At 70.3% G+C, this 56,669-nt stretch carries 56 protein-coding genes and 1 tRNA gene (1 of these 57 running past the window's edge); 6 read left to right on the top strand and 51 right to left on the bottom strand.

The features are described from left to right. The 32 genes from rpsE to AB0P03_RS16235 form a co-directional block, all read right to left on the bottom strand. Positions 1-525 carry the 5' portion of a 30S ribosomal protein S5 gene (rpsE, locus tag AB0P03_RS16390; protein WP_030055834.1) on the bottom strand. The gene continues 99 nt to the left of window position 1, outside the view, so only the first 525 of its 624 coding nucleotides appear in the window; the start codon lies at positions 523-525; the stop codon falls past the left edge of the window. 48 nt (positions 526-573) lie between these two features. Continuing rightward, the gene (gene rplR / locus AB0P03_RS16385; protein WP_030280785.1) at positions 574-957 is read right to left on the bottom strand and encodes a 50S ribosomal protein L18; all 384 of its coding nucleotides are present in this window, start codon (positions 955-957) and stop codon (positions 574-576) included. 3 nt (positions 958-960) lie between these two features. Beyond that, on the bottom strand, positions 961-1,500 hold the full coding sequence (gene rplF, locus AB0P03_RS16380; RefSeq protein WP_030055832.1) for a 50S ribosomal protein L6: 540 nt from the start codon (positions 1,498-1,500) through the stop codon (positions 961-963). A 22-nt stretch (positions 1,501-1,522) separates the two neighbouring features. Then, positions 1,523-1,930: a 30S ribosomal protein S8 gene (rpsH, locus tag AB0P03_RS16375; protein ID WP_030055831.1), complete on the bottom strand. Its 408-nt coding sequence runs from the start codon at positions 1,928-1,930 to the stop codon at positions 1,523-1,525. A gap of 269 nt (positions 1,931-2,199) precedes the next feature. Continuing rightward, entirely contained in the window at positions 2,200-2,385 is a 186-nt protein-coding gene (locus tag AB0P03_RS16370; protein ID WP_030055830.1) for a type Z 30S ribosomal protein S14, read from the bottom strand. Between the two features lie 4 nt (positions 2,386-2,389). Next, positions 2,390-2,959 carry a 50S ribosomal protein L5 gene (gene rplE / locus AB0P03_RS16365; protein WP_030393302.1) on the bottom strand — a complete coding sequence of 190 codons (570 nt, stop codon included), beginning with the start codon at positions 2,957-2,959 and terminating at the stop codon, positions 2,390-2,392. After that, on the bottom strand, positions 2,959-3,270 hold the full coding sequence (rplX, locus tag AB0P03_RS16360; RefSeq protein WP_030055828.1) for a 50S ribosomal protein L24: 312 nt from the start codon (positions 3,268-3,270) through the stop codon (positions 2,959-2,961). Before rplX ends, rplE begins: the two co-directional genes overlap by 1 nt. A gap of 15 nt (positions 3,271-3,285) precedes the next feature. Further along, on the bottom strand, positions 3,286-3,657 hold the full coding sequence (gene rplN, locus AB0P03_RS16355; RefSeq protein ID WP_030393301.1) for a 50S ribosomal protein L14: 372 nt from the start codon (positions 3,655-3,657) through the stop codon (positions 3,286-3,288). A gap of 102 nt (positions 3,658-3,759) precedes the next feature. Further along, complete coding sequence (gene rpsQ, locus AB0P03_RS16350) at positions 3,760-4,032, bottom strand: 30S ribosomal protein S17 (RefSeq protein ID WP_030055826.1); 273 nt, start codon at positions 4,030-4,032, stop codon at positions 3,760-3,762. Further along, positions 4,032-4,256 (bottom strand): 50S ribosomal protein L29, encoded by a 225-nt coding sequence (gene rpmC, locus AB0P03_RS16345; protein ID WP_063348970.1) that lies wholly within the window; start codon positions 4,254-4,256, stop codon positions 4,032-4,034. Before rpmC ends, rpsQ begins: the two co-directional genes overlap by 1 nt. Further along, positions 4,256-4,675: a 50S ribosomal protein L16 gene (gene rplP, locus AB0P03_RS16340; RefSeq protein ID WP_030055824.1), complete on the bottom strand. Its 420-nt coding sequence runs from the start codon at positions 4,673-4,675 to the stop codon at positions 4,256-4,258. Before rplP ends, rpmC begins: the two co-directional genes overlap by 1 nt. Positions 4,676-4,680: 5 nt before the next feature. Continuing rightward, a complete protein-coding gene (gene rpsC / locus AB0P03_RS16335; RefSeq protein WP_363580113.1) occupies positions 4,681-5,505 on the bottom strand; it encodes a 30S ribosomal protein S3 in 825 nt (274 codons plus the stop codon). Further along, positions 5,505-5,852 carry a 50S ribosomal protein L22 gene (gene rplV, locus AB0P03_RS16330; protein WP_363580111.1) on the bottom strand — a complete coding sequence of 116 codons (348 nt, stop codon included), beginning with the start codon at positions 5,850-5,852 and terminating at the stop codon, positions 5,505-5,507. The genes rpsC and rplV overlap by 1 nt, the downstream gene beginning before the upstream one ends. Before the next feature lie 50 nt (positions 5,853-5,902). After that, positions 5,903-6,184, bottom strand: a complete 282-nt coding sequence (gene rpsS / locus AB0P03_RS16325; RefSeq protein WP_030055821.1) for a 30S ribosomal protein S19 — start codon at positions 6,182-6,184, stop codon at positions 5,903-5,905. An 11-nt stretch (positions 6,185-6,195) separates the two neighbouring features. Then, a complete protein-coding gene (gene rplB, locus AB0P03_RS16320; protein ID WP_063348968.1) occupies positions 6,196-7,032 on the bottom strand; it encodes a 50S ribosomal protein L2 in 837 nt (278 codons plus the stop codon). Between the two features lie 43 nt (positions 7,033-7,075). After that, complete coding sequence (rplW, locus tag AB0P03_RS16315; protein ID WP_104816576.1) at positions 7,076-7,399, bottom strand: 50S ribosomal protein L23; 324 nt, start codon at positions 7,397-7,399, stop codon at positions 7,076-7,078. Next, the gene (gene rplD, locus AB0P03_RS16310) at positions 7,396-8,073 is read right to left on the bottom strand and encodes a 50S ribosomal protein L4 (RefSeq protein ID WP_350877106.1); all 678 of its coding nucleotides are present in this window, start codon (positions 8,071-8,073) and stop codon (positions 7,396-7,398) included. Before rplD ends, rplW begins: the two co-directional genes overlap by 4 nt. A 4-nt stretch (positions 8,074-8,077) precedes the next feature. Beyond that, positions 8,078-8,725, bottom strand: a complete 648-nt coding sequence (gene rplC, locus AB0P03_RS16305; protein ID WP_327677876.1) for a 50S ribosomal protein L3 — start codon at positions 8,723-8,725, stop codon at positions 8,078-8,080. 14 nt (positions 8,726-8,739) lie between these two features. Next, complete coding sequence (gene rpsJ, locus AB0P03_RS16300) at positions 8,740-9,048, bottom strand: 30S ribosomal protein S10 (protein WP_012785157.1); 309 nt, start codon at positions 9,046-9,048, stop codon at positions 8,740-8,742. Between the two features lie 419 nt (positions 9,049-9,467). After that, positions 9,468-11,288 (bottom strand): hypothetical protein, encoded by a 1,821-nt coding sequence (locus AB0P03_RS16295; protein ID WP_363580108.1) that lies wholly within the window; start codon positions 11,286-11,288, stop codon positions 9,468-9,470. Between the two features lie 332 nt (positions 11,289-11,620). Further along, positions 11,621-12,514 (bottom strand): glycosyltransferase, encoded by an 894-nt coding sequence (locus AB0P03_RS16290; protein ID WP_363580106.1) that lies wholly within the window; start codon positions 12,512-12,514, stop codon positions 11,621-11,623. Positions 12,515-12,952: 438 nt separating this feature from the next. Then, complete coding sequence (locus AB0P03_RS16285; RefSeq protein WP_363580104.1) at positions 12,953-13,330, bottom strand: DUF2304 domain-containing protein; 378 nt, start codon at positions 13,328-13,330, stop codon at positions 12,953-12,955. Continuing rightward, positions 13,327-14,016 (bottom strand): glycosyltransferase family 2 protein, encoded by a 690-nt coding sequence (locus tag AB0P03_RS16280; protein ID WP_363580102.1) that lies wholly within the window; start codon positions 14,014-14,016, stop codon positions 13,327-13,329. Before AB0P03_RS16280 ends, AB0P03_RS16285 begins: the two co-directional genes overlap by 4 nt. 103 nt (positions 14,017-14,119) lie before the next feature. After that, a complete protein-coding gene (locus AB0P03_RS16275) occupies positions 14,120-15,454 on the bottom strand; it encodes a hypothetical protein (protein WP_363580100.1) in 1,335 nt (444 codons plus the stop codon). 124 nt (positions 15,455-15,578) lie between these two features. Continuing rightward, a complete protein-coding gene (locus tag AB0P03_RS16270) occupies positions 15,579-17,645 on the bottom strand; it encodes a hypothetical protein (protein WP_363580098.1) in 2,067 nt (688 codons plus the stop codon). 182 nt (positions 17,646-17,827) lie between these two features. After that, positions 17,828-18,259 (bottom strand): GtrA family protein, encoded by a 432-nt coding sequence (locus AB0P03_RS16265; protein WP_363580096.1) that lies wholly within the window; start codon positions 18,257-18,259, stop codon positions 17,828-17,830. Further along, complete coding sequence (locus AB0P03_RS16260; RefSeq protein WP_363580094.1) at positions 18,256-19,245, bottom strand: glycosyltransferase family 2 protein; 990 nt, start codon at positions 19,243-19,245, stop codon at positions 18,256-18,258. The genes AB0P03_RS16265 and AB0P03_RS16260 overlap by 4 nt, the downstream gene beginning before the upstream one ends. 175 nt (positions 19,246-19,420) lie before the next feature. Then, positions 19,421-20,614 carry an elongation factor Tu gene (tuf, locus tag AB0P03_RS16255; RefSeq protein ID WP_031063092.1) on the bottom strand — a complete coding sequence of 398 codons (1,194 nt, stop codon included), beginning with the start codon at positions 20,612-20,614 and terminating at the stop codon, positions 19,421-19,423. A 234-nt stretch (positions 20,615-20,848) separates the two neighbouring features. Further along, positions 20,849-22,954 carry an elongation factor G gene (gene fusA, locus AB0P03_RS16250; RefSeq protein WP_063348955.1) on the bottom strand — a complete coding sequence of 702 codons (2,106 nt, stop codon included), beginning with the start codon at positions 22,952-22,954 and terminating at the stop codon, positions 20,849-20,851. A gap of 39 nt (positions 22,955-22,993) precedes the next feature. Then, a complete protein-coding gene (gene rpsG / locus AB0P03_RS16245) occupies positions 22,994-23,464 on the bottom strand; it encodes a 30S ribosomal protein S7 (RefSeq protein WP_148644378.1) in 471 nt (156 codons plus the stop codon). 2 nt (positions 23,465-23,466) lie between these two features. Then, positions 23,467-23,838 carry a 30S ribosomal protein S12 gene (rpsL, locus tag AB0P03_RS16240; protein WP_014144289.1) on the bottom strand — a complete coding sequence of 124 codons (372 nt, stop codon included), beginning with the start codon at positions 23,836-23,838 and terminating at the stop codon, positions 23,467-23,469. Between the two features lie 421 nt (positions 23,839-24,259). Beyond that, a complete protein-coding gene (locus tag AB0P03_RS16235; protein WP_363580092.1) occupies positions 24,260-24,823 on the bottom strand; it encodes a DUF1707 and DUF4190 domain-containing protein in 564 nt (187 codons plus the stop codon). Between the two features lie 253 nt (positions 24,824-25,076). Between AB0P03_RS16235 and AB0P03_RS16230 the strand changes: the two genes are divergently transcribed. The 4 genes from AB0P03_RS16230 (at position 25,077) to AB0P03_RS16215 (ending at position 30,099) form a co-directional block, all read left to right on the top strand. Continuing rightward, the gene (locus AB0P03_RS16230) at positions 25,077-25,934 is read left to right on the top strand and encodes an ABC transporter ATP-binding protein (RefSeq protein ID WP_363629380.1); all 858 of its coding nucleotides are present in this window, start codon (positions 25,077-25,079) and stop codon (positions 25,932-25,934) included. Beyond that, positions 25,931-27,562: a transporter gene (locus tag AB0P03_RS16225; RefSeq protein WP_363629378.1), complete on the top strand. Its 1,632-nt coding sequence runs from the start codon at positions 25,931-25,933 to the stop codon at positions 27,560-27,562. Before AB0P03_RS16230 ends, AB0P03_RS16225 begins: the two co-directional genes overlap by 4 nt. A 101-nt stretch (positions 27,563-27,663) precedes the next feature. Further along, positions 27,664-28,944: a DUF2786 domain-containing protein gene (locus AB0P03_RS16220; RefSeq protein WP_363580086.1), complete on the top strand. Its 1,281-nt coding sequence runs from the start codon at positions 27,664-27,666 to the stop codon at positions 28,942-28,944. Between the two features lie 42 nt (positions 28,945-28,986). After that, complete coding sequence (locus tag AB0P03_RS16215) at positions 28,987-30,099, top strand: ADP-ribosylglycohydrolase family protein (RefSeq protein ID WP_363629377.1); 1,113 nt, start codon at positions 28,987-28,989, stop codon at positions 30,097-30,099. Positions 30,100-30,177: 78 nt separating this feature from the next. Here AB0P03_RS16215 and AB0P03_RS16210 read toward each other — a convergent pair whose 3' ends face one another. The 4 genes from AB0P03_RS16210 to AB0P03_RS16195 form a co-directional block, all read right to left on the bottom strand. Further along, complete coding sequence (locus AB0P03_RS16210; protein WP_363629375.1) at positions 30,178-31,362, bottom strand: serpin family protein; 1,185 nt, start codon at positions 31,360-31,362, stop codon at positions 30,178-30,180. A 252-nt stretch (positions 31,363-31,614) separates the two neighbouring features. After that, positions 31,615-32,613, bottom strand: coding sequence for an ADP-ribosylglycohydrolase family protein (locus AB0P03_RS16205; protein WP_363629374.1), 999 nt, complete (start codon positions 32,611-32,613; stop codon positions 31,615-31,617). A gap of 49 nt (positions 32,614-32,662) precedes the next feature. Further along, a complete protein-coding gene (locus AB0P03_RS16200) occupies positions 32,663-33,877 on the bottom strand; it encodes a cytochrome P450 (RefSeq protein ID WP_363629372.1) in 1,215 nt (404 codons plus the stop codon). An 81-nt stretch (positions 33,878-33,958) separates the two neighbouring features. After that, complete coding sequence (locus AB0P03_RS16195) at positions 33,959-34,699, bottom strand: Sir2 family NAD-dependent protein deacetylase (protein WP_363617965.1); 741 nt, start codon at positions 34,697-34,699, stop codon at positions 33,959-33,961. 112 nt (positions 34,700-34,811) lie between these two features. On the opposite strand from AB0P03_RS16195, the gene AB0P03_RS16190 reads away from it, so the two are divergent. Further along, positions 34,812-35,876 (top strand): MoxR family ATPase, encoded by a 1,065-nt coding sequence (locus AB0P03_RS16190; protein WP_363369345.1) that lies wholly within the window; start codon positions 34,812-34,814, stop codon positions 35,874-35,876. Beyond that, positions 35,873-37,672 carry a hypothetical protein gene (locus tag AB0P03_RS16185; protein ID WP_363580074.1) on the top strand — a complete coding sequence of 600 codons (1,800 nt, stop codon included), beginning with the start codon at positions 35,873-35,875 and terminating at the stop codon, positions 37,670-37,672. The genes AB0P03_RS16190 and AB0P03_RS16185 overlap by 4 nt, the downstream gene beginning before the upstream one ends. An 81-nt stretch (positions 37,673-37,753) precedes the next feature. Here AB0P03_RS16185 and AB0P03_RS16180 read toward each other — a convergent pair whose 3' ends face one another. The 15 genes from AB0P03_RS16180 to nusG all read right to left on the bottom strand — a co-directional run bounded on the left by AB0P03_RS16180 (position 37,754) and on the right by nusG (position 56,481). Further along, a complete protein-coding gene (locus AB0P03_RS16180; protein WP_363580072.1) occupies positions 37,754-38,365 on the bottom strand; it encodes a hypothetical protein in 612 nt (203 codons plus the stop codon). Positions 38,366-38,555: 190 nt separating this feature from the next. Beyond that, positions 38,556-39,236 carry a response regulator transcription factor gene (locus AB0P03_RS16175; RefSeq protein WP_363580070.1) on the bottom strand — a complete coding sequence of 227 codons (681 nt, stop codon included), beginning with the start codon at positions 39,234-39,236 and terminating at the stop codon, positions 38,556-38,558. Beyond that, complete coding sequence (locus AB0P03_RS16170) at positions 39,233-40,420, bottom strand: sensor histidine kinase (protein ID WP_363629370.1); 1,188 nt, start codon at positions 40,418-40,420, stop codon at positions 39,233-39,235. The genes AB0P03_RS16175 and AB0P03_RS16170 overlap by 4 nt, the downstream gene beginning before the upstream one ends. A gap of 82 nt (positions 40,421-40,502) precedes the next feature. Further along, positions 40,503-41,177, bottom strand: a complete 675-nt coding sequence (locus AB0P03_RS16165; protein WP_363580066.1) for a hypothetical protein — start codon at positions 41,175-41,177, stop codon at positions 40,503-40,505. Between the two features lie 180 nt (positions 41,178-41,357). Continuing rightward, positions 41,358-41,431, bottom strand: a tRNA-Met gene (locus tag AB0P03_RS16160). A 160-nt stretch (positions 41,432-41,591) separates the two neighbouring features. Further along, positions 41,592-45,485: a DNA-directed RNA polymerase subunit beta' gene (locus AB0P03_RS16155; protein ID WP_350877062.1), complete on the bottom strand. Its 3,894-nt coding sequence runs from the start codon at positions 45,483-45,485 to the stop codon at positions 41,592-41,594. Between the two features lie 98 nt (positions 45,486-45,583). After that, positions 45,584-49,060 carry a DNA-directed RNA polymerase subunit beta gene (gene rpoB / locus AB0P03_RS16150; RefSeq protein ID WP_350877059.1) on the bottom strand — a complete coding sequence of 1,159 codons (3,477 nt, stop codon included), beginning with the start codon at positions 49,058-49,060 and terminating at the stop codon, positions 45,584-45,586. 722 nt (positions 49,061-49,782) lie between these two features. Next, positions 49,783-50,166, bottom strand: a complete 384-nt coding sequence (gene rplL / locus AB0P03_RS16145; RefSeq protein ID WP_208869184.1) for a 50S ribosomal protein L7/L12 — start codon at positions 50,164-50,166, stop codon at positions 49,783-49,785. Positions 50,167-50,250: 84 nt separating this feature from the next. Continuing rightward, positions 50,251-50,814 carry a 50S ribosomal protein L10 gene (gene rplJ, locus AB0P03_RS16140; RefSeq protein WP_063348937.1) on the bottom strand — a complete coding sequence of 188 codons (564 nt, stop codon included), beginning with the start codon at positions 50,812-50,814 and terminating at the stop codon, positions 50,251-50,253. 366 nt (positions 50,815-51,180) lie between these two features. Next, entirely contained in the window at positions 51,181-52,044 is an 864-nt protein-coding gene (locus AB0P03_RS16135; protein WP_363580063.1) for a hypothetical protein, read from the bottom strand. A 268-nt stretch (positions 52,045-52,312) separates the two neighbouring features. Next, entirely contained in the window at positions 52,313-53,125 is an 813-nt protein-coding gene (locus AB0P03_RS16130; RefSeq protein WP_363629369.1) for a hypothetical protein, read from the bottom strand. A 111-nt stretch (positions 53,126-53,236) separates the two neighbouring features. After that, positions 53,237-54,022, bottom strand: coding sequence for a hypothetical protein (locus AB0P03_RS16125; RefSeq protein WP_363580059.1), 786 nt, complete (start codon positions 54,020-54,022; stop codon positions 53,237-53,239). A gap of 171 nt (positions 54,023-54,193) precedes the next feature. Further along, entirely contained in the window at positions 54,194-54,916 is a 723-nt protein-coding gene (gene rplA, locus AB0P03_RS16120; protein WP_363580057.1) for a 50S ribosomal protein L1, read from the bottom strand. Positions 54,917-54,993: 77 nt separating this feature from the next. Continuing rightward, complete coding sequence (gene rplK / locus AB0P03_RS16115; protein WP_063348931.1) at positions 54,994-55,428, bottom strand: 50S ribosomal protein L11; 435 nt, start codon at positions 55,426-55,428, stop codon at positions 54,994-54,996. Positions 55,429-55,593: 165 nt separating this feature from the next. Beyond that, positions 55,594-56,481, bottom strand: coding sequence for a transcription termination/antitermination protein NusG (gene nusG / locus AB0P03_RS16110; RefSeq protein ID WP_363617949.1), 888 nt, complete (start codon positions 56,479-56,481; stop codon positions 55,594-55,596). Positions 56,482-56,669 lie beyond the last annotated feature (188 nt).

The raw sequence follows: 56,669 nt of genomic DNA, 5'->3' as shown, positions 1-56,669 counted from the left end.
GAGGCCCTTCAGAGCAGCCACGGTGGCGTGCACGATGTTGATCGCGTTGTCCGAGCCGAGCGACTTCGACAGGATGTCGTGAATGCCGGCGCACTCCAGGACGGCGCGCACCGGACCACCGGCGATAACACCGGTACCGGGGGCGGCGGGCTTCAGGAGCACGACGCCGGCGGCCTTCTCACCCTGGATCGGGTGCGGGATGGTGCCCTGGATACGGGGGACCTTGAAGAAGTTCTTCTTGGCCTCCTCAACACCCTTGGCGATGGCGGCCGGAACCTCCTTCGCCTTCCCGTAACCGACACCCACGGTGCCGTCACCGTCGCCCACCACGACCAGCGCGGTGAAGCTGAAACGACGACCACCCTTGACAACCTTGGCGACACGGTTGATCGCGACAACGCGCTCGACGTAAGCGGTCTTCTCGACGGCGGGGGCGTTGCCCCGGTCGTCACGCTTACGGTCGCGCCGCTCGCCACCGCCGGTGCCACCGCCGGCGCCGCTACCGCGGCGCTGGGGTCCAGCCATTGGAATTACCTCTCTCGATTACGTCCGTCGACTGAGTCGACGAGCGGCTTAGAAGTCGAGCCCGGCCTCGCGAGCCGCGTCCGCCAGGGCGGCGATGCGGCCGGCGTACCGGTTGCCCGCGCGGTCGAAGACGACCGACTCGATGCCGGCAGCCTTGGCGCGCTCGGCGACCAGGCTCCCGACCTTCTTGGCCAGCTCGGTCTTGTCGCCCTCGGCGCCCTTGATGGACACGTCGAGGGTGGACGCCGACGCCAGGGTGTGACCCTTGGCGTCGTCGATGACCTGGGCGACCATGTGACGGTTCGAGCGCGTCACGACGAGGCGCGGACGCACCTCGGTGCCGACGACGCGCTTGCGAACGCGGATCGCGCGGCGCTTACGAGCGGCGCTCTTGTAGGCGTTGCCCTTGCCGATCTTGACAGAGACGCTCATCGCTTACTTACCACTCTTTCCGACCTTGCGGCGGATGACCTCGCCCGCGTACTTGACGCCCTTGGCCTTGTACGGGTCGGGCTTGCGCAGCTTGCGGATCTTCGCGGCGACCTCGCCGACCTTCTGCTTGTCGATGCCGTCCACGTGGAACTTGGTGGCCGACTCGACGACGAAGGAAATGCCCTCGGGGGCCTCGACCAGGATCGGGTGGCTGTAGCCCAGCTGGAACTCCATGTCGGAGCCCTTCGCCAGAACTCGGTAGCCGACACCGCTGATCTCCAGCGACTTGCGGTAGCCCGCGGTCACGCCGGTGATCATGTTCGCCACCAGCGTGCGGGAAAGGCCGTGCAGGGCCTTCGACAGACGCTCGTCGTTGGGGCGGGTGACGAGCAGCGTGCCGTCCTCGCCCTTACCGATCTCGATCGGCGCGGCGACAACGTGGGTGAGGGAGCCCTTGGGGCCCTTCACCGAGACCGCCTGGCCATCGATGGTGACGTCCACGCCAGCGGGGACCTGGATGGGCAGCCGTCCAATGCGCGACATTGCTGTACCTCCGTTTCCCGAATTACCAGACGTAGGCGAGAACTTCTCCGCCTACGCCCTTCTTGGCGGCCTGCTTGTCGGTGAGGAGACCCGAGGACGTGGAGATGATCGCCACGCCCAGGCCGCCGAGCACCTTCGGCAGGTTGGTGGACTTTGCGTAGACCCGCAGGCCCGGCTTGCTGATCCGCTTGATGCCAGCGATCGAGCGCTCACGGTTGGGACCGAACTTGAGCTCGATGGTCAGCTTCTTGCCGACCTCGCCCTCAACGGGCTCCTCAACCTTGTAGGAGGAGATGTACCCCTCCTGCTGCAGGATCTCGGCGACGTGCGCCTTGATCTTGCTGGCCGGCATCGCCACGGAGTCGTGGTACGCCGAGTTAGCGTTACGCAGACGCGTGAGCATGTCTGCGATGGGGTCGGTCATGGTCATGATGGCCTCAGGCCTCTCTCGCCGTGGTTTCTCCGCGCCAGGTCCCCCCGCCGCACTCCGAGGAGTGCGGCAGGGGCACAGACGCAGGGGACCTGCGGCGTCGTAAGACTGGGTGCGAGCCCTCCGAAGAGGGTCGACGGCAGCTACGGAGCTGCCGCGACAGGGGGCCCGACCTCACTACCCTACGGGATTCCGTACGCAGCCCCAAAAAAGGGGCTCTGTGGGGTCGGGCACACCTGCTTCGCTATGGCGTTACCGCGAGGTCCTGGTTACCAGGAGCTCTTGGTCACGCCCGGCAGCTCGCCGCGGTGCGCCATCTCACGAAGGCAGACACGGCAGAGGCCGAACTTGCGGTACACCGAGTGCGGACGGCCGCAGCGCTGGCACCGGGTGTAGGCCCGGACGCCGAACTTCGGCTTGCGCTCGGACTTCGCGATGAGGGACTTCTTCGCCATGTGGTTACGCCTCCTTGAACGGGAAGCCCAGAGCGCGCAGGAGCGCCCGGCCCTCGTCGTCGGTCTGGGCGGTGGTCACGACGGTGATGTCCATACCGCGCTGACGGTCGACCTTGTCCTGGTCGATCTCGTGGAACATGACCTGCTCGGTCAGACCGAAGGTGTAGTTGCCACGGCCGTCGAACTGCTTCGGGGAGAGGCCACGGAAGTCACGGATACGCGGCAGGGCCAGCGACACCAGACGGTCCAGGAACTCCCACATGCGGTCACCACGGAGGGTGACGTGGGTGCCGATCGGCTGGCCCTCACGCAGCTTGAACTGCGCGATGGACTTGCGAGCCTTCGTCACCGCCGGCTTCTGACCGGTGATGGCGGTGAGGTCGCGGATCGCGCCCTCGATCAGCTTGCTGTCACGGGCGGCCTCGCCGACACCCATGTTGACGACGACCTTGACCAGGCCGGGCGTCAGCATGACGTTCTCGTACGAGAACTGCTCCTGCAGCTGACCCTTGATCTCGGAGTTGTAACGCTCCTTGAGACGGGGGGTCACCTTCTCAACAGTCGTCTCAGACATCAGATGTCCTCACCGGTTCGCTTGGCAACGCGGATCTTGTTGCCCTCGTCATCGAAGCGGTAGCCAACGCGGGTGACGACCTTCTTGCCGTCCTTCTCCACGACCAGCTGGACGTTGGAGACGTGCACCGGGGCCTCGACGGTGACGATGCCACCCTGAGTGCCCGGGCCCGGCTTGGTGTGCTTCTTGACCCGGTTCACACCCTCGACCAGGACCTTGTTCTCGGCGGGCATGGCCTGGATGACCTTGCCCTGCTTGCCGCGGTCCTTGCCGGTGATGACCTGAACCAGGTCACCCTTCTTGATCTTCATGCTGTTCGCCATGAGTTAGAGCACCTCCGGCGCAAGCGAGATGATCTTCATGAACTTCTTGTCACGCAGCTCGCGGCCCACCGGGCCGAAGATGCGGGTACCACGGGGGTCACCATCGGTGTTCTTCAGAACGACCGCGGCGTTCTCGTCGAAGCGGATGTACGAGCCATCCGGACGACGACGCGACTTCACGGTACGGACGACGACGCACTTGACGACGTCACCCTTCTTCACCGAACCGCCGGGGATCGCGTCCTTGACGGTCGCGACGATGACGTCCCCGATGCCGGCGTAGCGACGACCGGAGCCACCGAGAACGCGGATGCAAAGGATTTCCTTCGCGCCCGTGTTGTCGGCGACACGCAGTCGCGACTCCTGCTGGATCACAGCTTTCTCCTGATCGTCAACGAGAGCTGACGGGCCGGCCGCTGCTCACACCAGCGCCCACGAGGGGCCTGGTGCACATACGGCCGTACCGCATCAACTTCGTTACTTGGCCTTCTCGAGGATCTCGACGACGCGCCAGCGCTTCGTCGCGGACAGCGGGCGGGTCTCCGCCAGGAGGACCCGGTCGCCGATGCCGCAGGCGTTCGCCTCGTCGTGCGCCTTCAGCTTGTTCGTACGGCGGATGACCTTGCCGTACAGAGCGTGCTTGACGCGGTCCTCGACGGCGACGACGACGGTCTTGTCCATCTTGTCGCTGACGACGAGACCCTCACGGGTCTTGCGGAAACCGCGCGTCTCGTTGGTGTTCTCAGTCATCAGGCGTTCTCCACCGTCTCGATGCCCAGCTCGCGCTCGCGCATCAGGGTGTAGATCCGCGCGATGTCCTTACGGACGAGCTTGAGCCGTCCGTGGTTGTCGAGCTGCCCGGTCGCCGCCTGGAAGCGGAGGTTGAACAGCTCCTCCTTGGCCTCACGGAGCTTGGCAACGAGACCCTCGTTGTCCAGCTCGCGGAGGTCAGCAGCCTTGGTGCCGGCCGACATCAGCTCTCACCTGCCTCGCGCCGGATGATCCGGCACTTCATCGGGAGCTTGTGAGCAGCGCGGGTCAGCGCCTCACGAGCCACCTTCTCGTTGGGGTACGACAGCTCGAACATGACCCGACCCGGGTGCACGTTCGCGATCCACCACTCGGGCGAACCCTTACCGGAACCCATGCGGGTCTCGGCCGGCTTCTTGGTGAGCGGACGGTCCGGGTAGATGTTGATCCAGACCTTGCCGCCACGCTTGATGTGACGGGTGACGGCGATACGAGCGGACTCGATCTGCCGGTTCGTCACGTAGGCCGGGGTGACGGCCTGGATGCCGTACTCGCCGAAGGCGAGCTCGGTGCCACCCTTGGCAGCGCCACGGCGCTTGGGGTGGTGCTGCTTGCGGTGCTTGACCCGACGGGGGATCAGCATTGGAGTCAGGCCTCCGTTCCGGTGTTCTCGGCAGCCGGAGCCTCGGCGGCCGGGGCCGCGGAGGCCTCGGCAGCGGCGGGGCGACGGCCACGGCCACCGCGCTCGCCACCACGGCGCTCGCCACCGCGGGCGGGACGACCACCCTCGGGACGGGCCGGGCGGTTGCCCGAGCGGGCAGCGGCGTTCTCAGCGCGGACCTCGGCGATGTTCTTGACGTCGCCCTTGTAGATCCAGACCTTCACACCGATGCGGCCGAAGGTCGTCTTGGCCTCGAAGAAGCCGTAGTCGACGTTCGCGCGCAGGGTGTGCAGCGGCACACGGCCCTCGCGGTAGAACTCCGAACGGCTCATCTCGGCGCCGCCGAGACGACCGGAGCACTGGACCTTGATGCCCTTGGCGCCGGACTTCATGGTGCCCTGCATCGACTTGCGCATGGCACGACGGAAGGAGACGCGGGAGGACAGCTGCTCCGCGACGCCCTGAGCCACGAGCTGGGCGTCCAGCTCGGGGTTCTTGACCTCGAGGATGTTCAGCTGGACCTGCTTGCCGGTCAGCTTCTCGAGGTCGCCGCGGATGCGGTCGGCCTCGGTGCCACGGCGGCCGATGACGATGCCGGGGCGAGCGGTGTGGATGTCAACGCGGACGCGGTCGCGGGTGCGCTCGATCTCGACCTTGGAGATGCCGGCGCGCTCCATGCCCTTCGTCATCATGCGACGAATGGCGACGTCTTCCTTGACGTAGTCCTTGTACAGCTTGTCGGCGTACCAGCGGGACTTGAAGTCCGTGCTGATGCCAAGGCGGAACCCGTGCGGGTTAACCTTCTGGCCCATTACCGGGTCCCTTCCTTGCTGCTGACGACCACGGTGATGTGGCTGGTCCGCTTGCGGATCCGGAAGGCACGACCCTGCGCACGCGGACGGAACCGCTTCAGGGTCGGGCCCTCGTCAACATACGCCTCGCTGATGACGAGGTCGTCCACGTTGGAGTGGTTGTAGTTGTGCGCGGCGTTGGCAATGGCGCTGTCGAGCACCTTGCCGACGGGCACGGTGGCGGCCTGCGGAGCGAAACGCAGGACGGCCTGGGCCTCCGTGGCCGGCAGGCCACGGATGAGGTCCACCACGCGGCGGGCCTTCATGGGCGTGACGCGGATGTACCGCGCCTGGGCCCTGGCTTCCATGGTTGTCCCCTTGCTGGTGTAAGTCATTGAGTCGGTAATCTCGCTGGCGACTAGCGACGCTTCGACTTGCGGTCGTCCTTGACGTGACCGCGGAAGGTACGCGTCGGCGCGAACTCGCCGAGCTTGTGGCCGACCATCGACTCGGTGACGAACACCGGGACGTGCTTACGGCCATCGTGCACCGCGATCGTGTGGCCGAGCATGGCCGGGAAGATCACGGAGCGACGGGACCAGGTCTTGATGACGTTCTGGGTACCCGCCTCGTTCTGCGCGTCCACCTTCTTGAGAAGGTGGCCGTCGATGAAGGGGCCCTTCTTGAGACTGCGCGGCATCTGACCTGCTCCTAGCGCTTCTTGTTGGTCTTGCGGCGGCGCACGATGAGGGCGTTCGAAGCCTTCTTCGGGCTACGAGTGCGACCCTCCTTCTGGCCCCACGGCGAGACCGGGTGGCGGCCACCAGAGGTCTTACCCTCACCACCACCGTGCGGGTGGTCGATCGGGTTCATGGCGACACCACGCACGGTCGGGCGGACGCCCTTCCAGCGCATGCGGCCGGCCTTGCCCCAGTTGATGTTCGACTGCTCGGCGTTGCCGACCTCACCGACGGTGGCGCGGCAGCGCGCGTCCACCAGGCGGATCTCACCGGAGGGCATGCGCAGGTGCGCCATCTTGCCCTCACGCGCCAGCAGCTGGATGCCGGCACCGGCGGAGCGGGCCATCTTGGCGCCGCCACCGGGACGCAGCTCCACCGCGTGGATGGTGGTACCGACCGGGATGTTGCGAAGCGGCAGGTTGTTGCCCGGCTTGATGTCGGCGCCAGCGCCGTTCTCGATCCGGTCACCCTGCGCGATACCGCGCGGCGCGATGATGTAGCGCTTCTCGCCGTCCGCGTAGTGCAGGAGCGCGATGCGCGCGGTGCGGTTCGGGTCGTACTCGATGTGCGCGACCTTGGCCGGCACGCCGTCCTTGTCGTGACGACGGAAGTCGATCACGCGGTAGGCGCGCTTGTGACCGCCACCCTGGTGGCGAACGGTGATCCGACCGGCGTTGTTACGGCCGCCCTTGCTGTGCAGGGGGCGAACCAGCGACTTCTCCGGCGTGGACCGCGTGATCTCTACGAAGTCGGCCACGCTGGAGCCACGACGGCCCGGCGTAGTCGGCTTGTACTTGCGGATGCCCATTTGGCTCTCTCGTCCTCGTCCTTATCGACGATCACGATCTCCGTTAGGAGACCGGACCACCGAAGATGTCGATGCGGTTGCCCTCAGCCAGCGTCACGATGGCGCGCTTGGTGTCCTTGCGCTTGCCAAAGCCCGTCTTGGAGCGCTTGCGCTTGCCCTGACGGTTGAGCGTGTTGACGGACTCGACCTTGACCGAGAAGACCGCCTCGACGGCCTGCTTGATCTGGGTCTTGTTGGCACCGGGCGACACGACGAACGTGTACTTGTTCTCGTCGAGGAGCGAGTAGCTCTTCTCCGAGATGACCGGCTTCACCAGGACGTCACGGGGGTCCGTGAACGTCTTGCTCGTGATCTCTGCAGCCATCAGGCGGCGCTCCCTTCGAGCTCGCCCTCAGCAGCCACGGCCTTGGCGGACGCGGCGGGACCCGCCACGAAACGCTCGAAGGCGGCCTGGGTGAAGACCACATCGTCGGAGACGAGCACGTCGTAGGTGTTCAGCTGACCGGCGTCCAGGATGTGCACGTGCGGCAGGTTGCGGGCGCTCTTCAGACCCAGCTCGTCGGCACGCTCGACGACGAGGAGGATGTTCTTGCGCTCGGTGATCTTGCCGAACAGACCCTTGGCGGCCTTGGTCGACGGCGCCTCGGCCGCGATCACGTCGGTGACGACGTGGATGCGGTTGTGGCGGGCCCGGTCGGTGAGCGCACCGCGCAGGGCGGCGGCGATCATCTTCTTCGGGGTCCGCTGCGAGTAGTCGCGCGGCACGGGACCGTGCACGACGCCACCGCCGGCGAACTGCGGGGCGCGGGTCGAGCCCTGACGGGCGCGGCCGGTGCCCTTCTGGCGGTACGGCTTCTTGCCGCCACCGCGGACCTCGGCGCGAGTCTTGGTCTTGTGGGTGCCCTGACGGGCCGCAGCGAGCTGCGCCACGACGACCTGGTGCATCAGCGGAACGCTGACCTTCGCGTCGAAGATCTCGGCCGGCAGCTCGAGGCTGCCGGTCTTGTCGCCCGAGGGCGACAGGATGTCAATGGTGCTCATATCCTCACAGCCCCTTCGCCGCAGTGCGGACGAGGACGAGGCCGCCGTTCGGGCCCGGGATTGCGCCCTTGATCAGGAGCAGCCCCTTCTCCGCGTCAACGGCATGGATGGTCAGGTTCTGGGTGGTCACACGCTCGTGGCCCATCCGGCCGGCCATCCTCACGCCCTTGAACACGCGACCCGGGGTGGCGCAGCCACCGATCGAGCCGGGCGAGCGGTGCTTGCGCTGCACACCGTGACCGGCGCCGAGGCCCCGGAAGTTGTGGCGCTTCATGACACCGGCGAAGCCCTTGCCCTTGGAGGTGCCGGTCACGTCGACCTTGACACCCGCCTCGAACAGCTCCGCGGTGATCTCCTGGCCGAGGGTGTACTCGGACGCGTCCGTGGTACGGAGCTCGACCAGGTGGCGGCGCGGGGTGACACCGGCCTTGGCGAAGTGGCCCGCGAGGGGCTTGTTCACCTTGCGGGGGTCGATCTCGCCGAAGCCGATCTGGACGGCGTCGTAGCCGGCCGGACTGTCAGCGGTGTGGACCTGGGTCACGACATTGGGCCCAGCCTTGACGACGGTCACCGGAACGATCCGGTTGTTCTCGTCCCAGACCTGGGTCATGCCGAGCTTCTCGCCCAGGATGCCCTTAATCTGCTTAGCCATCTTCGGTGCGCCTCTCAGAGCTTGATCTCGATGTCGACGCCAGCCGGCAGGTCGAGACGCATGAGCGAGTCAACCGTCTTCGGCGTGGGGTCGAGGATGTCGATCAGACGCTTGTGAGTACGCATCTCGAAGTGCTCGCGCGAGTCCTTGTACTTGTGCGGCGAGCGGATGACGCAGTACACGTTCTTCTCAGTGGGCAGCGGCACCGGGCCTGCGACCTGCGCACCAGTACGGATCACCGTCTCGACGATCTTCTTCGCCGAGGAATCGATGACCTCGTGGTCGTAGGCCTTGAGCCGGATGCGGATCTTCTGTCCCGCCATGGCTACTCAGTAGTCCTTTGTCCTTAGTCACTGCACGACCACCCTCCGACCCCCGCGCTCGGGCGTGTCGCACTCGCGCTTGCAAAAAACCGGCGAACAACTCGTCGGTTTCAAGATTTCGGGGTGGGGGGCCGGGTCGAGGCCCCGCATACGCTTCCCGGAAGATTCCCGTACTTTCGCCCCGCAGCTGCCGTGGCGTCGACTTCACGCTTAACGGCCATCACGGGAACGACGAATACCTGGGACTCGCTTCCAGTCCTCCCGGCGGGAGGCGCGCAGCATCGGCAACTCAACCGAGCAACTTGGACATACTGCCACATGGAGCAGCCCGGATGCCAATCGGGGCCGGTGAGGTCGCCCTCACCGGCCCCGATCGGGTGACCGTCCCCAACCGCGGCGCTCACCGCCGCGGACCCGCGTCACCAGGGTCGCTTGCTCCCGCAGGTCAGCGCCCACTCGTCACCGGTCACGTTGGCGCACCACAGCTGACCCTTGTCGGGCTCGTTGTTGTACTCCTTGAGCTCCTTGTTCACCGGCGCGCAGTCGGTCGGCCCGGCCGGGTCGTACTTCGGGCACTTGCCGTCGCGGTTCACCAGGATGTGCGCGCGCCAGGCGTCCGCGCCCATGTCGATGCCCTTGGCCCCGGCGACCGGCACGAACTCGGGCCTGGTGGTCGGCATGTAGCGGTCCGCCGACCAGGAGGCCGCCATGGTGGCGAACAGCGCCACCGCGCAGACCGCGCCGGCGACCAGCCGGCCGGTGACCGCGGGCCGCAGGGTCAGCGGCGCCGGCCGCCCGTCGGTGCCGACCCGCTGCACCGTGCGCAGCCAACCGGTGCCCCGCTGGACGAGGAACATCAGGCCGAGCACCGCGAGGATCATCAACGCGTAGAGGATGATCCAGGTCGTCCGCGGGTACAGCTGGATGGACTTCGTCTGGGCCATCTGGGAGGCGAACCAGAAGCGCAGCAGCCAGGCGCTGATCAGGGTGGCCGTCACGGTCCGGACGGCGATGCTGCGCAGCCCGAGGCCCAGCGCCAGCGCGACCCCGGCGAGCAGCAGCAGGGTGTAGGCGCTCTGCCCGGCGAGCTCACCGCGCCACGGGAAGTCGTGGTAGTTCAGGTCGCCGTTGCGGTCCGAGGCCCAGCTCATGATGTACGCCGGGTCGATGTACACCGAGAGGTACGCGTACCGGTCCTTGGCCTGGGCGCCCAGCCGCACCAGCTCGTACAGCAGCGGCGAGCCGACCACGCCGGCGCTCACCAGCGTCACGCCGAGGAACAGCAGCGCCCGCTTGATCCGGGCGGCGCCCTGGCGCCACGGGACGACGAACAGCGTCAGGACGAGGACGCCGGGCGCGGCCCAGATGAACCAGCCCGAGTACCAGAGGAACATCAGGCCGAACGAGACGCCGAAGCCGAGGCCGCGCAGCACCGTGGACCGGGTGGACAGCTCGTGCGACCGGCGGAGCTCCCGCAGGGCGGCGGCCAGCATCGGCACCATGACCAGCATCGTGACGTGGCTGTACGGCCGGATCGGGTCGAGGAAGAGGATCGCCGACGGGACGGCGATCAGCAGCGCCCAGACCGGCCGCAGCATCAGCCGCCAGGAGAGGTACGCCATCGGGCCGACCAGTGCGCTGCAGATCAGCTGGACGTCCTTCATGGCGTAGCCGACGCCGCCGACGCCGCCGTAGAACAGCTTCGACCAGACCGCCAGCAGCGCCGGGAAGCCGGGCGGGTAGACGCCGGGCAGGCCCTTGCCCCGCAGCATGTCGTTGGCCATGCCCATGAGGTTGCCCGGGTCGCCCTCCTGACCGCCGAGGCCCCACTGGGTACCGTTCAGCGCCACCGCGATCCCGCCCGCGACCGCACCGGTGGCCAGTCCGGCGACGGCCGCGCAGACCAGTCGCTGGGCCAGCTGGTACCGGGCCAGGCTGCCCCGGTAGGCGGCGTACAGCAGCACCGCCAGGATGGGCAGGCCCACGATGGCGGCGTACTTCTGGAGCATGGCCAGACCGCTGACCTGGCCCACCCGGTTCAGCGGGTTGACGTCGATGCGGGTGCAGAGCAGCGCGAAGCCGAACGCCGCCACGATCGAGACCAGGGCCTCGGCCGAGCGGACCGCCCAGGGGCGCTCCAGCAGGCCGTCGAGCCGTCCGGGGCGGGGCGCGATCGCGCCCTCCGGTTCGAGCGACTCCTTGCTGGAGCCGCCGACCGGGCTGGTGGCCAGATCAGTCATGTCAGTCACTTCCGTGCAGTGGCCACGTCCGATGAGTGGCGAAGGATGGCTCAGTGGACCGGCGATCAGCGGCCATCATAGGGCGCTTACCAGAAGCCGAAGCCTCGGGCAAGGACCCCGTGCCGGCCGTATCGGGGCTTGGGCGTGGTGGTTCAGCAGGATCCGCCCGGTCGGTCGTCGGTGCTCCCCATGAGCACCCCCTCACCCACCTAGAGCCCAGCGGCCGGCCGAAGCGCTTACTCCCGCCCCGTCGAATTCGGCCGGGCGCCTCGGGGCGCCGTGACCCGGGGGCCTCCGGCCGGCTGTCGGCACCGCCCTCGGACACGCTCCGGTCAGCTGCTGCGGACCGCGCGGCCGACCATGGCGCCGGCGTGGGAGAAGTCACCCGCGCCGAGCCGGCCGGCGGCGACCATCAGGGCGTGCAGGCGGGACGAGAGGTGCAGGTCGGCCGAGCGCGCGGCGTTGGTCCAGCCCTTGGCGCGCAGCTCCTTGGAGATCAGCGAGTAGTACCGCAGCTCCTCGTCGAAGCGCTTGCCGTCCTTGACCCGGTTCGAGGAGTCGCTGGCCTGGTGGCGCCGGTAGCGGAACACCTCGCGCTCGTCGACCAGCAGGTTGCCGCCCTCCATCAGCATGTCGACCATGAACGCCAGGTCGTGGATGGCGTCGATGTCCGGGCGGTACGGGATCTTCGACAGCGCGGACTGGCGGTAGGTGAGCGACGGCGTGTACAGCCAGTTGCCGGACAGCAGGCTCTTCACCGCGGCCTCGCCGCTGATCACCCCGGCCTTGCGGGCCGGCGCGCTGATCCGGCGCTTGACCTTGTCGCCGATGCCGAGCGAGGGCACCAGGGTCCCGTCGCTGTCCATCACCCGCACGCCCGGCTGGACCGCGATCGCGTTCGGGTCGGCCCGCAGGCGCTCCAGGACGACGTCCAGGTAGTCGGGCTCCAGCAGGTCGTCGGCGCCCATCATCGAGACGAACTCGCGCTCGGCCAGGGTGGAGGCCTTGTAGGTGTTGCCGTTGGGGCCCAGCCGCTCCGCGTTGCGGATGTACCGGATCCGCTCGTCGTTCAGGCTCTCGATGTACTGGGGCGCCCGGAAGCCCGGGTACTGGTCGTCCACGACGGTCAGCCGCCAGTCCTGCTGGTGCTGGGCCCGGATGCTGTCGATGGTGGCGAACAGGTACTCCGGATCGCCGTAGTACGGGATGACGAAATCGACGCTCATGACGGCGCCGCACCTCCTGGTCCTGGATCACGCTTCGGTGCCGCCCGGCCGCGGCCAGCGGGGCGCCCCAAGTCAACCAGCTTTGCCGGGCCCGTGCGTCAGCCGGTCGGCCCACACCGGCGCCGGGGGGCGGAAAGCGGGTGCGCAGAGGCCGCCGATCGGAAATTCTGGCACACAGAAATACGTCCACCGGGCGGCCGGGGGATGAATGAACTCGGTAATGTCCGGATTTTCCGGAGCCCAAGAAGACGGCACACATCGGCGCCCCCTCTTTGACAACGGACGAACGGGCGTCACCGTTCGACCCGGTGGCCGACGGTCGAAGGGACCGTTCGCCGGCCTCTCCGGCGGCGCGCTCACCCGCACGCACGGCTGAGGGCCGGCACCCCGTCGGGGGTACCGGCCCTCAAACCCTGTGCCCTGTCGCGTGGAGCGCGATCAGTGGTCGGAGCCGACCGGAGCGTCGAGGCGGTCGTTGTTGTGACGGACGCCCTCGGTGATGGCGACCGTACGGGCCAGGTCGGTGAGCTTCTTCTCCAGCGACCGGAAGCGCAGGTAGGTGTTGAGCGTCAGGAAGCCCATGGCGATGACCATCAGGTAGAGCACCAGGTCCGTGCCACGGCCGACGCCCAGTGCGGTGGCCAGCTTGGTCACGCCGGCCGGCCACAGGATCGCGATGACGTTGGCGATGACGAAGAGCGAGAAGGCGATGCGCTTCCACGCCCGGGTGTTCGCGGCGTCCCAGCGCCGGACGAACAGGAGGGCCATGCCCACGGCGGCCAGGACGAGGATCAGCTGGATCCAGAGGTGATTCATCGGCGGTTACGCTCCCGCAGCGAGATGTCGAAGAGGATGTTCACGCCGTTGATCAGGGACTGGCCCTTGGCGCGCGAGTAGTCGGTGTAGAGGATGTCCACCGGCACCTCTGCAACCCGGAGGTCCGAGCCGGCGAGGAAGGAGACGATCTCCGAAGCGTGGGCCATGCCGTTCATGGTGATCCGGATGCGGCTGGCCGCCTCCCGGTTCATCACGCGCAGACCGTTGTGCGCGTCGGTGAGCTTGAGCTTGCGGGCGGTCGGGCTGACCGCGGCGGCGGTGCGGAGCACGACCCGCTTGATCCACGGCACCTGGCCGGTCTGCTCGATGAAGCGGGAGCCGAGCACGATGTCGGCCTCGTCCTGGCGCAGCAGCGCCACCATCTTCTCCACGTCGGCGGTCTGGTGCTGGCCGTCCGCGTCGAAGGTGGCGAAGTACTCGGCGCCCTCCTGCCCCAGCGCGTACTTCAGGCCGGTCTGCAGCGCTGCGCCCTGGCCCAGGTTGACCGGGTGCCGCACCAGGTGGGCGCCGGTCGTCATGACGTGCTTCGCCGTGTCGTCGGTGCAGCCGTCGTCGATCACCACGATGTTGGGGAAGGTCTTGCGTGCCCCCTCCACGACCTCGGCGATCACCTGGCCTTCGTTGTAGGCCGGGATCACCAGCCAGACGTTGTCATAGTCGGACACAGGGGCTCCATGCTTGGCGAACGGCACGGCGTCGCGTGCCTCGGTCTGTCTGTCGGTGGTGATCACGGGCGTCGTCGGCCAATCACAGTCCGGTCCCCCGCCGTCACGAGGTCCGCAGCGGCTCGGCCGCGCTCCTGCTGTCCAGCCCGGAGTGCCCGGAGGCGGCGGGGCGGGAGGGGAACGCGCGGTACAGCGCCCACAGCATCAGGACGGCGCTGACCAGCGCGCCGGCCAGGTACGCGAGCTCGGCACGGAGACCGACGTCACCCGGGGAGAGGGCGACCGCAACCAATGCTACGGAACCGGCCGTCCAGCCCACCAGCTGTCGGCGGTGCTGGGCGCTCGACATCAGCGCCTGGCCGAAGACCGTCGCGAGGACGTAGCAGAGGGTGCCGAGGACGAGCCAGGTGAAGTCCAGCGGGTTGAGCAGGTCCTTGGCGTTGAAGAGCAGCGGGTTGAGCCAGGCGCCGAGCGCGATGACCGGCAGCCCGCCGCCGATGCACATGGCGGCGACGATCGCCGTGGTGCGGGTCAGCACCTTGCGGAACTCGGCGTGGTCGCCGGCCGCGGTGGCACCCGAGAGCGCGGAGACCATGGAGGCCTGGAGGGCGCTGTAGGCGAAGAGCGGCACGCGGGCCATCACCACGGCCTGGCCGAGGGCGAAGACCAGGGCGTCGGACGCCTCGGAGTGCTTCGGAGCGAGCAGGCGCACGCAGACGACGGTCGCGTTCACCACCAGCTGGCTGAGCATCACGGAGCCGATCAGCAGGCCGAGCCCGCTGGTGAGCTGGCGCCAGGACACCTCCGGCCCGGGGGCGCGGTCGGCGAGGATGCCGCGCAGGCCGATCAGCGAGGCGGCGACCGGGGCGACCACCAGGATCAGGCCGAAGGCCAGCGCCGAGTGCAGCCCGAGGACGGCGGTCAGCGCGGCCAGCCCGATGCGCAGGGCACCGTCGACGGCCAGCTGGGTGCCGTAGGGGCCGAACAGCCCGAGGCCGGCCAGCGCACCGCGGGAGACCGAGCTCACCGCGAGGCCCGCCATGCCGCCGGCGAGGGCCACCACGAGGGTCCGGTCACCGCCGAACAGCTGGTCGGCGATCGGGCCGGCGGCGGCGGCCAGCACCGCGCAGGCCACGGCCAGGATCGCCAGGGCGAGCAGCAGCATCCGCCGTACCGCGGGCAGTGCCCCCGCCCCGGACACCTTGCGGGCGGCGACCAGCCGCGTCAGCTCCAGTTCGACGGGCTGGAACAGACCCCACCCGACGGACATCACGATCGTCCAGAGCATCGTCACCCTGGCTGCACCGGCCGTGCCCAGGCTGTAGCCCACGAGCGCCATGTAGACGTACGCCGAGGCGCCGAGCACGACCGTCCCACCGACCACGAGCCGGGCCCCCGGGGGTAGCACCCCGAGCAGCTTGGCGATCGGGTTCTTCATCACATGATCACCGAATTAACCGGCCGACCTTGCCACACGTCTCCGCACGAGGCCGGCCCGGCCGTGCGATTGCTGTGAATAGTAGCGGGTAGCCGTGAACGTCCGATGACGGTGGCCCCCACCCTCAGACCCCCGGGAAGGTACGGGACCACGGCTCCGTCCAAAGGTTCTGAGGATCGCTCAGCACCGTCACCGTGACACCCTGCGCCGCCAGGTCCCGCTTGATCCGGTCGCCCACGGAGGGGTCGGCGGTCAGGACGGTCGGCGGGACGGGCGCGGCCGGGAGCTTGTCGATGGCTCCCTTGAGGCGGCCCAGAGACTTCTGGTAGTCCTCCTCCTTCACCTGGGGACCGCCGATGGACACCCAGTGGATGTCGTACAGCGCCGTCATGTCGCCCCCGCGCCGGTTCAGCAGCGAGGCGAGCCAGGTGGCCTTGAGGTTCTTGTAGTCGTCGTTGGCGAAGAGCGCGATCACCGGGCCCTTGCTCGAGATGTCGAGCGCCTGCGCGCCCTTGGGGCCCATGTCCCCCTTGAACTCGCCGCGTCCCCAGGCCACCAGCGGGTTGGCGGACCAGGCGGACGGGTTGTCCTTGGTGGTCAGGAAGCCCCACTGCACGTTGGCGAAGAGGCTGAGCGCGGCGGCGACGGCGAGGCCGGACATCGCCAGCTCGCCGAGGCGGCTCGGCAGCGTGCGGCCCGTCCCCCGGTACGGGCTCTGCAGCATGACCCCGACGGCGCCGAGGGATATCAGGCTGACCACGACGCCCACGGCCGTCATCTTGTGGAAGTAGTACGAGTACTTGCCGATGGTGTGCAGCTGGTAGGCGGCGAAGGCGCTGAGCAGCCCGCCGGTGCCGAGCAGGACCGCGAGGTGCGCCTGGCCGACGGCGGTCCGGCGGTTGCGCGGCATGACCGCGGCCAGCAGGCCGAGCAGCCCGCCGCCGATGAGTATGGAGCGGTCGGCCCCGACGCTCGGGCCGTTCATGTTCGAGGCACTGGCCACGTCGAGGTTGCCCAGCACGGACAGGACGCTCGGCAGCGCGGCCACGCCCAGCGCGCACGCCAGCGCGCCGGCGGTCCACCACCAGCGCCCGGCGAACTTGCGCCGGTGCGCCGCCAGTGCGCCCAGCAGTGCCACGCCGACGAAGGCGCCGTAGATGTTGTACGCGTAGGTGACGGTGATCAGACCGGCCGACGCGGCCAGCACGAACTCGGTGGTGCCCATCGCCGGCCGGATCAGCACGGCCAGCGCGAGTGCTATCAGCAGCAGCCCGATGAAGGTCGAGTCGAAGCCGTGGACCATCAGGTCCATGTAGTTGCTCGCGAACATGATCGCGCCGACGGTCGCGCACACCGCCGCGCAGCGCCAGCCGCGCAGCCGCGGCCCGCCGATCCACCGGGCCGCCCAGACCAGCGCGGCGCAGAACAGCGCGTAGCCCACCAGCAGGTACAGGAAGTACCGGTTCATGGTGTAGAGCATGTCGCCGGAGTCGGCGGCGGAGTGGACGAGGGTGTCCGTCCAGGCCAGCAGGAAGTGGGAGCCCTGCGGGTACGTCACCTCGGACGGCGGTATCAGGAAGGACCGGGCCGCGTCCTGGTGGAGGAAGTTGAAGCCGCCGACGTTCTGGATGCCGGAGAAGAAGGAGAAGTGCGCGAGCCGGTCCTCCGACGTGGCGAAGTACGCGACCCGCTCGGCCGCCGACGTTCCCGCGATCGGGTGGAACAGGTAGTGCCAGACGCCGTAACCGGTGCCCAGGACCAGCAGGTCGGACCAGCGGAAGCGCAACGGCAGGCGCGGGCCGCGGCGGGCGGCCCAGGCGGCGACCGTCACCACGCTGAACATCAGGCCGCTGGTGGCGACCGGCGAGAGGCCCCACGGCCAGAGCGAGAAGAGCAGGCCGAACGTCAGCACCGAACCGGCGAGCACCAGCCCGGCGACGAACAGCCGGTCGAGCAGCACGCCGCCGACCCGGAGCACGGCGGCTATGGAGAACAGCAGCAGCGGCAGCAGCAGGACGCCCAGGTCCAGCGCGACCAGCCCGGTCGGCACCAGCCAGGACAGGGCCAGTCCCCCGGCCAGGACGAGCGGGTTGCGCCTGGACCGTCCACCGGTGGTCGACTCGGGCGGCGGCCCCGGCGGTGCGGTCGGACGTTGAAGCTCGCGCTCAGGCGAGGAATGTACGGTCGACACGGTGCCGTGCCCCTTCGGTCAAGTCCCTGCCGCCCGTCTCCCCGGCCGGGTGCGGACTTCCACTACCGTCAGCGGGCAGGCTACGAGCCACAGCATACCGAGGGGCCCGTCGGCACGACGGGCTGAGGGGCCCGGGTGGGCGGTCCGCGAACCAGTGGGAACGGCCGCCGTTCAGCCCCGGTTCAGCCCCGGAAGACCCAGATCTTCAGCAGCACGAACCGGGCCACCGTGGCCAGGCCGTTGGCGGCGACCAGTCCGGCGACCTCCACCGGCCGGGAGGCGTTCGGCGCCACCTGGTCCAGCAGGGCGAGCACGCCCGCGCTCAGGCCGAGCCCGATCAGGAAGGCCACCGCGCCCTGGAGCTGGTGCCGGACCATGCCCTGCGAGCCGGTGACCCCGAAGGTGAAACGGCGGTTGGCCGCGGTGTTGGCCACCGCGCTGACGGCCAGCGCGATCAGGTTCGCCGCCTGCGGGTCGGTGAACCACCGCGCGGCGACGAACAGCGCCAGGTAGAAGACGGTGCTGAGCACGCCGATGACCAGGAAGGACGGCAGCTGGCGGCGGGTCGACGGGGCCGGCTCGACGGGCTCCGCCGGTCCCTCGGTGACGGTCACCGGCCCGGGCCCCGCGCGTCGTCCTGCGCCGCGGCGTCCTGCGCCAGTTCGTCGTCCGCCGAGTCGTAGCCGACGAAGTAGGTCGGGCGGGCCTGCACCGCCGAGTAGATCCGGCCGACGTACTCCCCCAGCAGTCCGACGCAGATCAGCTGTACGGCGCCGATGAAGAGCATGCCGATGAACAGCGAGGACCAGCCGGGCACGGTCGCACCGAGCGCGTACGAGAGGGTGGTGTAGACCGCGAGGGCCAGGCAGACCACGAAGCTCACCAGGCCCAGCCAGGTGGCCAGCCGCAGCGGGGCGGCGGAGAAGTTGGTCACGCTGTCCAGCGCGAGCCGGACCATCTTGGACAGCGGGTAGTGGGTGCCGCCGGCCACCCGCTCCTCCCGGACGTACACCACCTCGCCGCTGGGGAAGCCGAGCCACGGCACCAGCAGCCGGTAGACGGGCTGGTGCTCGGGCAGCTGCTTGAGGGCCTCCACGGCCGCGCGGCTGAGCAGGCGGAAGTCGCCGGCCTGGTTGGGCATCCGCTTGCCGACCAGCTTGCGCATCAGCCAGTAGTAGGCGCCGGCCGTCCGGCGCTTGAAGGCGGTGTCGGTGGCGCGGTCCCCGCGCACGCCGTAGACGACGTCGAAGCCCTGCTCGCGGGCCAGGTCGAGCATCTCCGGGATCTTCTCCGGCGGGTCCTGGAGGTCCGCGTCGATGCTCACCACGTAGTCGCCGCGCGCCCGGTGGATGCCGGCGGTGAGCGCGGCCTGGTGCCCCGAGTTGCGGGCGAAGCGGACGATGCGGAACTCCGGCCAGTCCTGCCGGACCTTCTGCAGGACGACGGGGGTGGCGTCCGTGCTGCCGTCGTCGACGCCCACGACCTCGTAGTCGACCCCGAGCCCGTCCAGGATCGGCCGCAGCCGCTCGACGGTCAGCGGGAGCGCCTCCTGCTCGTTGTAGATCGGCATCACGACCGACAACAGTGGTGCCGTTGGCATGCGTTGGATCCCACTTTCCGCGACGGCGGGCTGGACGGTCGCCCGACAATAACAGCCGGCCATGAGCAGCCCGTGAGAGCCGGTGAAGGCCTGATGAAGGCCGAAGGGCTCCGCACACCTGGGTGTGCGGAGCCCTTCGGTTCGCCTGTACGGGACAGACAGGTCAGAACATCAATTACTTGATGATCTTGGTGACCTGGCCGGCGCCCACGGTGCGGCCACCCTCACGGATGGCGAACTTCAGGCCCTCCTCCATGGCGATCGGCTGGATCAGCGCGACCGTCATGGCGGTGTTGTCGCCCGGCATGACCATCTCGGTGCCCTCGGGGAGGGTCACGACGCCGGTCACGTCCGTGGTACGGAAGTAGAACTGCGGGCGGTAGTTGTTGAAGAACGGGGTGTGGCGGCCACCCTCGTCCTTCGACAGGATGTAGGACTGGGCCTCGAAGTCGGTGTGCGGCGTGACCGAACCCGGCTTGATGATGACCTGGCCGCGCTCGACGTCCTCGCGCTTGATGCCACGGAGCAGCAGACCGACGTTCTCACCGGCCTGGCCCTCGTCGAGCAGCTTGCGGAACATCTCGATGCCGGTGACCGTGGTGGTGGTCTTGGTCTCCTTGATGCCGATGATGTCGACAGTCTCGTTGACCTTGAGGATGCCACGCTCGATACGACCGGTGACGACGGTGCCACGACCGGTGATCGTGAAGACGTCCTCGATCGGCATCAGGAACGGCTGGTCCACGGCGCGGGCCGGGGTCGGGATGCTCTCGTCGACGGCGTGCATCAGGCCGAGGAGCTTCTCGCCCCACTCCTTGTCGCCCTCCAGCGCCTTCAGCGCGGAGACGCGGACGACCGGCAGGTCGTCGCCCGGGAACTCGTACTCCGAGAGGAGCTCGCGGACCTCGAGCTCGACGAGCTCCAGGATCTCCTCGTCGTCCACCATGTCGGCCTTGTTCAGGGCGACGACGATGTAGGGGACGCCGACCTGGCGGGCCAGGAGGACGTGCTCCTTGGTCTGCGGCATCGGGCCGTCGGTGGCGGCGACGACGAGGATCGCACCGTCCATCTGGGCCGCACCGGTGATCATGTTCTTGATGTAGTCCGCGTGACCCGGGCAGTCGACGTGGGCGTAGTGACGCGCCTCGGTCTGGTACTCGACGTGCGCGATCGAGATGGTGATACCGCGCTGCCGCTCCTCCGGCGCCTTGTCGATCTGGTCGAACGGCGTGAAGGGGTTGATCTCCGGGTACGCGTCGTGCAGCACCTTGGTGATGGCCGCGGTAAGGGTCGTCTTACCGTGGTCAATGTGACCAATGGTGCCGATGTTGACGTGGGGCTTCGTCCGCTCGAACTTCGCCTTCGCCACTGCAGTCCTCCTGAGGACAGTTCTGTACGCCGTGCTGACGTCAGTTGGTCTTTGATCGGGTTTGGCCCGAGGTGCCGGAAGCACCTCGCACCGTCCCGCGGGGTGGGGGCCGGAGGCCCCCCGGGAGGATCCGACCGGATCCTCCCGGGACGCCCCCTAATAGCCTAAGGGTTCGCAATCGTCCCGAATATCGGGACAGCCGCGGCCTCGTAGGGAGCCGGCTGGCGCCGGTCCTTACTCGCCCTTGGCCTTGGCGATGATCTCCTCCGCCACGGCCTTCGGAACCTCGGCGTACGAGTCGAACTGCATCGAGTAGCTCGCGCGACCAGAGGTCTTGCTGCGCAGATCACCGACGTAGCCGAACATCTCGGAGAGCGGCACCAGCGCCGTGACGACGCGGGCACCGTGACGCTCGTCCATGGACCGGATCTGGCCACGGCGAGAGTTGATGTCGCCGATCACGTCGCCCATGTAGTCCTCGGGCGTGGTGACCTCGACGGCCATCATCGGCTCGAGGAGGACCGGCTTGGCCTTCCGCGCGCCTTCCTTGAACGCCATCGAACCGGCGATCTTGAACGCGAGCTCGGACGAGTCGACGTCGTGCGCCTGGCCGTCGAGCAGCTTCACGCGGACACCCTGCAGCGGGTAGCCGGCGAGGATGCCGAACTCCATGGCCTCCTGGCAACCGGCGTCGACCGACGGGATGTACTCCCGCGGCACGCGGCCACCGGTGACCTGGTTGACGAACTCGTAGCCCTCGGCCTGCTCGAGCGGCTCGATCGCGATCTGCACCTTGGCGAACTGACCGGAACCACCGGTCTGCTTCTTGTGGGTGTAGTCGATGCGCTCGACGGCCTGACGGATCGTCTCGCGGTACGCGACCTGCGGCTTGCCGACGTTGGCCTCGACCTTGAACTCACGCTTCATACGGTCGACCAGCACCTCGAGGTGCAGCTCGCCCATACCCGCGATGATGGTCTGGCCGGTCTCCTCGTCCGTGTTGACCTGGAAGGACGGGTCCTCCTCGGCGAGACGCTGGATGGCAACACCCAGCTTCTCCTGGTCACCCTTGGACTTGGGCTCGATCGCGACGCGGATGACCGGGGCCGGGAAGTCCATGGACTCCAGGATGACCGGGGCCTTCTCGTCGGACAGCGTCTCACCGGTGGTGGTCTGCTTCAGGCCCATGACGGCGACGATGTCGCCGGCGCCCACCGACTCGATCTCCTCACGCTTGTTCGCGTGCATGCGGTAGATCTTGCCGATGCGCTCCTTCTTGCCCTTCACGGCGTTCAGCACCGAGGTGCCGGACTCCAGGCGGCCGGAGTAGATCCGGACGAAGGTGAGCTTGCCCAGGTGCGGGTCGGACATGATCTTGAACGCCAGCGCGGCCAGGGGCTCGTCGTCCGAGGCCTTGCGGGTGATCTTGGTCTCCGGGTCGTTGGGCTTGGTGCCCTCAACCGACTCGATGTCCAGCGGCGACGGGAGGTACTTGACGACCGCGTCGAGCAGGGGCTGAACGCCCTTGTTCTTGAACGCGGTACCGCAGAAGATCGGCGTGAAGGCCGACTCCAGGGTGCCCTTGCGGATCGCCTCGTACAGCAGCTCCTCGGGGACGTCCTCGCCCTCCATGGCGAGCATCATCACGTCATCGCTGACGTTCGACACCTCGTCCAGGAGCATCTCGCGGTACTCGTTCGCCTGCTCCTGCAGCTCGGCCGGGATGTCGACGATGTCGTACATCTCGCCCTTGGCGGCCTCGGCGGACCAGACCAGCGCCTTCATGCGGACAAGGTCGACAACGCCCTTGAAGTCCGCCTCGGCACCGATCGGGAGCTGCATGACCAGCGGGGTCGCGCCGAGGCGGTCCACGATGGTCTTGACGCAGAAGAAGAAGTTCGCGCCCGTGCGGTCCAGCTTGTTGATGAAGCAGATGCGCGGGACGCCGTAGCGGTCAGCCTGCCGCCACACGGTCTCGGACTGGGGCTCGACACCGGCAACACCGTCGAACACCGTCACGGCACCGTCGAGGACGCGCAGCGAGCGCTCCACCTCGACGGTGAAGTCGACGTGACCCGGGGTGTCGATGATGTTGATGGTGTTGTCGACGTCGTCGACCGTCCAGTGACAGGTCGTCGCGGCCGACGTGATCGTGATGCCGCGCTCCTGCTCCTGCTCCATCCAGTCCATGGTGGCAGCGCCATCGTGGACCTCACCGATCTTGTACGAGACGCCGGTGTAGAACAGGATCCGCTCGGTGGTGGTGGTCTTGCCCGCGTCGATGTGCGCCATGATCCCGATGTTGCGGACCCTGGCGAGGTCAAGGGAGGTTGCAGCCATGGTGGCTCGTTCTCTCTCTGTCTAGTGACGGGGTAGGGACTACCAGCGGTAGTGCGCGAAGGCCTTGTTGGACTCGGCCATCTTGTGGGTGTCCTCGCGACGCTTCACGGAAGCGCCCAGACCGTTGCTGGCGTCGAGGATCTCGTTCATCAGGCGCTCGGTCATGGTCTTCTCGCGACGGGCGCGGGAGTAACCGACCATCCAGCGCAGCGCCAGGGTGCTGGCGCGGCCCGGACGGACCTCGACCGGAACCTGGTAGGTCGCGCCACCGACACGGCGGGACTTGACCTCGAGGGCCGGCTTGACGTTCTCCAGCGCACGCTTCAGCGCCACGACCGGGTCCGAGCCGGTCTTCTCACGGACGCCCTCGAGGGCGCCGTAGACGATCCGCTCGGCGGTGGAGCGCTTGCCGTGCAGCAGGATCTTGTTGACCAGCTGGGTGACGACCGGGGAGCCGTAAACCGGGTCGATGATGACCGGGCGCTTCGGGGCGGGGCCCTTACGAGGCATTCTTACTTCTCCTTCTTGGCGCCGTAGCGGCTGCGAGCCTGCTTGCGGTTCTTGACACCCTGGGTGTCAAGCGAACCGCGGATGATCTTGTAGCGGACACCAGGAAGGTCCTTCACACGACCACCGCGCACCAGCACGATGGAGTGCTCCTGCAGATTGTGGCCCTCGCCCGGGATGTAAGCGGTGACCTCGATCCCGCTGGTGAGGCGCACACGGGCGACCTTGCGGAGAGCCGAGTTCGGCTTCTTCGGGGTGGTCGTGTACACACGCGTGCAGACCCCACGACGCTGCGGGGAACCCTTCAGCGCGGGAGTCTTGTTCTTCTCGACCTTGTCCTGCCGGCCCTTTCGGACCAGCTGCTGGATCGTAGGCACCGTTTCTCCGTTTTCTGTGTGCCAAGGCTTGGTAAAACTAACCTGCGGTGATCCCCCGCACACGGCCCCGTGGTCGACCCACGCGGTCGGGTGTGTTGGGCTTATTCCGACACGGAATCCCATGAGCTGATGTACAGCGACGGCGCTCAACGCGCGGGGCGCTGGAAGGCGCTCCGGCTCGGCGCGGCGACCGGTGTGCATGCACGCACAAGGACCCGGGGACACCCCAGGCACAAGGTCAGAGCGTACCTAGCGCATCGGGCGCGGTCAAAACAAATGCAACGCCGCAGGTCGCGACCTTCGGCCGGATGTCCCGGGAGTGTCCCGGACGCGACCACCCGGTGTCGGGCCGCCCTCCACCCGCTCTACCACAGCCCGCCGACCGCCGCCACCGGGGCGGGACGCGCCCGGGGCGGCCCGCTCAGACCGGCACCTGCAGCATCACCAGGAGCAGCAGCGTCCAGAGCGCGCAGCCCGCGTAGCCGAAGAGCAGGCCGAGGGTGGAAACCCAGTCGCCGGCCCGGTCGTGGCTGCTCTGCTGGGCCTTCGCGATGTGCCCGACGACCACTGCGGGCAGCGAGAGGCCGGTCAGGCCGAAGACCAGTGAGGTGACCGCCAGCCCGTTGGTGGAGCGAACCGGCGGCGGAGGCGGCGGGAGGAAGGTCGCCGGGACGGGCGGGGCGGCGAAGGCCATCGGCGCCGGCATCGGGCCGGAGGGCAGGTCGGACACCAGCCCGGCCAGCTGGCCGTAGGTCTGCGCGACGGAGGCCTGCTCGTGGCGCTGCTCGTACTCCTCGGCGGAGAGCCGGCCCTCGGCGAACGCGGCCTTCAGCACGTCGATCGTCCGATCCCGGTCCGCGTGCCCGGCGCGCATCCCCGTGTGGAACCCGGGCTGCGGGACGGACTGCGGGACGGGCTGGGGCTGCCGGTCCCCGCGGCGATCCGGCTCGCCGGGGCCCGAGGCTCCCCACGGTTGAACGGCCATCCGCACCTCCCGGCACCCGGCGCGGCCCCGCGCCCCTCGCTGTCCCTCACTGCCCCTCATAGTGCAGGACGAACGGCGCAGCTGAGTAGTTGCCAATTCCAGCCCGGCACCCGCCGTAACGCGCCGTCCGGACGGCGCGCCTCACCCGTTCGGCCCACTCTCTCAGGGGATCCTCAACTCGGGAGACAGTCCGTTTCCGCAGTGACAGGCTGAGTCCGAGACACCCATCCGCCAGCGAACAGAGAAGGCCGCCATGCAGGCGTCAGCGCCGCCGCCGTCCGACCGCCCCGTACCCGTTCCCCCCTCCGCCGTCAGCATCCAGGGGCTGTGGAAGCACTTCGGCGGCCAGGCCGCCGTCGCCGGACTCAGCCTGGAGCTCCCGGCCGGCTCCTTCATCGGCCTGGTCGGCCCGAACGGCGCCGGCAAGACCACCACGCTGTCCATGGCCACCGGCCTGCTCCGGCCCGACCAGGGCACCGTCCTCATCCACGGCGGCGACGTCTGGGCCGACCCGGTCGCGGTCAAGGCCCGGATCGGCATCCTGCCCGAGGGGCTGCGGATGTTCGAGCGGCTCAGCGGCCGCGAACTGCTGCAGTACAACGGGCGGCTGCGCGGCCTGCCCGGCGCCGAGGTGGACCGCCGCGCGGAGGAACTGCTGGCCGTCCTGGACCTCGCCCGCGACGCCGACAAGCTGGTCGCCGACTACTCCACCGGCATGCGCAAGAAGATCGGTCTGGCCGCCGCGCTGCTGCACAACCCCGACGTGCTGTTCCTCGACGAGCCCTTCGAGGGCGTCGACCCGGTCTCCGCGCAGACCATCCGCGGCGTGCTCAAGCGGTACGCGGCGGCCGGATCCACGGTGGTCTTCTCCAGCCACGTGATGGAACTGGTCGAACAGCTCTGCGACTGGGTCGCCGTGGTCAACGCCGGCCGGGTGATCGCCCACGGCCCGCTGGACACCGTGCGCGGCGGGCGCAGCCTCCACGAGGCCTTCCTCGGCCTGATCGGCGTCCGCGAGGACGACGGCCAGGCGCTCGGCTGGCTCGGCGGACAGGCCGGTGGGCAGGCCGGCGCGCAGCTCGGGGGCGGGCAGCTCGGGGGTGGGCAGTGAGCACCGCCCCCGCAGCCGCCCGTACCCCGGTGCCCGACGGGCGGACGGTGGTCCGCGCCCTGGTGGCGCTCAAGCTGCGGCTGCTGCGCAACGGCCTGCGGCGCAGCCCCGGCCGGACCGCCGTGTACGTCATCGGCGGCGTCCTCGGTCTGGCCTTCGCGGCCGGCATCGCCTTCGCCCTCGCCATGATGAACGGGCGCTTCGACGGCTCCGGGGACGCCGGGGTGATGCTGCTCGGCGTGCTCACCCTCGGCTGGGCGGCGCTGCCGCTGTTCCTCTTCTCCAGCGACGAGAGCGCCGACCCGACCCGGCTCACCATGCTCCCGCTGCGGCCCGGCCCGCTGCTGCGCGGCTCACTGCTGGCCGCGCTGATCGGGCCCGGCCCGCTGGTCAGCCTGGTGCTGGTGACCGGCGCGGCGCTGTCCGGCGCCAACGGCGGTGCCTCGGCCGCGGCCGCGCTGGTCGGCGTCCCGCTGGCCGTGCTCTGCCTGGTCACGCTCTCCCGGGCGGTCGCCGCCGGCAACGCCCGGATGCTCTCCAGCCGGCGCGGCAAGGACTTCGCGATCTTCGGCGGACTGCTGTTCGCCCTGCTCGTGCAGGCCGCCAACGTCGGCTCGCAGAGCGTCTTCGGCCGGCCCGGGGACCACCTCGACCTCAGCCCGCTGGCGCCGATCGCCTCCGTGCTGCGCTGGCTGCCGCCGGTCGGCGCGGCGGACGCGGCCCGCACCGCCGGCGAGGGGCGGTACGGGCTGGCGCTGTTCCAGCTCGCCGCGGCCGCGGCGCTGCTCGCCCTGCTGCTGCGCTGGTGGCGCGGCAGCCTCCAGGAGCTGATGGTCACCGCCGACTCCTCCACCCTGGAGGTGGCCCGCGGCGTGCAGAGCTCGCGCGGCTGGAGCCTCCTGCCCGAGGGCCGGGTCGGCGCGGTGATGCAGCGCCACCTCCGGTACGCCTGGCGGGAGCCGCGGGCCAAGGCCGCGGTGTTCACCAGCATCGGCATGACGCTGGTGATCTGCGTGCTGTCGATGGTCCAGGGCTGGTCGAGCGTCTACCTGCTGGCGATGACCGGGATGTTCCTCGGGCTGCAGATGCTCAACCTGTTCGGCATGGACGGCTCGGCGTTCTGGATGGTCGCCGCCACCCTGCTCACCCCGGCCGACGCCCGGGACGAGCTGCGCGGCCGGGCCTACGCGGTGCTGTCGTACGCCGTTCCGGTGACGCTGGTGCTCGGGCCCGTGCTGGCCGCCGCCACCGGCGACTGGGCCGGCCTGCCGTCCGCACTCGGCCTCGCGCTCGCCCTGCTCGGCTGCGGCGTCGCGCTCGGCGCGACGCTCAGCGTGCTCGCGCCGTACACCATGCCGGCCGACAGCAACCCGATGCGCAACGCCGCCCCCGGGCAGGGCGGCCTGGTGCTGGTCAACCAGTTCGGCTCGCTGTTCGGTGTGGCGTTGCTCTCCCTGCCGGTGAGCGGCTATCTCGGCTGGGCGCTGCTCTCCGCCGGCCCGACCTGGCCGGTTCTGCTGGTCGGCCCGCTCTACGGCGCCCTGATCGCCGCCCTCGGCATCCGCTTCGCGGCCGGGCGGCTGCTGGAGCGCGCCCCGGAGATCCTGGCCAAGGCCGTCGAGCGCTGAGTCGCCTGCGTCACCCGGAGCGCCCGGTCCCGTCGAAGGGGCCGGGCGCTCCGGCATCATGGGCGGGAGGGCCGGACCGTCGAGGAGAGCAGGGACACACCGTGGGCAAGCGCGCGCAGCAGGACGGGGACGGGGGCGCCGGCCCACTGCTGGAGCAGGCGGTGCGATCGGTGCTGACGGCCCCGGACGAGACGCTGGACCTCGCTCTGGACACCGGGGCGTCGCTGCTCGCCGCCTCGGCCGGGCAGTGGCCGGCGGTCAGCCGGGCCCTGCTGGGGTACGCGGACACCGCCGTCGGCCGCTGCTGGTCCGCCGGGTGGCGTCCGGCCGACCTGGCCCGGGTGGTCCGACGCGGGCTGAAGCCCGTCCACCTGGCCCTCGCGGTGGACCTGATCGCCGCCGAGGGCCGTCGGCACCCCGCGGCCGCCCTCGACCGGCGCTGGCACGAGCAGCTGCGCGAGCTGGAGGCCGAGGTGTGGTGGCCGGGTGACGAGCAGTACCTCGGCGCCTTCGCCGACCGGCACCGGCTGGACCGCTTCGCGCTCGCCACCGCCGCCCTGGAGCTGCTGCGGACCTGGGGCCGGCTGCCGCCGATCTCCCCGGTCGGCCCCGCGCCCGGCCGGCGGCCGCAGGCCGAACGCGCCGCCGGCCCGCAGGCCGGCGAGCCGCGGATGCTGGCCCGGATCCGGGCGCTGCTGGCCAAGGCCGAGTCCACCGAGTACCCGGAGGAGGCCGAGGCGCTCACCGCCAAGGCCCAGCAGCTGATGGCCCAGCACAGCATCGACGACGCGCTGCTGGCCGCCACCGGCGACGACCGGAACACCCCGGCGGCGCTGCGGATCGGCGTGGACAACCCGTACGAGAGCCCCAAGACGATGCTGCTGGACGCCGTCGCGGCGGCCAACCGGTGCCGGGCGGTGTGGGCCAAGGAGTTCGGGTTCTGCACCGTCGTCGGCTTCGACGGCGACCTGGACGGCGTCGAGCTGCTCTACACCTCGCTGCTGGTGCAGGCCACCCACGCGCTCAACAAGGCCGGCTCCCGCCGGGACTCGCGCAGCAAGGCGTTCCGGCACTCCTTCCTGGTCGCGTACGCGGCGCGGATCCGCGAGCGGCTGACCGCCGCCACCGAGCGCGCGACCAGCGCCGCCGCGGCCGGCCGGCACCTGCGCGAGGACGGCACCGAGGAGCAGCTGCTGCCCGACGAACGGCTGCTGCCCGCGCTCGCGGCCCGCTCCGAGGCGGTGGACGACGAGGTCGGCCGGCTGTTCCCCAAGCTGGTCTCGCAGCGGGTCCGGGTGAGCGACGGCGTGGGCTGGGCGGCCGGGCGCGCCGCCGCCGACCGCGCCGCGCTGCACGGGCGCGCCGGGCAGATCCGCCGGTAGACCTGATAGAACGGATCCCGCCATGAACCAAGGGGGATCGACGTGACGGAGTCGGCGGCCGAATCGGGATACCGCGACCGGGTGCGCGGGGCGCTGCTCGGCGGGGCCGTCGGCGACGCGCTGGGCTGGCCGGTGGAGTTCCAGCAGCTCCAGCAGATCCAGCAGCGGTACGGGCCGGACGGCGTGACCGGGCTGCCGGCCGGCGCCGGGCCGGTCGAAGTCACCGACGACACCCAGATGACCCTGTTCACCGCCGAGGGCCTGATCCGCGCGTTCGTCCGCGGCTGGACGGGCGGCGGCGGCTCGGTGCCGGAGGCCGTCCACGCCGCGTACCGGCGCTGGCTGCTGACCCAGCGCCAGGGCTCGCCGGACACCGCGCCGCAGCCCCGCCCGTACGACGGCTGGCTGCTGACCAGGCCCTTCCTGTACGCGTCGCGGGCGCCCGGCAACGCCTGCATGAGCGGGGTGTCCGAGCACCCGGAGTTCGAGTCGCCGTCCGTGATCGGGCAGCCGGGGCCGATCAACCCGGGCTCCAAGGGCTGCGGCACGGTGATGCGCTCGGCGCCGTTCGGGCTGGCACGGCTCGGCGTCGAGCTGTCCTTCGGGCTGGCCGTGCAGTGCGCCCAGATCACCCACGGGCACCCGACCGGCTACCTCTCGGCGGGCGCCTTCGCGGCGCTGGTCGAGCGGCTCGCCAACGGGACCGAGCCGTGGGCGGCGGTCGGCGAGACCGTGGAGCAGATCCGCGAGCTGCCGGGGTCCAAGGAGACGGTGCAGGCGCTGGCCCGGGCCGTCCGGGTGGCCCAGGAGTCGCAGCCGACGGCGGAGTCCGTGGAGCGGGTCGGGCTCGGCTGGATCGCCGAGGAGTGCCTGGCCATCGCGGTGTACTCGCTGCTGGCGACCACCCTCGAACCCGACCCGGTGCGCAGCGCGCTGCTGCTGTCGGTGAACCACTCCGGGGACAGCGACTCCACCGGCGCGGTCTGCGGCAACCTGGTCGGCGCCGCGTACGGCGCCTCGGCGCTGCCCGCCGAGTGGGCGGGGGCGGTCGAGGGCCGGGCCGAACTGCTGCGGGTCGCGGACGACCTGCTGGTGCTGTTCGGCAGCCGCGACCCGGCCCACCCGGCGCTCGGCGGGCGCTACCCGGCCTGGTGACGCCCGGTCCTCCTCCGGCTGCTTCGCCCACTTCGCCCGCTTCGTCCGCGGGTCGGTTCAGGGCGCCTGCGGGTCGGCTCAGGACGCCTGCGGGTCGGTGACCTGGCCGAGGAACAGCGGCCGCCCGTCGGCGGTGTCGCGGATCAGGAACAGGAACGGCCGGTCGATGTGCAGTTGGACGGACTCCGGCGCGGCCGGCGCTGCCATCGCCGCCACCCCGGCGCCGCTGCCGGCCGCCGCGACCGTACCGTCCTCGTTCACCTCGACGGTGGCCTTCTGCACCACCGCGCCCAGACCGAGCGGCTCCTTGGCGGTGATGCCGGTGATGCCGGTGATGCCGGTGAAGTCGGGCGCTTCGAAGGCCGCCTTGACGCCGAGTGAGCGCAGGGCGGGGACGAGGTCGTTGGCCGTGTCGAAGTGGAACCGCGGCAGGGTCAGGTCGACGGACCGCTCGTCGAGCCCGCCGAGGATCCGGTCGAGCTGGGCCTGGTCCAGGCCCTTGCTGAAGGCCGTGTACCCGCCCTGCGCGGGGACGATCAGGTCCATCGCCAACCCGCCTCCCGCATAAGGGAGTTCGACGGCCTGCCAGGGTTCGCCGACGATGCCGCCGGAACCCTCGGCGTACCGGAGGGTGCCGGTGCGGCTCATCGTGCTCACCGACGGGGTGGAGCCGTCCAGCCGGTGGAAGGGGCGCTCGGAGGTGTTCGCGGGCTTGAACCCGGAGGCCCACGCCGCCTTCAGGTAGAGCGCGTCGGTGAGTGCCAGCCGGGTGTCGGCGGTGATCTGTCGCGGGCCGAAGAGTTCCTTGATCCGCCCCTCGGTGGCCTTCTCCACCGCCGCGTTGATGCTCCTGCAGGCGTCGGCCGGGTCCTTGGCGAAGTCGACGGGGTGCACGCCGGTGTCGAAGGCGGCGGCGAGCGTGTCCAGGTACTCCGGGGCGACGGCCAGGCCCTGCTGCGTCCACAGGTCGTCGGACCGGCGCAGGACGACCTGGTCGCCGCCGGCCCGGCTCCCGCGGTCCGGCGCGCCGACGGCGAGGGCGTACTGTCGCGGGTCGAGCCCGGTGTGCAGGGCCTTGGCCAACTCCTCGGCGGTGGCGCCGCGCGCCCCCGGCAGCAGCATCCCGAGCACGCTCGCCAGCCCGGCCGGCGAGACCACGACGTTGCGCCCCGCCCCGTCCGGTGTCGCGGTCAGCGCGTGCAGCAGGTCCAGCCCGAAGGCGCTGGTCCCGGCCGCCACCGCCGCCACCTGCCCCGGATCCACCGCCGCCCGGCTCCCCGACGTCGAGGCCCGCACCACCACGGGCCCCCCGCCCGCCGCACTCCCGCACCCGGCCAGCGCCGGGCCGACGGCCAACCCGGCGGCGAGAAGCAGCCCCACCCGACGGCGGGAACGGCCATGCCCTGCGGTGCTGCGCTTCGTCATGGCCCTTCGACGCACCACCCCCGAACCCGGTTCCGCCCGGGCCCAGAGCGCAGGTCGTGGAGCTCAGTCCCAGAGCGCAGGTCGTGGAGCTCAGTCCCAGAGCGCCCCGAGCTCGAGCAGCTCGTCCCGGTACTCGATCCGCTCCACCCACTCCTGCGGCCAGACCGACTCCCCGTGACGGGCCCCGGCGAAGGCGCCGGTCAGACAGGCCAGGGAGTCCGAGTCGCCGCTGGAGTAGGCGGCCCGGCGGACGGCGGCCACCGGGTCGTCCGGCAGCAGCAGAAAGCAGAGCAGGCCGGTGGCGAAGGCCTCCTCGGCGACCCAGCCCTCACCGGTGGCCAGACACGGGTCCGCTTCGACGTCGGGCGCGGCGAGCGCGGCGTCCAGCCGGTCGAGCACGGCCAGGCAGTCGTCCCAGCCGCGGGCGATGACGTCCTGCGGCGAGTGGCCGTGCCAGCGCGCGGCGAGGTCGCCGAGCCAGAACTCGTCGTACCGCTCGCGGCTCGCCAGCGCGTACGCCCGCAGCACCGCGGGCAGGCCGGCCGGCGGAACGTCCTCGGCGAGCTTGCGGATGGCGTACGCGGTGAGGTCACTGGCGGCGAGTGCGGTCGGGTGCCCGTGGGTGAGCGCGGACTGCAACTGCGCGGCGCCCGCGAGCTGGCGGGCGTCGAGTTCGCGGATCAGCCCGACCGGAGCGACCCGCATGTTGGCGCCGCAGCCCTTGGAGCCGACGTCGCTCGCCTGCTGCCAGCGGTACGCGGGGCGGCTCAGCCGCTCGCAGGCGCGCAGGCAGGTCATGCCGGGAGCACGGTTGTTCTGCGGGGAGCGCCACCAGTCGACGAACTCCTCGCGAACGGGCCGCTCCAGCCGTAGCGGGGTCAGCGGCCCGCGCTCCAGGGCAATGCGCAGACCACGGCCGAGGGCGAGGGTCATCTGGGTGTCGTCGGTGACCAGCGCCCTTGGGGGCAGCGGAAGTTGCCGCCAGTCCGGGTGGTCGTCGGCAATCATCCCTACCGTCTTGAACTCGGTCACCCGGCCGATCGCATCCCCGATCGCCAGCCCCAGCAGTGACCCCGTCGCCTTGCCCACAGCTCTCCCCCGTTCCTCGAACCGACCCCGACCTGTCCCAGCCCTCGATCTAGACCTCGACCACCAGTTCCCTGAGGCCCCGGATCACGTAGCCCGGGTTCCACTCCGGTTCGCGGGCCAGGCGCAGGCCGGGGGCGCGGCGCAGGAGGGCGCCGTAGGACTCGGTGAGTTCCAGTCTGGCGAGCGGGGCGCCGAGGCAGAAGTGGATGCCGGCGCCGAAGGTGATGTGGGGGTTGTCGGTGCGGCCGAGGTCGAGGCGGTCGGGGTCGGTGAAGCGCTCGGGGTCGCGGTTGGCGGAGCCGAAGAGGAGGGCGACCTCGGAGCCGCTCGGGATGGTGACGCCGCGCAGCTCGATGTCCTCCAGGACCCACCGTTCGAACAGCTGCAGCGGGGTGTCCCAGCGCATCAGCTCCTCGATGGCGGTGGGCAGGAGCGCGTCGGTCGCGCCGCGCAGCCGGGCGAGTTCGCCGGGGTTGCGGAACAGCGCCCACCAGCCGTTGCCGGTGGTGTTGACGGTCGCCTCGTGGCCGGCGTTGAGCAGCAGCACGCAGGTGGAGATCATCTCCTGCTCGCTGAGCGCGTCGGAGCCCTCCTGGGCCTGGATCAGCGCGCTGATCAGGTCGGTGCCGGGGGCGGTGCGGCGTTCGCGGATGAGGGCGCGCAGGTAGTCGGAGAACTCGGTGCTCGCGGTGACGGCCTTGCGGGCGGCCTCCTCGCTCGGGTTGAGCTCGTACATGCCGGTGATGTCGGCGGACCAGGGCCGCAGCAGGTGCCGGTCGCCCTCCGGCACGCCGAGCATCTCGGCGATCACGGCGACCGGCAGTGGCTCGGCGACGGCGGCGATCAGGTCGCCGCCGCCGGCCGCGAGCAGGCCGTCGACGAGTTCCCCGGCGAGCCGCTGGACGGTCGGCCGCAGGCCCTCGACCATGCGCGGGGTGAAGGCCTTGGAGACCAGCCGGCGGATCCGGGTGTGGTCGGGGGCCTCCAGGTCGAGCAGCCCGAAGTCGTTGAGGGTGTGGAAGGGCTCGTGCGCCGGGTCGGGTTCGGGCCGCCCGAACTCCTGGTGGCTGAAGCGGTGGGTGTAGGTGCGCCCGAGCCGCCGGTCGCGCAGGAGCGCGCTGACGTCCTCGTGCCGCGAGACGAGCCACTGCCCGGTCGGCTCGAAGTACGTCACCGGCGCGTGCTCGCGCAACTCGGCGTACGCGTCGTACGGGTGGGCCACGAACGCCGCCGCCCAGGGGTCGAACTTCGCCGTCGTCGTCATCGCTCGATCACTCCAGGCCATGAGGGGGGAGCCGGAAGGATCATCGTACGCATGCGGTTCACCCGTTTTTAAGCCCCTTCTTCAGAGCCCCTCCCCCACCAGCCTGCGCACCAGGGCCGGCAGTGCCTGGGAGATCGGCTCGCGGATCACCTCGTCGGCGGCCTCGTCGTACGGCGTCGGCTCGGCGTTCAGGATGATCAGCTTCGACCCGGTCCGCACCGCGTTGTACGGCAGCGCCGCCACCGGGAACACCTGAAGGCTGGTACCGACCGCGATGAACACGTCGCAGGCGCGGGCGATCGAGTCGGCCTGCCCGAGCACCTCCTGGTCCAGGTTCTCGCCGAACATCACCGTGCGCGGCTTCAGGATCCCCCCGCACGCCCGGCAGGCCGGGTCCGGCTCGCCCGCCTCGACCCGCCGCAGCGCCTCCGCCATCGGCCCCGTCGCCGCGCAGCCCAGACACTGCACCTCCAGTGCGGTGCCGTGCAGTTCGAGCACCTTGCGCGGGGCCAGCCCGGCCCGCTGGTGCAGCCCGTCCACGTTCTGGGTGAGCACCCGCAGCGGCAGCCCCGAGCGCTCCAGATCGACCAGCGCCCGGTGCCCGGCGTTCGGCTCGGCCCCCAGCACACCCGTCTCCAGCCTCAGCCGCCACGCCCGCCGCCGCACCTCGGGATCGGCACGGTACGGGCCGATGGTGACCAGGTCCTGGGCCGACGGGTCCCGCTGCCAGAGCCCCTGCGGGCCGCGGTAGTCGGGGATGCCCGAGTCGGTCGAGATGCCCGCGCCGGTGAGGACGGCGATCAGGGGGCGTTTCGCGTTCATGCCCCGGACGGTACGGGCGGCCCGGTTCGGGGCGCCAGCGAAAATCCGGGTGCGCCGCGCCAACTACCGCCGCACACTGGGCCGGTCACCCCACCACTTGCCAAGGAGCCCCGTGCAGGGAGCAGTCAGCGTCTCGCCCGTCCAGATTCCCGAGTTGCTGCTCGGGCTGGCCACCGTCCGGCCGGTGTTCCTCTGGGGCGCGCCCGGGATCGGGAAGTCCTCGCTGGTGCGGGAGTTCGCCGAGTCGCTCGGCCTGGAGTGCGTGAGCCTGGTCGGCACCCAGCTCGCCCCGGAGGACCTGATCGGTGTCCCTCAGCTGACCCCGGAGGGCCGTTCCCGGTTCTGCCCGCCCGAGCAGATCGCCCGCGACGAGCCGTACTGCCTGTTCCTGGACGAGCTCAACGCAGCGACCCCGGACGTCCAGAAGGCGTTCTACTCGCTGATCCTGGACCGCCGGATCGGCTCGTACGAGCTGCCGCCCGGCTCGATCGTGATCGGCGCCGGGAACCGCGCCACCGACGGCGCGCTCGCCCGGCCGATGGCGTCCGCGCTGGTCAACCGCATGGTCCACGTGCACCTGCGGGCCAGCGCCGCGGACTGGCTGCGCTGGGCGGCCGGCGCCGGCATCCACCCCTGGGTCATCGACTACGTCACCGACCGGCCCGACCACCTGTGGTCCGCCCCGCCGAAGACCGAGGAGCCGTTCTCCACCCCGCGCGCCTGGCACATGCTCTCCGACGCGCTGCACTCCTTCGGCCCCACCTTGGACGAGGAGACCCTCAAGGTGCTCGCGTACGGGCTGCTCACCCCGCAGCACGCGATCGCCTTCTGCGGCTACGCCAAGATCGTCCGCAACGCGTACGGCCTGGAGGCGATCCTCAAGGGCGACGCCCGCTGGCCGCACCGGCTGGAGGACCGCGACCTGCTCTACTACCTGGCCGACGCCTTCCGCGGCCGCCTGGTCAAGGAGCTGCCGGCCAGCAAGGAGCACGCCTCGGGGGCGCAGCGGCAGACCGCCTTCCGGGCCAAGTCGCTGCTGGTGCAGCTGGCCGAGATCTCGGTGGAGGTCGCCCAGACGGTGATCGCCGACGGCGCGGACGGCAATCCGGTGCTGCCCTCCTGGTTCCTGATCGAGGCGGCCCGGGACATGCCCCGGCTGGTCGAGGCCCGCCGGTGAGTCCTTCCGTCCAGAAGGGTGCGAAGAAGCCGGACCCGGGCGCGGAGGTCTTCGCCGAGGGAGTCCGGCTGCTGCGCCAGAATCCGGCCTTCGACGCCGTGCCCGCCGATTTCTGCCGCCGGGACGACTGCGGGCTGGCCCCGCCCGGCGGCTGGGCGGTGGTCGACTCCGACGGCACCGTGCACGTCAACCCGCGCCGCCGGGCCGAACCGGAGGAGTGGGCCTGGGTGCTGGCGCACTGCCTGCTGCACCTGGGCTTCGGCCACGTCCCGGCCGCCCGGGGTATCCGGGTCCAGCCCGACGTCTACGAGGAGGCGGCCCGCTGCGCGGTGGTGAACCGTTTCCTCGCGACCTTCCCGGTCGGCCGCCCCCCGGTCGCCCTCCCGCAGGAGTACCCGGGCGGCGACGAGGAGGAGCTGACCGCCCGCTGGCGCCGCGACGGCCTGCCGCCGGCCGTCACCGCCGGGACGGCCGGCACCGCCGACCACGACCAGCTGCTGGTCGAGTGGCAGAACTACGGCCACACCCCGAAGGACTGGTCGATGGCCTTCGCCGCCGCCCTCACCCGCACCATGTCCGCCGCGATGGACCGGGCCGGCGGCCGTTTCGACCAGGAGACCGGCGAGCGCCTGCCCGTACGGCCGTGGACCAGGGCGCTCGGCTGGTTCGTCTCCTCCTACCCGCTGCTCGGCGGCATCGCGGCCGGCCTCACCGTCGTCGCCGACGCCGAACTGGCCCGCGCCCACGGCATCACCATCGCCGCCGTCAACGCCGAGGCCGGCGAGGTCTACATCAACCCGCTGCGCCAGCAGACCGACGAGGAGTGGCGGTTCATCCTCGGCCACGAGATGCTGCACGCCGCCCTGCGGCACGGCGAGCGTCGCGGCGGCCGGGATCCGTTCCTCTTCAACGTCGCCGCCGACTACGTCATCAACGGGTGGCTGCTGGAGATGGGCGTCGGCGACATGCCGGAAGGCCTGCTGCACGACCCGCAGCTGAAGGGGCTGTCCGCCGAGGAGGTGTACGACCGGATCGTCCGCGACGAGCGCCGGATCCGCCGACTCGCCACCCTGGCCGGCAAGAACCGCCCGGACATCCTCGGCGCACCGCTGGACCGCGGCCCGCGCGACTACGTGGACCTCGACGACTTCTACCGCCGCGGCCTCCAGCAGGGCTTCGAGCTGCACCAGCGCGAACGCGGGCTGCTGCCCGCCGGGCTGGTCGAGGAGATCCGCGCCCTCGCCCACCCGCCGCTGCCCTGGGACGCCCGGCTGGCCCGCTGGTTCGACGAGTTCGTGCCCCGCCCGGAGCCGGTCCGCAGCTACTCCCGGCCGGCCCGCCGGCAGTCCGCCACCCCGGACATCCCCCGGGCCGGCCGCTACCACCCGCCCGAGGAGGTGCCGCGCTGCACCTTCGGCGTCGTCCTGGACACCTCCGGCTCGATGAACCGGGTACTGCTCGGCAAGGCGCTCGGCGCGATCGCCTCGTACGCGGCCGCCCGGGACGTGCCCGCGGCCCGGGTGGTGCACTGCGACGCCGCACCGCACGACGCCGGGTACGTCCCGGTCGGCGAGATCGCCGGCCGGGTCCGGGTGCGCGGGCGCGGCGGCACCGAGCTGCAGCCGGGCGTCGACCTGCTGGAGCGGGCCGAGGACTTCCCGCGCGGGGCGCCCGTGCTGGTCATCACCGACGGCGCGTGCGACGTGCTGCGGGTGCGCCGCGAGCACGCCTTCCTCGTTCCCCGGGGCGCCGGGCTGCCGTTCACCCCGCGCGGACCGGTGTTCCGGATGAGCTGACGGGCGCCCGCCCCTCCCCTGCGGGAGCGGCCGTCCGTCCGTACCGCCCGGTCGGACCAACACCGGTCAGACCGGCGCCGGTCAGACCAGTGCCGGGCGGGGAGCGGCGGAGCGGCGGGCCAGCGGGGCCAGCGCCGCCAGGTAGCAGACCGCGGCCACCGGGATCAGCGCCAGGTCGACCCCCGAGGCGGCGGTGCCGGCCAGCATCAACACCGGGCTCCACCAGGGCAGCGTCCGGGCCGCGCCCACCGCGGCGGCGACCAGCAGAGCCAGCAGGCCGACGTAGAACAGCAGCGGGCCGATCTGGTAGACGGCCGGCAGTACCCCGGGGACGCCCTGGACGCGGTCGAACAGCCGCGACTGCCCGGCCTTGTCCGCCGCCGCCAGGCCGACGTACAGATCGATCCCGATCTGCACCAGCGAGGCCGCCAGGCCGACGAACGCCGTCCCGAGCGCGGCACCGGCCGCGAGCCGCCCGGCCGTGGTGCCGCGCGGGGCGAGCAGCCCGCGCAGGGCGAGCAGGACCGGGGCGAACAGCAGCAGCCCGGCGAACATCGCGGTGTGGCCGACCGTCCAGCCGAGGCCGGGTTCCCGGGAGCCCGGGACCAGCCTGATCCCCCCGTAGAGGGCCATCAGGGCGGGGGCGCCGACGACGGCGTAGGCGGTGCGGCGGTTCTGCTGCGGGGTGTTCATCCGACGATCTCCTGTGGTGATCCGCGGCCCCGGCAGGTAGCTGGTGGCCCGTGGTCCGTTCCGACACCACAGATGCTGTCCGCCGCACCCCTCGTCGCGGATCGCCCGCACCGGCGAACCCGCCGCCTCCCCCGCACGGGGGAGCCCCGACCAGGGGCCCCGCGCGCCCGGCGTGATCCGGAGGGGGGCCCTACGCCTCCCCCGCCACCACCGCGCCGGCCTCGTACGCGAACACCACCGCGTGCACCCGGTCCCGCAGCCCCAGCTTGCTCAGCACATTGCTGACGTGCGTCTTCACCGTGTGCTCGCTGACCACCAGCTCGGCCGCGATCTCCGCGTTGGAGAGCCCGCGCGCCAGCAGCCGCAGGGTCTCCTGCTCGCGCAGGGTGAGCTGCTCCAGCAGCTTGGACGGCGGCCGGACCGCCCGCTCGGGCGAGCCCGGGCGGCGGGCGGCGAACTCGCCGATCAGCCGCCTGGTCACCGAGGGCGCGAGCAGCGCCTCCCCGGAGGCCACCATCCGCACCCCGTGCGCCAGGTCGTCCCGCCGGACGTCCTTGAGCAGGAAGCCGCTGGCGCCCGCGTACAGCGCGTCGAAGACGTAGTCGTCGGCGTCGAAGGTGGTCAGCATGATCACCTTGGTGGACGGAAACTCGGCGCAGACCCGGCGGGCCGCCTCCAGCCCGTCCATGACCGGCATCCGGACGTCCAGCAGCAGGACGTCCGGGCCGTGGGCGCGGACCGCCTCGACCGCCTCGGCGCCGTCGCGCGCCTCGGCCACCACCTCGATGTCGGGCTGCGCGTCCAGGATCATCCCGAACCCTGCCCGCACCAGCTCCTGGTCGTCCGCGACGACCACCCGAATCGGATTCATCCGCCCGCCTTCTCCACCACGCCCGCCACCCCCAACGGCAGCCGGGCACTCACCAGGAAGCCCTTGCCCTCCGGTCCGGGCCCGGCCTCGGCCCGCCCGCCGCAGGCCGCCGCCCGCTCCCGGATGCCGACCAGCCCGCGGCCGCCGGACCAGCCGTTCACCGCGCCGCCGACGGTCACCGGCAGCCCGCGCCCGTTGTCGGACACCATGACCTCCAGGGTGTCCCCGGACCGCCGCACCCGGACCGCCACCCGGTCGGCGCCGGAGTGCTTGACCGTGTTGGTCAGCGCCTCCTGCACGATCCGGTACGCCGCCGCCTGGAGGTCGGCGGGCACCGCGCCCAGCCCGTCGGCCAGTTCGAGCTCCACCGCCGGTCCGGCCCGGCGCACCCGCTCTGCCACGTCGGCGAGTTCGGCCAACCGGGGCTGCGGAGCCAGCTCAGGGCCGGCCCCCTCCTCCTTCAGTACTCCGAGGACGCGACGCAGTTGGACCATCGCGTCGCGGCCCGCGTCGGCGATGGTGTCGAAGGCGCGGATCGCCCGGTCCGGGTTGGCGTGCACCACCAGCGGCCCGGCCTCGGCCTGGATGATCATCAGTGAGACGGCGTGCGCCAGGATGTCGTGCATCTCCCGGGCGATCCGGGCCCGCTCCTCCACCACCGCGCGGCCCGCCTCACTCGCCGCCCGTTCCCCCGCCTCGCGGGCCCGCTCGGCCTCCAGCCGGGCCAGCCGCCGCTGGGCGCGCACCAGCGAGCCGAAGACGAACGAGCCGACCGAGGTGAGCAGGCTGAACAGCATGCCGTTGGGCGAGTGGGTGCCGATCACGTTGGCGACCACCACCACCGCCAGCACCGTCCAGCGCTGCCGGTCCGGGGAGCGCTCCGCCACCGTGTAGATGCCGATCACCCCGGCCAGCGGCACCTGCGGACTCGCCGAGTGCGCCACCACGGACAGCGTCATGAGGGCCACGCTGCCCGCCGCCAGCGCGGCCAGCGGCGCCCGGCGCCGCCAGGGCAGCGACAGCGAGGTGGACACCGCCACCAGGTAGACCCACCACGGCCAGGCCGTGTCGTCGTTGCCGACCGCCCAGACCGAGATCCCGGCCGATGCCACGGCCAGCAGCGAGTCCAGCACGTACGGACTCAGCCCGGCCGACCAGCTCTGCCAGCGCGCCGCTCGCACCACCGCCGCCCCTCCCCCGGGTCCGGGGGCGCCGCCCCCGCGGAGAAGATCATGCCCTACCGGCAGGACCTCCGGAACGGCCCGGTCAGACACCGTCGACCGACACTCCGCCGGCGCCCGTGCGCGCCGCGATGCTGCGCGCCGCCCCCGGCTGCGAGGGGATCCCGAGTTCCACTCCGCCGGCCCCGGCGTGCGCGTCCACCGCGTACGCCTCCCCGGCCGGCACCCTGACCCGCACCCCGCCGGTCTCCGCCTTCGCCTCCACTTTCACGGGTGCCGCCGCGAAGTCGGCCCGCACCCCGCCGGTCCGGGTGCTCAACCGGACGGTCTGCGAGGTCAGCCGGGTGGCCTCGACCCCGCCGGTGTCCACCGAGGCCTCCACCTCGGCGGCCAGCCCGACCAGCCGTACCCCGCCGGTCTCCTGGGTCACCCGCACCTTCGTCCCGGCCGGCACCTGCACGGTGTACCCGACGCCGCAGCCCCGGCAGTCGTACGTCAGCCGCAGCACGCCGTCCTTCACCTCGTGCGTGGTCCGCGGCGCCTCGCCCCGGTAGTTCTGCTCCTCGGTCACGTGCACCGCGTCGCCGCCGCCGGTCACCACGATCCCGCCGGTGTGCGCCTCGACCACCAGTTCCCCGACCGGCTCCGACACCCCGTAGTCCACGGTCCGGTGCTCCTGGTCGTCCCCGAAGGGCAGGCAGGCGGACATCCCGACCAGCACCGTCCCCGTGATCGCCATCGCGCCCAGTACCCGCTTCATGCCCGGCCCCCTTCGAAAGCCCCGCCGTCCCGACACGCGAAGCCTCCCCCGGCCGTCCCCTCTCCCGCCTCCCTCGCCAGAGCGGTTCCGGCCCCTCCCCCGCACGAGGGAGGGGCCGCTCCCGGGAACGACGAAAGGGCCCGGAGGCTTGATGCCTCCGGGCCCTTCGTTGCTACTGAGTAGCGGGGACAGGATTTGAACCTGCGACCTCTGGGTTATGAGCCCAGCGAGCTACCGAGCTGCTCCACCCCGCGTCGGTAAACACGACTCTACGCGACTTCTGCCGGGGAACCTAATCCGTGCCCCGCAGGGCCCCCGGCCCCCTCGCCCCCTCGCCCCCTCGCCCCCGCAGCGGGAACGCCGCAGGGCGGCCACCCCGCGAGGGGTGACCGCCCTGACAGCCGAACGTCGGACTCAGCCGGTGTACGGGCCGTAGTCGTAGTCGTCCAGCGGGACCGCCTGGCCGGAGCCGGCGCCGAAGGGCGACAGGTCGTAGTCGTCGTAGCCGACGGCCGAGTACATCGCGGCCTTGGCCTCCTCGGTCGGCTCGACCCGGATGTTGCGGTAGCGGGGCAGACCCGTACCGGCCGGGATGAGCTTACCGAGGATGACGTTCTCCTTGAGGCCCAGCAGCGGGTCCGACTTGGCGTGGATCGCCGCGTCGGTGAGGACCCGGGTCGTCTCCTGGAAGGAGGCGGCCGACAGCCAGGACTCGGTGGCCAGCGAGGCCTTGGTGATACCCATCAGCTGCGGACGGCCGGAGGCGGGGTGACCGCCCTCGGCGACCACGCGACGGTTCTCGGTCTCGAAGCGGCCGCGCTCGACGAGCTCGCCCGGGAGCAGCTCGGCGTCGCCCGACTCGATGATCGTCACGCGGCGGAGCATCTGCCGGATGATGATCTCGATGTGCTTGTCGTGGATCGACACACCCTGCGAGTTGTAGACCTTCTGGACCTCGGCGACCAGGTGGATCTGGACGGCACGCTGGCCCATGATGCGCAGGACGTCGTGCGGGTTGGTGGCACCCATGGTCAGCTTCTGGCCGACCTCGACCGCCTCGCCCTCGCTGACCAGCAGCTTCACACGCTTGGAGACGGGGTAGGCGATCTCGTCGCTGCCGTCGTCCGGGGTGATGACGAGCTTGCGGGTCTTCTCGGTGTCCTCGATCCGCGCCCGGCCGGTGGCCTCCGAGATCGGGGCCACACCCTTGGGGGTACGGGCCTCGAAGAGCTCGACGACACGCGGCAGACCCTGGGTGATGTCGTCACCGGCCACACCACCGGTGTGGAAGGTACGCATCGTCAGCTGGGTACCGGGCTCACCGATGGACTGGGCGGCGATGATGCCGACCGCCTCACCGATGTCGACCAGCTTGCCGGTGGCCAGCGAACGCCCGTAGCAGAAGGCGCAGGTGCCGACGGCCGACTCGCAGGTCAGGATCGAGCGGGTCTTGACCTCGCCGATGCCGTGGCGGATCAGCTCGTCGATCAGCACGTCACCGAGGTCGGTGTTGGCGGTGGCAAGGAGCTTGCCGTCCACCGTGATGTCCTCGGCGAGCATGCGGGCGTACACGCTGGTCTCGACGTCGTCGGCCTTGCGCAGCACGCCGTCCGCACCGACGGTGCCGATCGCCAGCTTCAGGCCGCGCTCGGTGCCGCAGTCCTCCTCGCGAATGATGACGTCCTGGGAGACGTCGACCAGACGACGGGTGAGGTAGCCGGAGTCGGCGGTACGGAGGGCGGTGTCCGCCAGACCCTTACGGGCACCGTGGGTGGAGATGAAGTACTCCAGCACGGTGAGACCCTCACGGAACGACGCCTTGATGGGTCGCGGGATGGTCTCGTTCTTGGCGTTCGACACCAGACCACGCATACCGGCGATCTGGCGCATCTGCATCATGTTTCCACGAGCACCCGAGTCGACCATCATGAAGATGGGGTTCGTCTTCGGGAAGTTCTCGTTCATGGCCTCGGCGACCTCGTTGGTCGCCTGGGTCCAGATGCCGATGAGCTCCTGCTTGCGCTCGTCGTTGGTGATCAGGCCGCGCTCGTACTGACGCTGGACCTTCTCCGCCTTCGCCTCGTAGCCCTCGAGGATCTGGGGCTTGTTCGGCGGGACGACGACGTCGGAGATCGAGACGGTGACACCCGAGCGGGTCGACCAGTGGAAACCGGCCGCCTTCAGGTTGTCCAGGGTCGCCGCGACGACGACCTTGGGGTAGCGCTCCGCCAGGTCGTTGACGATCGCGGAGAGCTGCTTCTTGCCCACCTCGTAGTCGACGAACGGGTAGTCCTCGGGCAGCAGCTCGTTGAAGAGCGCGCGGCCCAGGGTGGTGGTCAGGCGGAACGGCTCGCCGTCGAACCAGGCCGTCTGGCCCTCCTCGTCCACCGGCGGGGTCCAGCCGCGCGGCGGGACGGTGCCGGCCGGCAGGCGCAGCTCGATCGGGGCCTGGACGTCCAGCTCGCGGGCGTCGAAGGCCATGACGGCCTCGGCGGTCGAGGAGAAGGAACGGCCACCGCCCTTCACCGTCTCCCGGTCCGAGGTCAGGAAGAACAGACCGAGCACCATGTCCTGGGTCGGCATGGTGACGGGGCGACCGTCGGCCGGCTTCAGGATGTTGTTCGAGGACAGCATCAGGATGCGGGCCTCGGCCTGCGCCTCCGCGGAGAGCGGCAGGTGGACGGCCATCTGGTCACCGTCGAAGTCCGCGTTGAACGCGGTGCAGACGAGCGGGTGGATCTGGATGGCCTTGCCCTCGACCAGCTGGGGCTCGAAGGCCTGGATGCCGAGGCGGTGCAGGGTGGGCGCACGGTTCAGCAGGACGGGGTGCTCGGCGATGACCTCTTCGAGCACGTCCCACACGACCGGGCGGGCACGCTCGACCATGCGCTTGGCCGACTTGATGTTCTGCGCGTGGTTCAGGTCGACCAGGCGCTTCATCACGAACGGCTTGAAGAGCTCCAGCGCCATGGCCTTGGGCAGACCGCACTGGTGCAGCTTGAGCTGCGGGCCGACGACGATGACCGAACGGGCCGAGTAGTCGACGCGCTTGCCGAGCAGGTTCTGGCGGAAACGACCCTGCTTGCCCTTCAGCATGTCGCTGAGGGACTTCAGCGGGCGGTTGCCCGGGCCGGTGACCGGACGGCCGCGACGGCCGTTGTCGAACAGGGCGTCGACGGCCTCCTGGAGCATGCGCTTCTCGTTGTTCACGATGATCTCGGGCGCGCCGAGGTCGAGAAGCCGCTTCAGGCGGTTGTTGCGGTTGATCACGCGGCGGTACAGGTCGTTCAGGTCGGAGGTCGCGAAGCGGCCACCGTCCAGCTGCACCATCGGACGCAGGTCCGGCGGGATGACCGGGACGCAGTCCAGCACCATGCCGTTGGGCTTGTTGGTGGTCTGCAGGAACGCGGAGACGACCTTGAGGCGCTTCAGCGCACGGGTCTTCTTCTGGCCCTTGCCGGTGCGGATGATCTCGCGCAGGCGCTCGGACTCCTCCGCCAGGTCGAAGGTCTCGAGGCGGTCCTTGAGGGCCGCCGCGCCCATCGAGCCGGAGAAGTAGGTGCCGAAGCGGTCGCGCAGCTCGCGGTAGAGCAGCTCGTCGCCCTCGAGGTCCTGGACCTTGAGGTTCTTGAAGCGGGCCCACACCTCGTCGAGGCGGTCGAGCTCGCGCTGCGCGCGGTCGCGCAGCTGCTTCATCTCGCGCTCGGCGCCCTCGCGCACCTTGCGGCGCACGTCGGCCTTGGCGCCCTCGGCCTCCAGCTCGGCCAGGTCGGTCTCGGCCTTCTTGGCACGGGCCTCGAGGTCGGAGTCGCGGCGGTTCTCGATCTGCTGGCGCTCGACCGAGACGTGCGCCTCCAGGGACGGCAGGTCGCGCTGGCGGCGCTCGTCGTCGACCCAGGTGATCATGTAGGCGGCGAAGTAGATGACCTTCTCGAGGTCCTTCGGCGCCAGGTCGAGCAGGTAGCCCAGGCGGGACGGCACGCCCTTGAAGTACCAGATGTGGGTGACCGGGGCGGCCAGCTCGATGTGGCCCATCCGCTCACGGCGCACCTTGGCGCGGGTCACCTCGACGCCGCAGCGCTCACAGATGATGCCCTTGAAGCGGACGCGCTTGTACTTACCGCAGTAGCACTCCCAGTCCCGGGTGGGGCCGAAGATCTTCTCGCAGAAGAGTCCGTCCTTTTCGGGCTTCAGGGTGCGGTAGTTGATGGTCTCCGGCTTCTTGACCTCGCCGTGCGACCACTGGCGGATGTCGTCGGCGGTGGCCAGGCCGATGCGGAGCTCGTCGAAGAAGTTGACGTCAAGCACTGGTCGTCAAGCCCTCTTTCGTAAGTCGAGAGTCGTTCATGTGGTCTGAGGGGGGCCTGGGGGCGGGCCGGCTGCTCGGGCAGCCGGCCCAACCTCCGTCAGACCTCTTCGACGCTGCTCGGCTCGCGCCGGGACAGGTCAATGCCGAGCTCCTCGGCGGCGCGGAACACGTCCTCGTCGGAGTCCCGCATCTCGATGGACTGGCCGTCCGAGGACAGCACCTCCACGTTGAGGCAGAGCGACTGCATTTCCTTGATGAGGACCTTGAAGGACTCGGGAATGCCGGGCTCGGGGATGTTCTCGCCCTTGACGATGGCCTCGTAGACCTTCACGCGGCCGAGGACGTCGTCGGACTTGATGGTGAGCAGCTCCTGCAGCGCGTAAGCAGCGCCGTACGCCTCAAGGGCCCACACCTCCATCTCACCGAAGCGCTGACCACCGAACTGCGCCTTACCACCGAGCGGCTGCTGGGTGATCATCGAGTACGGACCGGTCGAACGGGCGTGCAGCTTGTCGTCGACCAGGTGGTGCAGCTTGAGGATGTACATGTAGCCGACCGAGACCGGCATCGGGAACGGCTCGCCGGAGCGGCCGTCGAACAGCCGGGCCTTGCCGGTGGAGTTCACCAGGCGCTCACCGTCACGGGTGAGGGTGGTGTTGTCCAGCAGGCCGGTGATCTCGTCCTCGCGGGCGCCGTCGAAGACCGGGGTGGCGAGGTTGGTGCCGCCCTGGACGGTGTCGGCGCCGATCGCCTGGAGGCGCTGGGCCCACTCGTCGGCGAGGCCGGAGACGTCCCAGCCCTGCTTGGCGAGCCACCCGAGGTGGATCTCCAGGACCTGTCCCGGGTTCATTCGGGACGGGACGCCCAGCGGGTTGAGGATGATGTCGACCGGGGTGCCGTCCTCCAGGAACGGCATGTCCTCGACCGGCAGGATCTTCGAGATGACGCCCTTGTTGCCGTGACGGCCGGCGAGCTTGTCACCGTTGGTGATCTTGCGCTTCTGGGCCACGTAGACGCGGACCAGCTGGTTCACGCCCGGGGGCAGCTCGTCGCCCTCTTCGCGGTCGAAGACGCGGACGCCGATGACCTTGCCGGACTCACCGTGCGGCACCTTCAGCGAGGTGTCGCGGACCTCACGGGCCTTCTCACCGAAGATCGCGCGGAGCAGGCGCTCCTCCGGGGTCAGCTCGGTCTCGCCCTTGGGCGTGACCTTGCCGACCAGGATGTCGCCGGTGACGACGTCGGCGCCGATGCGGATGATGCCGCGCTCGTCGAGGTCGGCGAGGACCTCCTCGGAGACGTTCGGGATGTCCCGGGTGATCTCCTCGGGGCCGAGCTTGGTGTCACGGGCGTCGACCTCGTGCTCCTCGATGTGGATCGAGGAGAGGACGTCGTCCTGCACGAGGCGCTGCGACAGGATGATCGCGTCCTCGTAGTTGTGACCCTCCCACGACATGAACGCCACGAGCAGGTTCTTGCCGAGGGCCATCTCGCCCTCGTCGGTGCACGGGCCGTCGGCCAGCACCTGGCCGGACTCGACCCGGGCGCCCTCGTCCACGAGCACCTTCTGGTTGAAGGCGGTGCCCTGGTTGGAGCGGGTGAACTTGGCGGCGCGGTACGTGGTGTACGTGCCGTCGTCGTTGGCGACGGTGACGTAGTCGGCCGAGACCTCCTGGACGACACCGGCCTTCTCGGCGGTGATGACGTCCGCGGCGTCGACGGCGCAGCGGTACTCCATGCCGGTACCGACCAGCGGAGCCTCGCTCTTCAGCAGCGGCACCGCCTGGCGCATCATGTTCGAGCCCATGAGCGCGCGGTTGGCGTCGTCGTGCTCGAGGAACGGGATCATGGCGGTCGCGACCGACACCATCTGGCGCGGCGAGACGTCCATGTAGTCGATCTCGGTGCCCGGGATGTAGTCGATCTCGCCGCCACGGCGGCGGACCAGGACACGCGGCTCGGCGAAGGTCAGCTCCGTCGTCAGCGGGGCGTTGGCCTGCGCGATGACGTAGCGGTCCTCCTCGTCGGCCGTGAGGTAGTCGACCTGCTCCGTGACGACACCCTCGATGACCTTGCGGTACGGGGTCTCGATGAAGCCGAAGGCGTTGACCCGGCCGTACGAGGCCAGCGACCCGATCAGACCGATGTTCGGGCCTTCGGGGGTCTCGATCGGACACATGCGCCCGTAGTGCGAGGGGTGCACGTCACGGACCTCGAAGCCGGCGCGCTCACGGGAGAGACCACCGGGGCCGAGGGCGGACAGACGGCGCTTGTGGGTCAGGCCCGACAGCGGGTTCGTCTGGTCCATGAACTGCGACAGCTGGCTGGTGCCGAAGAACTCCTTGATGGAGGCGACGACCGGCCGGATGTTGATCAGGGTCTGCGGCGTGATCGCCTCGACGTCCTGGGTGGTCATGCGCTCGCGCACGACGCGCTCCATACGGGCGAGACCCGTACGGACCTGGTTCTGGATGAGCTCGCCGACGTTACGCAGGCGACGGTTGCCGAAGTGGTCGATGTCGTCGACCTCGACCACGATGTCGCGACCGGTCTGGTCGTTCCACTCGGTCTCACCGGCGTGCAGCTTCACCAGGTACTTGATCGCACCGATGATGTCGGGCTCGGTGAGCACGCCGGAGTCCAGCGACTCGGCGTTGCCCAGCTTCCGGTTGACCTTGTAGCGGCCCACCTTGGCGAGGTCGTAGCGCTTCGGGTTGAAGTACAGGTTCTCCAGAAGCGTCTGCGCGGCCTCGCGCGTCGGCGGCTCGCCAGGACGCAGCTTGCGGTAGATGTCCAGCAGCGCGTCGTCCTGGCCCTGGGTGTGGTCCTTCTCCAGGGTGTTGCGCATGGACTCGTACTCGCCGAACTCCTCGAGAATCATCTCGTTGGTCCAGCCGAGCGCCTTGAGCAGCACGGTGACGGACTGCTTGCGCTTACGGTCGATGCGGACGCCGACCATGTCGCGCTTGTCGATCTCCATCTCCAGCCAGGCACCACGCGAGGGGATGACCTTGCAGGAGTAGATGTCCTTGTCGGACACCTTGTCCAGGGTGGAGTCGAAGTACACGCCCGGGGAGCGGACCAGCTGCGACACGACGACACGCTCGGTGCCGTTGATCACGAACGTGCCCTTGTGGGTCATGAGCGGGAAGTCGCCCATGAAGACCGTCTGAGACTTGATCTCACCGGTCTCGTTGTTGGTGAACTCGGCCGTGACGAAGAGCGGAGCCGCGAACGTGAAGTCGCGGTCCTTGCACTCGTCAATCGAGTTCTTCGGCGGCTCGAAACGGTGGTCGCGGAAGGTCAGCGACATCGACCCACTGAAGTCCTCGATCGGGGAGATCTCCTCGAAGATCTCCTCCAGACCGGACTTGGTGGGGACGTCCTGACCGTTCTCCAACGCCGCCTCGACCCGGGACTTCCAGGCCGCATTGCCGAGCAGCCAGTCAAAGCTCTCGGTCTGCAGGGCCAGGAGGTTGGGGACCTCGAGGGGCTCCTTGATCTTCGCGAAGGAGACGCGGAGCGGGGCGGTGGATGCGGCGGAATTGTTCGAGGCGTTGCGCGGCGCGGCCAAGAGGGGGGTCCTTCCGAGGGCTCGGAGCTCACTACGCGCGTACCAGCCGGGCCTTCACGGGCTTGGTCCCGCCTCCCTCGCCACTGGCCTCCGCCGGGATCGAGATCCCAGGTCAGAGCCGCTTTGCGGAGGCGATGCCAGACCCCTTCAGGGCAACGCAGACTCCGGGCGACGAGTCACGGAGCAGCTAACAGGCAGCGCAAAGGGACAGTGTAGCCAAAGGGCACACTGCTGTCCAGCTCTGATTCGGAAACCGAATCGGAGACTCCTCCCGGTAGCCGGCGGACGCGAACGCCCACCGGGTACTGCACCGGCCCGGGCACTGCCCGGGCCCCATAACTCACGTGGAGTCATTTCCCGCCTGAGCCACTGGTTATGCATCCAGGGGCAAACCAACCGGGCGGACTCGCGCCTTGAGAATCGCGCGCCTCGCCGGGTTCGTCAAGGGCCCGCAGGCGGTGCGGACCTCGACCCGTCCATCGGCCGGACGCCCCCCGGCGTTACAGAAGCCGTGGTGGGGGCCACAGTCGATGACGGTGATCACCATACCCGTCCGCACCGACGCTGCCGAGTGGGCTCTCGGCCACACCGGCGCATCCCGGCCGCGGACCGGCCCCGGGGCCGTCCCAGGGCCGCTCAGGGCCGGAAACGCGAAAAAGCCGGGCCGACCACCCACAAGGGTGATCGGCCCGGCTTCAGGCCCCCTCAGAGGGGGCGAGAAGTCACTTGACGGTGACCTTGGCGCCGGCACCCTCGAGGGCGGCCTTGGCCTTCTCGGCAACGTCCTTGGCAACCTTCTCCAGGACCTTGGCACCAGCGGTGTCAACGAGGTCCTTGGCCTCCTTCAGGCCGAGGGAGGTCAGGGTGCGCACCTCCTTGATGACCTGGATCTTCTTGTCGCCGGCACCATCGAGGATGACGTCGAACTCGTCCTGCTCCTCGACGGCCTCAACGGCGGCCGGGCCACCGGCGGCGGCAACGGCGACCGGGGCGGCGGCGGTGACGTCGAACTTCTCCTCGAAGGCCTTCACGAAGCCAGCGAGCTCGATGAGGGTGAGGTCCTCGAACTGCGCGAGCAGCTCGTCCTGGGACAGCTTCGCCATGATGGCGTCCTTCCACTAAATCGGCAGGTGATGCCGTATGTACGGGTGGGGCGGGCACGGGCCCGCAGCGAGGCGTGAGCCTGCCGATTACTCGGCGGCGGCGTCCTCGGCGGCGGGAGCCGGCGTACCGGCACCGCCCTGCTCGACCTTGTCGCGCAGCGCGTCCACAGTGCGGACGAGCTTCGACGGCAGGGCCTGGAAGAGCGCGGCAGCCTGGGACTGCTTGGCCTTCAGGGCACCCGCCAGCTTGGCGAGCAGCACCTCGCGGGACTCGAGGTCCGCGAGCTTCTTGATCTCATCGGCGGACAGCGCCTTACCGTCAAGGACACCGCCCTTGATGATGAGAGCGGGGTTCTCCTTGGCGAAGTCACGCAGAGCCTTCGCCGACTCCACCGGGTCACCGGTGACGAAGGCGACAGCCGTCGGACCGTTGAACAGGTCGTCGAGCTCCGAAATCCCGGCCTCGTTGGCCGCGATCTTGGTCAGCGTGTTCTTCACCACGGCGTACTCGGCGTTCTCGCCGAGCGAGCGACGCAGGGTCTTGACCTGCTTCACCGAGAGACCGCGGTACTCGGTCAGCAGCGCCGCGGAGGAGCCACGGAACTTGTCCGTGATCTCGGCGACGGCAGCAGCCTTGTCGGGCCTTGCCATAGGCTTACGCCTCCTTCCGTGATGTCGAAATCCGGCCGACCGCGAAAGTCGACCATTCACGCCTCGAACCAACCGGACGGAAGGAAAGCCTGCGGAAAAGCAGATGAGCCCCGGTGCGCAGGGCGCACGGGGCTCGAAACGACCTCAACGGATGTTCGCGCGAACGCGGACCCGGAAGTCGAAGCTCCAGACACACCTGCGCGGGCTGCCTGCGACGAAGCGCAGATCCTTCGGCCACCGAATCCCTCGCGAGAACGGTGACAACCAGCGGTCTTTGGCTTCGGTAACAGTAACCGGACTCGGCCGTCCGGGGCAAATCGCCCCTGAACGGCCGATCCCCGCCGGGCCGGCCGCGCCGGACGGGGCTCAGCGGGCCAGTGGGGAGACCGTCCGGGGCCCGGTGTCCACGGTGTCCGCCTCGGCCGGGGCCTGCACCGAGAGCAGGGCGCCGGCGAAGTCGGAGTAGAGGATCGAGTCGTCCGCCCGGCCGCTGTCACCGCTGCCGGTGCGCTGGAGCCGGACCAGCTGGTCCTTGTCGTTGAGCCAGAGGTCCACGGTGAGCGAGATCGAGCCGCCGGGGGCCAGCGCGGCCCGCAGGCCGTCCCGGCGGGCCTGGGTCAGCTGGGTCTGGGCGGCGGCGTAGCGCTCGGCGGTGGTGGTGATCCGGTAGTGCTCGACCGTCGAGTCGTCGAACTTCTCCTCACCCACGAACCGCGGGTCCACCCCGTCGGCGGTGGCGGCGGCCAGCGCCTCGACCGGGTTCAGCAGGTCGATCAGCCCCGCGTACGGGACCTCCCGGTGGCCGTCCGGGTCCGGCGGGACGGAGAAGCGCTCCCAGTGCCGGCCGCCCTGGCGAGCCGCGGTGGCGGCGTCACCGCCCTGGTAGGCGACGGTGTCCACGACGATCAGCTGCTCGGCGTCGGCCGGGGTGGAGCGCTTGATCTGGAGCGCCGTCTTGGGCTGCCAGAACAGCGGCCCGGCCCCGGCGTCCGCTCCCAGCCGGTAGCTGACCTTGGCCCGGCGGGCGGTCTGCATGGCCAGCTGGGCGGAGACCAGGACGCCGTGCGGCGAGCGGTCGCTGGGCTTGGCCGCCTCGGTCGACGAGGAACTGGTCGGGGTCGGGCTGCCGGAGGGCACGGCCGGCGTGCCGCCACCCCCGCCGCATCCGGCCAGCCCGCTCGCCAGCAGGACGACCGCGGCCAGCGCCGCCAACCGCCGTCGTCCCGCCATCGTCTGGTCCCCTCTCGCCCGGGCGCCGCGTCGGCGGCTTTCGTTCCGGCCACCTTGCCACCCTGCCCCGGATCAGCCGGTGGCGCCCCCCTTGCCCAGCTTCGCCAGCTCGGCCAGTTCCACCGTGTCGGCCGCCTCCGGCACCCGCAGCGGTGACCGGCGTGCCGTAGTCCGAGTGGAGGACGGTGGACTTGCCGTGCTGCGCCCCGGGGGTCAGCCGTTCGGTACGGAGGGAGCCGTGTCGGCTCCGGTGCGCGGGCTCGGCGGATCAGCCGAGCAGTTTGAGGAGGTCGGTCTCGCTGCCGAGGTCGGTGGCGGCGGGGGCGTCGATCTTCGCGGCCTTGCCGAGGTCCGCGTACTTGACGGTGACGGCGTCGTGCTCGCCGTTCTTGTCGCCGTACTCCTGGTACTGGACGAGTTCCTGCCGGCCGTTGAGCCAGAAGTCGATGGTGAGGGTCCTGCCGTCCTCTTCCAGGGACTTCTGGACGGCCGTGCGCTGTTCGGCCGTGAGCGCCGGCATGCCGGCCACCATGGCGGAGGCCTCCTCGACCACCCGCAGGTGGGTGACCTGGACGCCGTCGAGGCTCTCCTGGCCGACCTTGGCGGGCTTGCCGCTCTGCGCGGCGAGCCCGAGCTGGGCGACCGGGTTGAGCAGCTGGCTCATCAGCAGGACGCCGTCGCCGAGTTCGTTCGAGGCGGGCAGCTTGATCCAGTGCTTGCCGCCCATGGCGGCGGCCTCGGTGTCGCCGCCGCCGAGGTAGCCGTCGGTGCCGATCACCCGGAACCGGATCTTCTTGGTCTCCACCTCGCCCGTCAGGTCGACGGCCGTCCGGTTCGGGTCCTTCCAGTCGGCGTCGCCGCTGCCCGCGGTGTGGGTCGAGCCGTCCGGGGAGACCATGGTGACCTTGCCGTTGCCGGCCTTCTGCATCACCAGGGCGGAGGCGGCCAACGCGGCCTTGGGGTCTCCGGCCGGCGCCGCGTCGCCGCTCTTGGCGTCGCCGCCCTTGCTGCCGCAGGCGGTGGCGGCACCGAGCAGCACGGCCGCGGTGACGACGGTCGAGGCGAGGCGCGCAGCGCGCATGGAGTCCCCCGTGAGATCCGAACGATCCGATGAAGAACCGATTTTCGGCTTCTTCTCACGCGGACTCTAACGGATCGCCAGATGTCCCACGCGCCGGACAGCCCCCTCCCGTCACCCGGCTTCGACAGGGGGCGCGTCGCCTTCTCCGGGGGTCGAGACATCCGTCGTGGTCACCGTGGTGCCGTCGCTCCCCCGGGCCGTCTCACGCAGTCTCAGCAGCCGCTCGCCGGGCCCGACCCAGACGTCGTAACCGATCGCCGTCACCCCCCGCCGGCGGTACCAGTCGACCACCGCGGCGAGTCGCGCGGGGGTCAACTCCTGGTCCGCGCCGAAGTATTCGGCCACCGGCGTGGTGCCCTGATAGTGCGCCACGGTCGTCCCGGCCAGCTGTTCGCCGCCGAGCGAGCCGAGCTTCCCGGTCTGCGCGATCTCGTACGCGCGGCTGCCCGGGTTGGTGACCAGGGCGGTCATCCAGCCACCCGCGTAGCCGCCCGGGCCGGTGGTCGCCCGCGGATCGAGCGACTCGGCGCCGTCCCGGTCCGCGTGCTTGGGCGGGGCGCCCTGGTAGCTGAGGTCGAGTGCACCGTCCCTCAGGGTCAGCTGCCCGGTGCCCTGCTCGTCGGTGACGGTCAGGGCGCCCTCGTCCCGGGTGCCCCAGGTCAGGGTGCCGCTCGCGGTGCGGCGGCCGGCCGGGCCCTCCTCGACCACGTCGATCCGGGCGCCGCCGGCGTCGTCCAGCGCCTGGGCGGCGGCGAGCACCACCTGGCGGGGCGGTACGGGCGCGGGGTCGCCGTCGGGGGTGCGGGTTCCCGGGGCGGCCAGCAGGCTGCACCCGGTGGTGGCACCGATCAGCAGCAGGGTGGCCACCGCGACGGCGGGGCGAAGGGTGGGCGGCACGGCACGCTCCGACGGTCACACGTTCTGCACATGATCTGACCGGCAGAGCGTACGACGCTTCGGGCAACCGTTCCCATCCACCCCCGTCCCGATCCGGAAACGACTGCGGGCCCGCACCCCCGGTGAAGGGGGTACGGGCCCGCAGTACGGACTGCTTCAGAGCCGATCGGCTCAGACCGCGGCCGGGTCCTCTTCGACGAAGAGGTTGCGGGTGCGGTTCGGGTCCACGGGGATGCCGGGGCCGATCGTGGTGCTGATGGCGGTCTTCTTGATGTAGCGGCCCTTGGCGGCGGACGGCTTGGCGCGGAGCACCTCGTCCAGCGCGGCGGCGTAGTTCTCGACCAGCTGCTCGTCGGTGAAGGAGGCCTTACCGATGATGAAGTGCAGGTTCGAGTGCTTGTCGACGCGGAACTCGATCTTGCCGCCCTTGATGTCGTTGACAGCCTTGGCGACATCCGGGGTCACGGTGCCGGTCTTCGGGTTCGGCATCAGACCACGGGGACCGAGCACGCGGCCGAGGCGGCCGACCTTGCCCATGAGGTCCGGGGTGGCGACGACGGCGTCGAAGTCCAGACGGCCCTTGGCGACCTCGTCGATCAGCTCGTCGGAGCCGACGATGTCGGCGCCCGCAGCACGCGCGGCCTCGGCACGGTCACCGGTCGCGAAGACCAGGACCCGAGCGGTCTTACCGGTGCCGTGCGGGAGGATCACGGTGCTGCGGACCATCTGGTCGGCCTTGCGCGGGTCGACGCCCAGACGCATGGCGACCTCGACGGTGCCGTCGAACTTGGTGGTGCTGGTGGCCTTGGCGAGGCGGATGGCCTCGAGGGGGGCGTAGAGGCGGTCGCGGTCGACCTGAGCGTCCGCGGCCTTCAGAGCCTTGCTGCGCTTCACTGCTGCTCCTGAATGGTGATGGGAGTCGTGGTATCACGGGCCTGCGCAGGCCCTACCACAGGGACGAAAAGAGCTGGTCAGCCCTCGACGGTGATGCCCATCGACCGGGCGGTGCCGGCGATGATCTTCTCCGCCGCGTCCAGGTCGTTGGCGTTCAGGTCGGGCATCTTGGTGGTGGCGATGTCGCGGACCTGGGCGCTGGTGAGCTTGGCGACCTTGGTCTTGTGCGGCTCGCTGGAGCCCTTGTCCACACCGGCGGCCTTCAGGATGAGGCGCGCGGCCGGCGGCGTCTTCGTGATGAAGGTGAAGGAACGGTCGTCGTAGACCGTGATCTCCACCGGCACGATCATGCCGCGCTGCGACTCGGTCGCAGCGTTGTAGGCCTTGCAGAACTCCATGATGTTGACGCCGTGCTGGCCCAGCGCGGGGCCGACCGGCGGCGCCGGGTTGGCCGCACCGGCGTTGATCTGGAGCTTGATAAGCCCCGTGACCTTCTTCTTCTTGGGAGGCATGTCTCTCCGGGTCCTTCCGAGAGGTGAGTGCTGGTGTGTGCGGAACCGGGGCGACACCCGGCCGCCAACACACACATCGAACCAGGCTAACGCCTTAGCGCCGCTGGACCAAAACGGATCCGGGGCAGGGCCCTCGGCCCCGCCCCGGATCCGAAGACCGTGGGACTAGTTCTTCTGGATCTGGTCGAAGGAGAGCTCGACCGGGGTCTCCCGGCCGAAGATCTCGACCAGGCCCTTGACCTTCTTCGAGTCGGGGTTGATCTCGTTGATGGTCGCCTGCAGCGTCGCGAACGGACCGTCGGTGACGGTGACCGAGTCGCCGACCTCGAAGTCCAGCACCTGGATCTCGCTCGGCTTGATCGGCGAGGGCTTGCCGGCCTCCTTGGCCGCCTGGCGCTCGACGTCCGGGGCGAGCATCTTGACGACCTCGTCCAGGGTCAGCGGGTACGGGTCGTAGGCGTTGCCGACGAAGCCGGTGACACCGGGGGTGTTGCGCACGACGCCCCAGGACTCGGGGGTGAGGTCCATGCGCACCAGGACGTAGCCGGGGAGCTTGTTCTGGCGGATGGTCTTGCGGTCGCCGTTCTTGATCTGGACGACCTCCTCCTGCGGCACCTCGGCCTGGAAGATGTACTCCTCGACGTTCAGCGAGACGGCGCGCTGCTCCAGGTTCTGCTTCACCCGGTTCTCGTAGCCGGCGTAGGTGTGGATCACGTACCACTCGCCCGGCATGAAGCGCAGGTCCTCGCGGAACTTGGCGACCGGGTCGACCTCGACGGCCTCCTCAGCCTCGGCCTCCTCGGCGTCGGCGTCGGCCTCGGTCTCCTCGGCGGCGGGCTCCACGTCGTCCTCCACGTGCAGCGCCGCCTCCTCGGCGGGCTCGCCGGCCTCGGCCTCGTCGTGCGCGTCGACCTCGTCCTCGTCGCCGTCCACGGCGTCAACGATCTGCTCGGCGGACTCGGCTTCGTCAGCCAGCTCGGCCGCGTCCAGCTCGGCGGCGACATCCGCCTCGCGGACGGTCTCGTCGGCGTCGTACAGGGGGGACTCAGACACGGTGGCTGCTTCTTTCCTGGAGATGGTGAAGGTGGCGCGCTCCGGGGCCGGCTCCGGCGGGCTGCCGCTCGCGCGGGCGCCAGGAGAGGACTCGGAGACTTCAACAGTACCGAGTCCACGGTAGCGGCCTCGTACGTCCGGCGCAGACAGCACGACCCGGGCCGATGATTCGGCCCGGGTCGGGAGAC

This window comes from Kitasatospora sp. NPDC088779 (genome assembly GCF_040685395.1).
In the GTDB taxonomy this organism is placed as follows: Bacteria; Actinomycetota; Actinomycetes; order Streptomycetales; family Streptomycetaceae; genus Kitasatospora.
This window is presented reverse-complemented; position numbering and strand designations above follow the sequence as displayed.

Excerpts from the sequence above, each read along its gene's own strand:
- rplR (WP_030280785.1), bottom strand. The coding sequence starts at position 957 with ATGAGCGTCTCTGTCAAGATCGGCAAGGGCAACGCCTACAAGAGCGCC.
- rplF (WP_030055832.1), bottom strand. The coding sequence starts at position 1,500 with ATGTCGCGCATTGGACGGCTGCCCATCCAGGTCCCCGCTGGCGTGGAC.
- rpsH (WP_030055831.1), bottom strand. The coding sequence starts at position 1,930 with ATGACCATGACCGACCCCATCGCAGACATGCTCACGCGTCTGCGTAAC.
- AB0P03_RS16370 (WP_030055830.1), bottom strand. The coding sequence starts at position 2,385 with ATGGCGAAGAAGTCCCTCATCGCGAAGTCCGAGCGCAAGCCGAAGTTC.
- rplE (WP_030393302.1), bottom strand. The coding sequence starts at position 2,959 with ATGTCTGAGACGACTGTTGAGAAGGTGACCCCCCGTCTCAAGGAGCGT.
- rplX (WP_030055828.1), bottom strand. The coding sequence starts at position 3,270 with ATGAAGATCAAGAAGGGTGACCTGGTTCAGGTCATCACCGGCAAGGAC.
- rpsQ (WP_030055826.1), bottom strand. The coding sequence starts at position 4,032 with ATGACTGAGAACACCAACGAGACGCGCGGTTTCCGCAAGACCCGTGAG.
- rpmC (WP_063348970.1), bottom strand. The coding sequence starts at position 4,256 with ATGTCGGCCGGCACCAAGGCTGCTGACCTCCGCGAGCTGGACAACGAG.
- rplP (WP_030055824.1), bottom strand. The coding sequence starts at position 4,675 with ATGCTGATCCCCCGTCGGGTCAAGCACCGCAAGCAGCACCACCCCAAG.
- rpsC (WP_363580113.1), bottom strand. The coding sequence starts at position 5,505 with ATGGGCCAGAAGGTTAACCCGCACGGGTTCCGCCTTGGCATCAGCACG.
- rplV (WP_363580111.1), bottom strand. The coding sequence starts at position 5,852 with ATGGAAGCCAGGGCCCAGGCGCGGTACATCCGCGTCACGCCCATGAAG.
- rpsS (WP_030055821.1), bottom strand. The coding sequence starts at position 6,184 with ATGCCGCGCAGTCTCAAGAAGGGCCCCTTCATCGACGGCCACCTTCTC.
- rplB (WP_063348968.1), bottom strand. The coding sequence starts at position 7,032 with ATGGGCATCCGCAAGTACAAGCCGACTACGCCGGGCCGTCGTGGCTCC.
- rplD (WP_350877106.1), bottom strand. The coding sequence starts at position 8,073 with ATGAGCACCATTGACATCCTGTCGCCCTCGGGCGACAAGACCGGCAGC.
- rplC (WP_327677876.1), bottom strand. The coding sequence starts at position 8,725 with ATGGCTAAGCAGATTAAGGGCATCCTGGGCGAGAAGCTCGGCATGACC.
- rpsJ (WP_012785157.1), bottom strand. The coding sequence starts at position 9,048 with ATGGCGGGACAGAAGATCCGCATCCGGCTCAAGGCCTACGACCACGAG.
- AB0P03_RS16295 (WP_363580108.1), bottom strand. The coding sequence starts at position 11,288 with ATGACTGATCTGGCCACCAGCCCGGTCGGCGGCTCCAGCAAGGAGTCG.
- AB0P03_RS16290 (WP_363580106.1), bottom strand. The coding sequence starts at position 12,514 with ATGAGCGTCGATTTCGTCATCCCGTACTACGGCGATCCGGAGTACCTG.
- AB0P03_RS16285 (WP_363580104.1), bottom strand. The coding sequence starts at position 13,330 with ATGAATCACCTCTGGATCCAGCTGATCCTCGTCCTGGCCGCCGTGGGC.
- AB0P03_RS16275 (WP_363580100.1), bottom strand. The coding sequence starts at position 15,454 with ATGAAGAACCCGATCGCCAAGCTGCTCGGGGTGCTACCCCCGGGGGCC.
- AB0P03_RS16260 (WP_363580094.1), bottom strand. The coding sequence starts at position 19,245 with ATGCCAACGGCACCACTGTTGTCGGTCGTGATGCCGATCTACAACGAG.
- fusA (WP_063348955.1), bottom strand. The coding sequence starts at position 22,954 with ATGGCTGCAACCTCCCTTGACCTCGCCAGGGTCCGCAACATCGGGATC.
- rpsG (WP_148644378.1), bottom strand. The coding sequence starts at position 23,464 with ATGCCTCGTAAGGGCCCCGCCCCGAAGCGCCCGGTCATCATCGACCCG.
- AB0P03_RS16235 (WP_363580092.1), bottom strand. The coding sequence starts at position 24,823 with ATGGCCGTTCAACCGTGGGGAGCCTCGGGCCCCGGCGAGCCGGATCGC.
- AB0P03_RS16230 (WP_363629380.1), top strand. The coding sequence starts at position 25,077 with ATGCAGGCGTCAGCGCCGCCGCCGTCCGACCGCCCCGTACCCGTTCCC.
- AB0P03_RS16200 (WP_363629372.1), bottom strand. The coding sequence starts at position 33,877 with ATGACGACGACGGCGAAGTTCGACCCCTGGGCGGCGGCGTTCGTGGCC.
- AB0P03_RS16195 (WP_363617965.1), bottom strand. The coding sequence starts at position 34,699 with ATGAACGCGAAACGCCCCCTGATCGCCGTCCTCACCGGCGCGGGCATC.
- AB0P03_RS16180 (WP_363580072.1), bottom strand. The coding sequence starts at position 38,365 with ATGAACACCCCGCAGCAGAACCGCCGCACCGCCTACGCCGTCGTCGGC.
- AB0P03_RS16175 (WP_363580070.1), bottom strand. The coding sequence starts at position 39,236 with ATGAATCCGATTCGGGTGGTCGTCGCGGACGACCAGGAGCTGGTGCGG.
- AB0P03_RS16165 (WP_363580066.1), bottom strand. The coding sequence starts at position 41,177 with ATGAAGCGGGTACTGGGCGCGATGGCGATCACGGGGACGGTGCTGGTC.
- rplJ (WP_063348937.1), bottom strand. The coding sequence starts at position 50,814 with ATGGCAAGGCCCGACAAGGCTGCTGCCGTCGCCGAGATCACGGACAAG.
- AB0P03_RS16135 (WP_363580063.1), bottom strand. The coding sequence starts at position 52,044 with ATGGCGGGACGACGGCGGTTGGCGGCGCTGGCCGCGGTCGTCCTGCTG.
- AB0P03_RS16130 (WP_363629369.1), bottom strand. The coding sequence starts at position 53,125 with ATGCGCGCTGCGCGCCTCGCCTCGACCGTCGTCACCGCGGCCGTGCTG.
- rplK (WP_063348931.1), bottom strand. The coding sequence starts at position 55,428 with ATGCCTCCCAAGAAGAAGAAGGTCACGGGGCTTATCAAGCTCCAGATC.